The sequence below is a fragment of the Streptomyces sp. NPDC055103 genome (assembly GCF_053607625.1).
In genome coordinates, this window is sequence record NZ_JBSGTX010000019.1 from 22,846 (window position 1) to 80,516 (window position 57,671).

A 57,671-nucleotide genomic window follows, 5' to 3' on the forward strand; every position below is an offset into this window, starting at 1 on the left:
GTAGTTGGTGCTGGAGCCGGGCGACGGGGCGGTCTGAGCCGCCCCGTCTCCCGACGTGGCCCGGTCGGCGCTGCCTGCCGACCGGGCCATCCTCGCCTTCCTTCCGCCCGCTCAGGAAGGGCCTCGACCGTCCCCATCGGTGATCACGGCCGCCCCCTGGCGTCCCATCAGGTAGCCGAGCTGGAGCCGGTGCTCGGCGCCGTGCTCCTCCTTGAGCCGGGCGACATGAGCCTGCAGGGAACGCAGGCTCAGGCCGAGTCTTCGGGCGATCTCCTTGTCGGATCTGCCTTCGATCAGCAGCTTCCGGATCGATCCACGGATGGCCGGAATGACCTCGGGCGCCGCGTCAGCAGCCCGCACCGGCAGGAACGGATACGATTCCGCCCGGTCCCAGGCGCGATCGAAGATGTCGGCGAGAAACAGCACCACCGCCGGAAGGGTGATCAGAACCGCCGAGGTGCGTGCCGAATTCGCGGGAATCAACGCCGCCCGCCGATCGACGATAATCATTCTATCGAAGAACTCGGCCAGCGTGCGCACCTGTGCACCATACGAGGTGACCACCCGGACATACTCCTTCGTCGGTTCGTCGAATCGCGTGCTGTGCTGGTAGAGCGTCCGCATCGAGACGCCGGCCGCGATGCGGTCGCGCACTACCTCCAGCGCATCGTCCAGCACCACGCTCGGGCGCGGCCCGTCGGGCTGGGCGGTGAGGATCTCGGACATGACACCGTCGAGCATGTCCTGGATCACCCGGTTGATCTCGGGCAGCCCCTCGATGGTGTCGAAGCCCAAACCCCGTGCAGGGACAGCCGACTCGGCCACTCGGGCAGCCGCTACCGAAGCGTGACCGACCCTGTCGGAAATTGTCCGAGAAAGGTCCCCCAGCGCCTCTCCGACCCGGGCCAGGGCCTCCCGGCAAGCGGGGTCATCAGACGGCAGAGTGATCGCCAGGGCGCCGTCGCCGGCGTCAGCAGGAGACAGTGCTACTAAGCCCATATCGTCCGATTTGGCCCAATGTATTCTCATTTACATCCCTCGCGTCGCGGAAGTGCACGTAACCGAAGTATCGGCGATCTTGTTCGGCCAGTCGAGGGACTCGCATAGTTGCTTCCACGGAGCACCGAGGACGGTCGTCCCGCATTAATTCCCGGTTCATAATCTGCCCGCCATATCGACTACTGGAAGAGATCACCGTTGGATCACGGTGATTCGACTAGGGGGAAAAATCGATGACGCTCAGTAGAATGCAGCGCGCCGTGCGCAGCACCTCCGCGCCGACCGGACCCGAGCGCCGGGCCGGGGTCGGATTCGGTCACGGTGACGACCGCGACGACGTGGGCTGGAACGCCGTCCCCGCCCCGTTCCGGCGGATCTGACACACACCCAGGACGCTGCCTCGGCCCCGCCCTCGCCCGCTCCGCGCCGCCCGACCAAGAGGGTCGCCCTCGCACCGCGACCCTCACCACAACCTCCCGAACTGAAGGATGCGTTCGGCACCGGGATTCCCGTCGGCCGCCCGGAGCCGGACCGACCCGCCGAGGCGGCGCGAGAGCCACTCCCCGATCCCTCGGCGGACGAAGGGGCGATACCTCATGAACTCTGACCACGCCACCGGCACGACCGGCCCGTTCCCCACACAGCAGCCCGACTGGCCCGACCCGGACGCGCTGAGCCTGATCGCGGACGAACTCGCCTCCCTCCCCGCGCTGGTCGCGGCCACGGAATGCGACCGGCTGCGTGAGCGGCTGGCCGCGGTCGCCCGCGGCGAGGCCCTGTTGCTCCAGGGCGGTGACTGCGCCGAGAGCCTCGCCGAGGTCGGCCCGGAAACCACCGCGGCCAAATACCGCACCCTGACCCTGATGGCCGCCGTCATCTCCGAGGCCGCCGAGCTCCCGGTGGTCCGACTCGGCCGCATCGCGGGCCAGTTCGCCAAACCGCGGTCGAACCCGACCGAGCTGCGGGGAGGAATCGAACTCCCTTCCTACCGGGGCGACATGGTCAACGATTCGGCCTTCGCCGCCGCCGCCCGCACTCCGGATCCGGACCGGCTGCGGCGCGTCTACCACGCCTCCGCGGAGACCCTCGGCCACCTGAGCCGGCTCACCACCGCCGACGGAAGCGAGTTCTGGACCAGCCACGAGGCTCTGCTGTTGGAGTACGAGCACGCGCTGTGCCGCACCACCCCTGCGGGCCGCTACGCGCTCTCCGGCCACCTGCTCTGGATCGGCGAACGCACCCGGCAACTAGACGGCGCGCACATCGAGTTCGCCGCCCGGGTACGTAACCCGATCGCCGTCAAGCTCGGTCCGTCCAGTACCCCGGACGACGCGCTGCGTCTGATCGACCGGCTCGACCCGGATCGCGAGCCCGGCCGGCTGACCTTCATCAGCCGGATGGGCGCGGGCGCGGTGCGCGAGACGCTGCCGGACCTGGTGGCGAAGGTTGCGGCATCCGGCGCGGAAGTGGCCTGGATCTGCGATCCCGTGCACGGCAACACCGTGTCCTCACCGACCGGCCACAAGACCCGCCGTCTGGACGACGTGCTGGACGAGATCAAGGGTTTCCACGAGGTCCACCGATCACTGGGCACCCATCCCGGCGGCGTTCACCTGGAACTGACGGGTGATCACGTCACCGAGTGTGTGGGCGGCACCTACGAGATCCGCTTCGAGGATCTGCCGACCCGTTACGAGAGCGCCTGTGACCCCAGGCTGAACCTCGGTCAGTCGCTGGACGTGGCTTTCGAACTCGCGGCCGTGTATGCCGCGTCCCCGGTCCCGGACCGCGGGACCACCTGGGCGACGGTGTGACCTCGGCCGCCCCATCCCCCATCTACGACGAGGAGGAGACCGCCTGATGGTGGCCACCGATGCCGGGAAGTTCCTGGCACTTCACGACCGCACCGATCCCGGTGACCCGCTGGTCATCCCCAATGTATGGGACGCGGTCAGCGCACGGGCGTTCGCGGAGGTCGGCTTCCCCGCGCTGGCGACCTCCAGCGCGGCGATCGCCGCCGTCCTCGGCCATGAGGACGGCGAGGACACCCCGGCCGACGAGATGTTCGCCGCGATCAAGCGGATCGTCCGGTCGGTCGACGTCCCGGTCACCGCGGACATCGAGGGCGGCTACGGTCTCGCCCCGGCCGAGATCGTCGAGCGGTTGCTCGACGCGGGAGTGATCGGCTGCAACCTGGAGGACTCCACGGCCCGTCGACTCAAAGACCCTGTGGAACACGCCGACTGGCTGTCCGAGATCAGCGTGGCCGCCGGCGAACGGCTGGTGCTCAACGCGCGGATCGACACATTCCTGTACGGCGACCGCTCGGTGGAGTCGGCGGTCAAGCGCGCCTGCCTGTACGTCGACGCCGGTGCCGACGTCGTCTATCCGATCCTGGCCCCCGAGGAGTTGCTACCTGACCTGGCCAACGGCGTGAGCGCGCCGCTCAACGCCCTCCACCTCCCCGGCACCGCCTCCCCGAGCCAGCTCGGCAGCCTCGGCGCGGCCCGCGTCACCTTCGGTGGCACACTGCACCAGCAGGCCGCCGACGGCGTCACCGATCTGGCCCGGAAGATCGGACGGGCGTACGGGGCGCAGTAGCGTCCCGTACGCCCGCGACGGGCGTTGACCGACCCCCGAGAGCCCGGCAGCCGCTACTTGGTGGCCATCAGCAGGTACTCGTGCGACCGATTGGTCAGCATGGGGTCGTCACCGCCCGTCGCCCGGTCGTACAGGTGGATCCGCTCGTCTCCCAGCGTGAGGTGGCGCCCCAGCACCCGCGCCGCGTCCCAGGCCAGCGGGACGAACCGGTCGGCGATCCGCCGGTTCTGCACCGCGATCACGGCCCGGGCCCCGGGCCGCATGGTCCGAGCGATCGCGGCGAACGCCTCGTCGAGCGCGTTCAGGTAGTCCTCGTAGTCGCGGAGCGCGTAGAACTGCGCACCGTCGGAAGCCTCGGTGTCCAGATTGGTGCCGAAGTACGGCAGGTCGCACAGCACCAGGTCGACCGATCCCGCCTCCAGCGGGGGCTTGCGGGCGTCGCCGCAGACCATCTCCTGCCCCGGGTAGGCCGCCAGCCGCTTGCGGGCGTCCTCGGCGCGCTGCTCGTTCACCTCGATGCCGAATCCTCGCCGCCCCTCCACCGAGGCCGCCACCAGCGTCGTCCCCCACCCCGCGAACGGATCGAACACCAACTCGCCGGGGGCACTGAGCTCCCGGATCAACGGCCGCAACTGACTTACCAGGCCTGCCTGTCCCGCCGCCGCGGCCAGTGCGTGCTCCGGGTCCTCGCCCCCGAGCACAAGCCAACTGGCAACCCCCACCGGAATCACGCTTCCTCTCGCGTCCTCGGCCGCGGTCAAGTCACCGCGTGGCACCGGGAGCACCATGCTACTGATCAAGAACACCCCTACGGGTGATCTTTGACGTATCGCCTGACGCAATCCCGCCCGCCACTTCGCGGACCGCCATCGGTGGCCGCGTCCGGTCCGCCCCGGGTCACAGGTCTCCGGCTTGACGAAGCGGAACTCCTTGCCGTGGTTCGGAGGCGGGCCGCCCTGCGGCGGGCGGATCCACGGCCTCGGAACGGACGTGCGCGTTGCCCTGTACGGCCGCGCCGCCCCGGCACTTCAGCCGGAAGATCCCCCGCTGGCATGCCTCCACGGCAGATGCTCCCTGGTCGCTGACGGCGGTCTCCGATACACAGCCCTCGTCATCGCGGACGTTCATCTGCCGCCCTGACGCCCCCTTGCCCCTGTGGGCCCGGGGCGGCACTCCGCTCACCGATGGCCTGAGCGACGTCTTGTGGGTGTGTCAGCTGGGGATGGTGCCCCGCTCCGGCAATCACGGTCACGGTGGCGTGCGGGAGGGCGTCCAGAAAGGACTGTCCGTCCGTGGTGAGTGGATCGCGGGAGCCCGTGACGATGTGGACGCGCCCTGGGTAGCGCTGCAGCTTGGCCCGGAGGTCTGCGCGCCACTGCGAGTTCGCGGTGGCGGCCAGGAGCCGGGCGGTGGTGGCCGCGACTGCGCGGCGGCGGAGGTCGGCAACAGTCGATGGGAGCGCGGCCGCGTGCCCCGTGGCGCCGGTCAGCCGCTCGGCCAGCGCCGTGGGAGTCGTCCGGGCCAGGAGCCGTCGGGTCAGGGGCGTCCACTTGACGGTGCGAGGCGGGTGGGGCTGCAGGAAGAAGGGTGAGACGAGCGTGAGCCGATCCACCGCGGCGGGGTGGGCGGCCGCGGCCTCGACGGCGGCCGCGGCGCCGATGGAGTGGCCCACCAGGTGACGGGCACCGGTCTCGGTGACCAGCGCGGTCAGCCACGACGGCCAGTCGTGGGGGCACCCGGCGCTCATCCCCAGGCCCGGCAGGTCGACGGCGCGGGCGTGCCCGACCGCTGCGACGGCCGGCGCCCAGGTGTCGGCGTTGACCGGCAGACCGGGCAGCACCACCGTGGGCGCGGCGGCCTCACCCAGTTCGAACGTCCGTATGCCGCCTGTCGTGGTGAACCGCCTGTCACGTGCTGGGGCATCGCCGAAGCGATGGGCTGCCATGTGGTCGGCCCAGCGATGGATCGTCGTGACGGTGTCCGGCATGGTCAGCCCGTGACGGGCGGCGAAGGCATGGGCCGACGCGGTCGGGTAGCGGTCGGTCGACAGGAACGTGAGGGTTTCCGGATCGGTCTGGGTGAGCCGACGGGGAAGCCCCTTGAGCAAGGGCACCGGAATCCGTGTCCGGGGTGCCCTGACGTCGTAGTGCTCGGCCACGAGCGTGAGCAGGTCGGGCAGCGCGGGCGTGTCGTCGTCCAGCAGCCAGTACGCGGTGTGCTCGGAGTCCGCGTCCGTCGGCAGCAGGGTCATGAACCGGGCGAGGTAGTCGGCCGCGACCACGGGGACGAACGTCTTCTTGCTGCCCGGGAGTGCGGGGAGTGAGCCCTGCCAGAGGTCTTTCACGCTGGAGGCGAGCCCGAGGTACTGGTCGGATTCCCCGGTGGCGCTGTCCCCGATGACGCCGGCCGGGTTCACGATGGACCACGGAACGCCCAACTGTGACGCCAGGTCCTGGAAAACGGCGTCCGCCTCGACCCTGGACGCCTCGTAGGCGCCCAGTGCCCGGTAGGTCTCGCGTCGGTGTTCATCGCTCCAGGGGGCGGAGTCCTGACCGCCCACGCGGTACCCGGAGATCTGGACCAGGCGGCGCAGGTTCGGCAGTCGCGCCGCGAACTCGACGACCGCGCGCACGCTGTCGACGTTGGCGTGACGTGCCTCGTCCACCGACATCCCGAAGCGGAAGGCACCGGCGCAGTTGTAGATCTCGGTGATGTCACCGCACTCGCCGTCGATCAGTGATGGCGCGGTGAAGTCGACCCGCAGGTCGGCCGGGGCCTGGCCGTGCCCACGCCCGGCCAGCCACCGCGCCAGCCGCTGGTAGGACTCGTGGCTCCGAGCGGCCGCACTCACCCGCACGCCGGCCTGGCCGAGCGCGAGCACCACGTGGCGCCCGATGAATCCGCTCGCGCCCAGCACCAGTGCGTGCCGCTGCCCCGGGCTCACGCCGAGACCTCCGTACCCTCTGTCAGCAGTACGGCGATGGCCTGGGCGGCGCAGTGCAGCGGCTCGGTGGACCGCTGGGCACGCGACACGATCACCGCACCCTCCACCATGCTGACCACGGCAGTCGCCAGAGCACGGGCGACGGAACGAGGCCGGCCGTTCGCGATGAGCAGCTCGGTCACCGGCGCGATCCACGACTCGAAGGCATCGGCGCAGGCGCCGCGCAGCCGTTCGCTCTGCGCACCCATCTCCAGCGTCACCACCGAGACCGGGCACCCCAGTTGGAAGTCGCTCCCGTCGAGCATCCCGGCCAGTTCGTCGATCACACGGCCCAGTGCCTCACCCGCCGTGACGGGCCCCGTCGCCGAGTCGACCACGAGAGAGCCGAACCGCGCGGCCGCGAGCTCGACGGCCTTCTCTCCCAGCGCCTCCTTCCCCTGAGGGAAGTGGAAGTAGAGCGACCCCTTCGGGGCACCCGCATGCTCCACCACCGCGTTGAGCCCCGTACCGCTGTATCCATGCCGCTGGATCAGTTCCAGCATCGACTCCGCCAGCCGCAAGCTGGTCTCGGCTCCCTTGGTTCCAACCATGGTGGAATAATAGACCGGTCTACATATTCCGCAAGCCCATTCGACCGAGGTCGCGGCGAGGGGAGCCCGACGACGGGATGGCGGAATGCTCCACGGATGGCCCCCGACCGCGAGGCGGCCGTCGACGGGAGATCACGGGGACGAAGTTCGTCACGGCGCGGCGCATGACGCCCGTGCCCCACGGTCACAGCCCGCTGGGGAGATTCCCACCGCCGCGCGGCCGCTCCGATCCGGTCCGCCGAGGTCGGCGGCCGTGCGAGACGTGTACGAGCACTCGCGGAAGCCACTCGCCAGACAGAGACCGGGTCAGCGCACGCGTCCCCGCGCCTTCAACTGTTTCGGGGGAACCTCCGGCGCGTCGAGCCGGTCGGCGTCGTAGCCCTTGACCTCGCCGAAGCGGTCGCCCGTCATCCGCTGCTCGCGGGCCACGCGGATCTCCTCGTCCGTGCGGCCCACGAAGTGGCCTACGGCGGGGAACCCGAGCTCATCCGACACTGCGCTCGTCTGACGCTCTTTTACAGCGACGCGGTCGTGAACCAGGCCGGTCGCGAGCTTGGGCTCGCAGTCGTTCTCGTAGCTGTGTTCCCAGTGGACTGGGCAACCCTTGTAGGTACCGCCCGCGTTCGCGGTGACGGGGGTCGGAGTCGTTCGAGCAATAGGCGGTGTCACTGCCGGGGAGGCGGTCGACGTCGCCTCCGGCCTTGTACAGGTCGGCGCAGGCCTCGGCCGTCCAGGGGTGATCCTTCCCGGCCGTGCCGGGGCAGTTGAGGTACACGAATCCTGTGCTGCTGACACCGGTGGCGGCGTCGGTGCGGGAGACAGTGGACTGGATATGCGCGTCGCGGGGTCAACGGGAGGCGTAACCGGTCTGAGAGATCGTGCGCCGTACCGCCCTCCGCCCGCGCCCAGCCCTTGGCGACCGGAGGCGCTGGCGGGTTGTCCGTCCCGACAGGCATGATGGGCACATCAGTTCCACCCGTCCCGGAGTGAACGGACGCTGTACGGCGGAACGACATCGGGGCGCCCTGGAGGTCAGAACGTGTCACGCCAGCTGCTCACCGTCGCCCAGGACGGGACGGGCGACTGCCGCACCATCTCCGAGGCCCTCCGGGTGGCCCGCACCGGAGCCGTCATCAGTGTCGCCCCCGGGCGATACGAGGAGAGCCTCACCCTCGCCACCTCCCTGACGCTGACCACGACGGAGGGCCGGGGCACCGTGGAGCTGGCCCCCCGGCGCGGTTCGGCGCTGACCCTGGCCTGCGACTCCGCCATGGTGAACTCCCTGGTGCTGCGCGGCCACGACGACGAACTCCCGGTGGTGGACGTACCGCGCGGGCAGCTCCTGCTCGACCGGTGCGATGTGTACGGGGGGTCGTGGGCCGCCCTGTTCGCGCGTGGTTCCGGTTCGCTCGCGGTGCGGCAGTGCCGGGTCGAGAACCCCAAGGGCGCCGGTGTGGTGACCACTTCGGCGACGGAGAGCCTCCTGGAGGAGTGCGTCGTCGAGCACCTCGGCACCTCCGCCGTCGTCGCCGGTGAGCAGGGCCGGGTGTCGGTGCGGTCGGGCCGCCTCCGTGACGCGCGTGGCAACGGCGTCCTGGCCAACGGGCGCGCGCACGTGCGCGTGGAGGAGTGCGAGATCTCGGCCGCCGACAAGCCGGGGGTCGCCGCCGAGGAGGAGAGCAGCGTCACCGTGACGCGTTCGACGGTGGCGGACTCGGTGGTGGGCGTCTTCGTGAACACCACGGGTACGACCCTGCTGGAGGACGTGACCGTACGGAACACCACCGGGCACGGCTTCGTCGTCGGTTCCGGTTCCGCGCCCACCCTGCGCCGCTGCCGTACGGACCGGACCGCGGGGCACGGGCTCCTGGTGACGGAGCGGAGCCGCGGCCTGTTCGAGGAGTGCGTGTTCGGCTCCGCCCGGGACGCGGCGATCCGCGTGACGGACTTCTCCTCCCCGGTGCTCACCGGGACGACCGTCCGTGACCCTGAGCGGATCGGGGTGCTCCTGGAGGAGAACTCCGTCGCGGAGATCGACCGCCTGGAGGTGAGCGGCAGCGGCGGCAGCGGTGTGCTGGTGAGGGCGAGCGCGAATCCGCTGCTGCGCCGCGTGACCGTGACGCGTTCGGCGGGGCATGGCGTGGAGGTCGTCGCGGACGGTCGGGGCCGTCTTGAGGAGTGCCGGGTCGAGGAGTGCGAGGGCGCGGGCCTGCATGTGTCGGGGCACGCGAACCTGTACGTCGGCCAGGGCAGCGTGCGGGCCGCGAAGGGCTCCGGTGTCGTGGTGGGCGCGCTCGGCGCGGTGACCCTCCGCGACACCGAGGTGCGCGACTGCCCGGCGGTGGGTGTGCGGGTCGATGAGCAGGGTGATCTGACGGCGGCCCGGTCGCGGGTGTGGGATTCGGGCGAGTACGGGGTGCTGATCGCGGCGGGCGCCAGGGCCTCGCTCAACTCCTGTGAGGTGACCGGTTCGGGAGCCGACGGGGTGCGGGTGGAGGGCCCCGATCCGGTGTCGGTGATCGGCTGTGTCGTACGGGACAACAAGGGCAGCGGGCTGCGCCAGGCGGTGGCCGGGGACCGGCTCGCGGTGGAGCAGCTGACCAGTGTCGACAATGGGGCGCCGGACGCCTGGGGCAGCGTCGCCGACGCGGAGGTGGCGGGCGACGGGCGGCTTCCGGGCGGGGCGGTCGTGGCGGGCGGTGGCCAGGACGCGGAGGGTGGCGCGGTCGCCGAACTCCAGTCGCTGATCGGCCTCGACGACGTCAAGGACCAGGTCCTGACGCTGGTCAACCTGAACCGGATGGCGCAGCGCCGGGCCGGTCTGGGGATGCCGGCGCCGCCGATGAGCCGGCATCTGGTGTTCGCGGGCCCGCCTGGCACCGGAAAGACCACGGTGGCCCGGCTGTACGGGTCGATCCTCGCCTCGCTCGGGGTGCTGCGCTCGGGCCATCTGGTGGAGGTGTCGCGGGCGGATCTCGTCGCGCAGATCGTCGGTGGTACGGCGATCAAGACGACGGAGACGTTCAAGAAGGCACTGGGTGGGGTGCTGTTCGTCGACGAGGCGTACACGCTGCTGTCCGACTCCGCCGGTTCGGGCGCGGACTTCGGCCGTGAGGCCATCGACACGCTGGTGAAGCTGATGGAGGACCACCGCGAGGACGTGGTGGTGGTGGCGGCCGGATATCCGAAGGAGATGACGGACTTCCTGGCGTCCAACCCCGGCCTGGCCTCCCGTTTCACCCGCAGTGTGGAGTTCTCCGACTACACGTCGGGGGAGCTCGTCACCATCGTGGAGCGGATGTGTTCCGCCCATCGCTATGAGCTGGACGGTGAGGCGCGTTCGGCGCTGCACACCCATTTCGAGCGGATGCCGCGCGACGCCGGGTTCGGCAACGGCCGGACCGCGCGGAAGGTGTTCGAGGAGATGGTGGACCGGCAGGCGTCCCGGCTCGCCGCGCGCGGGGACGTCGACGAGCGGGATCTGACGCTGCTGGTCGCCGAGGACGTGGGTCTCGCGCCGGCCGCGGCGGCGGAAGGCGACGATCAGGACCCGCTGCTGCGGCTGGACGCGCTGACGGGTCTGACGGCGGTCAAGCGCGAGGTGAGCGACCTCGTCAATCTGTTGGCGACGGCTCGCCGACGGGCCGCGGCGGGACTTCCGGCGCCCCGCATCAGCAACCACCTGGTCTTCGCGGGGCCGCCCGGCACCGGAAAGACCACCGTGGCCCGGCTGTACGGCGAACTCCTCGCGTCCCTGGGGGTGCTCCCGCGCGGCCAGCTCGTCGAGGTGGCCAGGGCGGATCTCGTCGGGCGGTACGTGGGGCACACGGCGCAGCTGACCAAGGAGGTCTTCCAGCGGGCGCTCGGCGGGGTGCTGTTCGTCGACGAGGCGTACACGCTGACGCCGGACGGCGGCGGGGGGTCCTCCGACTTCGGCCAGGAGGCGGTGGAGACTCTGCTGAAGCTGATGGAGGACCATCGCGACGAGGTCGTGGTGATCGTCGCCGGCTATACGGAGGAGATGGACCGTTTCCTCAATTCCAATCCCGGCCTGGCCTCTCGTTTCACCCGGCACGTCGAGTTCCCGAACTACTCCTCGGACGAGCTGGTCACCATCGTGCGCCGGCACGCCGTCGACAACGGGTACGAGTGCGCTCCCGGTACGGCCTCCGAGCTGCGGGACCATTTCGAGGCGATCCCACGCGGCCGGACCTTCGGCAACGCCCGTCTGGCGCGTCAGACGCTTGAGGCGATGATGACCCGGCAGGCCCGCAGGCTCAGCTCGGTGGCGGCACCGAGCCTGGACGACCTGCGGCTGCTGCTGCCGCAGGACCTCAGGGAACCCTGACCCGGGGGAAGCGGCCCTGGGGCGCTCCGTCCCGGCAACCCTGTCAACGTAGTCCCGCCCCCCTACGGGTGGCCCGAACCGAGGACCGAGGACGTTCATGCGTCGCCGTACGAGTCTGTGCACCGGCATGCTCCTGTGCATCCCCCTCCTCACTGGTCCGCCTGCCCTCGCCACGGCGGCGGGCACGGCGGAGGTGGCGGGTGCCGCGGGAACGGCCGGGGTCGCGGACTCCGCGGGAACGGCCGGGGGCGCGGACTCCGCGGGAACGGCCGGGGGCGTGGAGTCCGGCGGTGACGGTGGTGGTGGCACCGCGCTCCCGGGCGTGCCCGAGCGGCTCTCCCCCGACCAGCCCTGTACGACGGTACGGGGCACGGTCACAGCGGCGGCCCCCTGGACGCGCGACGTCCTGGGCCTCGACCAGGTCTGGCGCCTCTCCCGGGGGCGCGGCGTGACGGTGGCGGTCGTCGGCACGGGCGTGAGCGATGACGCGGCCGTCCTGCGCGGCCGGGTGAGGGCCCTGGGCGCGGCCGGCGAGGACTGTGTGGGCCGGGGGACGTTCCAGGCCGGGCTTGTGGCCGGAGCGGCCCTTCCCGGTCAGGGTTTCTCGGGGGTGGCCCCGGAGGCCCGCGTCCTGGCCGTACGGGGTACGGGTGAGCGTGGTGAGCCCGACCTCGCCCGGCTGGCCGCCGGGGTGCGGGAGGCCGCCGCCGCCGGGGCCGACGTGATCACGGTGACCGCGCCTTTGGACGGCTCCGACCGGCGGGTACGCGAGGCGATGGCCGTGGCACGCGCGCATGACGCCCTGGTGGTCGTACCCGCGGCGGCGGACAGCGTCCCGCAGGGCTCCTCCACCCCGCCGCCCGCGCCGGTGGCCCCGGCCGATGCCCTCGCGGTGCTCGACGCCGGGCCGCAGGGCACGCGTCCGGCGACCGCGCCGCGGTTCCGGCGCGCCGACCTCTCCGCCCCCGGCGGCGCCCTGATGGGCCCTGGACCGGTGGGCGACGGCAAGTGGACCGCCTCGGGGTCGTCCCTGGCCGCCGCGGTCGCCGCGGGCGCGGCGGCACTGGTCCGTGCGTACCACCCCGAGCTGAACGCCGCCGAGGTCCGTGTACGGCTGCTCAAGGGTGCCTATCCGGGCGACCTGCCCGCGCTCGACCCATACGGGGCCGTCTCGGGGGTCTCCACCGGCGTCCGCTCGCCGGAGACGGCGGGCGCGGGCGGCGCGGCGGGGACGGCCGGACGGCCGGACCCCGTGCGGCTGCCGGAGCCGGCGGAGACGGCGGGCGCCCGCTCCACCGCCTATCTGGTGACGGGGGTGGCGGCGGGAACGATCCTGCTCGTGGCCTTCCTCGCGGTGGTCCTGCCCAAGGGCCGCAAGCGCCGCTGGCAGCCCGGGCGGCTGGACGCCGAGGGCCGTCCGACCGAGTGAGGCCGAAGGCCGTCCGACCGAGTGAGGCCGGGGAATCCTCGTACTCCCCCGGCCCCTACGCCTACGCCTGCGCCTCTTCCTCTTCCTCCTCCGGGACCGGATCCGGGAGTGCGAGGTGGACCAGGCGGGTCTTGCGGCGGACGACGCTCTGGGCGCGGCCCGGGGGCAGGATGCGGGGCTTGACGTTGTCGAGGAGATAGCCCTCCGAGGGCGGGCAGGACAGCAGCAGCGCCGAGGAGTTGACCTCACCCATCTTGCGGATGAGGGGGTCGGCCCGGCCCGCGCCCGTGGAGGCTCGGGCGACGATCATGTGCAGGCCGATCTCGTAGCCGAGCGGCAGGTGCGGCACCAGCGGTTCGAAGGGGCCGTCGAAGGGCGAGCCGACCATCTCGTAGTCGTCGACGAGGACGAAGAGCCGGGGCCCGTTCCACCAGTCGGCGCGGCGCATCCGGGCCGGGGAGATGTTCTCCCCCGGCAGCCGGGCGGCCATGGCGCGCGCGGCGCCGTCGACGTACTCGCGCAGGGGGTCGGCGGAGACGGCGTGCCCGAGCCGGTACTCCGCCGGGATGGCCTCGATCAGTTCGCGGCGGTAGTCGGCGACGAGGAAGCTGGCCTCGTCCGGGCCGTGGGTCGCCATGATCCGCTGGGCGATGAGCTTGAGCGCGCTGGTCTTGCCGCTCTCGGTGTCGCCGACGAGGTAGAGGTGTGGGCTCTGGGAGAAGTCGTGCCAGACGGGCGCGAGTTCGGCCTCGTCGAGTCCGACCGCGATCCGCAGCGGATGCTCGGACGCGGGGAGTTCGGAGGCGGACAGTTCGGTGGGCAGCATGCGTACGGCGGGCGCGGGCGGCGCGTCCCAGCTCTCGGCGACGGCTTCGACGAGGTCGGCGAGCGCCTCCGTCAGGTCCTCGGCGCGTTCCTGTCCGTCGATGCGCGGGAGGGCGGTGAGGAAGTGCATCTTGTCGGGACTCAGGCCCCGGCCGGGAGAGACGGGGACGGTGGCGGCCTTGCGGACGTCGACGGCGGAGTCCATCGGGTCGCCCATGCGGAGTTCGAGACGGGTGCCGATCTGGTCGCGGAGGGCGGCGGAGACCTCGACCCAGCGGGAGGTGGCGATGACGAGGTGGACGCCGTAGTTGAGGCCCCGGGAGGCGATCTCGGAGAAGACGCCCATGTCGTCGAAGAAGTCGCTGCGGATGGTGGACCAGCCGTCCACCACGAGGAAGACGTCCCCGAAGGGCTGGTCGGCGAAATCTCCCGCCGCCCGCCGCCTGCGGTAGGTGACCATCGAGTCGATGCCCTGTTCCTGGAAGAACAGTTCGCGGCGGTTGAGCAGCGAGGTGACTTCGGCGAAGGTCCGGGCGATCCGCTCCCGGTCGAGCCGTCCCGCGACGCCGCCGACGTGCGGCAGTCCGGCGAGTGCGCCGAGGGCGCCGCCGCCGAAGTCCAGGCAGTAGAACTGCACTTCACGGGGCGAGTGGGTGAGGGCGAGGGAGCAGATCAGGGTGCGGAGCAGGGTGCTCTTGCCGCTCTGCGGGCCGCCCGCGACGGCGACGTGACCGCCGGCGGCGGAGAGGTCGACGCTGAGCAGGTCCCGTACCTGCTCGAAGGGGCGGTCCACCAGGCCGACGGGGACGCGGAGCCGCCCGCGGTCGGCGGAGCCGGCCGTGGTGAGCCCGAGGTCGGGGTCCGGGGTCAGCGGCGGTAGCAGGGTGTCGAGGCTGGGCGCGGTGTCGAGCGGCGGGAGCCACACCTGGTGGGCGGGGGGTCCGCTGTCGCGCAGCCGGTCGAGGGCCAGGCCGAGCAGGCTCTCTTCCAACGCGGAGCCCGAGCCCGGGACGGAGCCGGGCTCGGCTTCGCCGTTGGCCTGCGCCTCCAGCTCCGGATCAGGAGCCGCCGGCAGCGTGTGGGGCACGACCCACTCGGTGCCCCAGGGGACCACCTGACGGGCGATCTGCTCCCGCCGAGCGCCGCGGCGGGGCGCCTTGTACGTCCCGGACACATAGGCGGCGCGGAACCGGGTCAGCGCCTCCACGCCGCTCTTCAGATAGCCGCTGCCGGGCTGCGAGGGCAGGTGGTAGGCGTCGGGGACACCGAGGACGCCCCGGCTCTCGATGGCCGAGAAGGTGCGCAGGCCGATGCGGTACGAGAGGTGGCCCTCCAGAGCGTTCATCCGGCCCTCCTCGAGCCGCTGGGAGGCGAGGAGGAGATGGACGCCGAGCGATCGGCCGAGCCGGCCGATCATGACGAACAGTTCCATGAAGTCGCGGTGCGCGGCAAGCAGTTCGCTGAACTCGTCGACGACGACGAACAGGCTGGGCAGCGGTGCGAGTGGCGCGCCGGCGGCGCGGGCGCGCTCGTACTCCAGGACCGAGGCGTAGTTCCCGGCCTTGCGCAGCAGTTCCTGGCGGCGGATGAGTTCGCCGTGCAGGGCGTCCTGCATGCGGCCGACGAGCGCGACCTCGTCGGCGAGGTTGGTGATGACGGCGGAGGTGTGCGGCAGCTCGTCCATGCCGAGGAAGGTCGCACCGCCCTTGAAGTCGACGAGGACGAGGTTCAGCGTCTCGGAGGAGTGGGTGAGCGCAAGGCCGAGCACGAGGGTGCGCAGGAGTTCGCTCTTGCCTGAGCCGGTGGCGCCGATGAGCATGCCGTGCGGTCCCATGCCGCCCTGTGCGGACTCCTTGATGTCGAGCTCGACGGGGGTGCCGTCCTCGCCGACGGCGATGGGCACGCGGAGTCGGCCGCGCCCCTCGACGGGGTGCTTCCAGAGACGGGCGGGTTCGTGCCGCCGCAGGTCCGGGATGCCGAGGAGGCTGGTCAGCTCGGTGTCCGTGACGAAGGGCTCGGACGCGGTCACACCGCCACCGAGCCGGTACGGGGAGAGGCGGGCGGCCAGCGCGCGGGCGGCGGCCGGTCCGAGCGTGTCCGGGCGCCCGAGGAAGGTGGCCTGTTCGCGGCGTTCGCGGTCGGTACGGACGAGGTGCAGGCCCGCCGGGTCGAGACGGAGCCGGAGGGTGCCGCGGGCGGCCTTCCAGGCGAGCGCCCCGCCGAGGTCGACGAGCACGGTGTTGCGGTAGCCGGCACCGGTGACGCGGTGGCCGGCGGGCACGGTGCCGCCGTCCACGACGACGAGGGTGAAGGGCTCGTCGCGGCCCGGCGGGGTCTCCGGGTCGAAGGGCGGCCGCTGGGTGAAGTCGACGCCGAGGAGTTCTTCGAGGGACTGGAAGTCGGCGGCGGCGAGCCGGACCTGGCCGGCGCCGTCGCGCTGGTAGCCGTGCTGGGCGTGGGGGAGCCATTTCAGCCATTCCCAGTCGGCTCGTCGTTCGTCGCTCACGCAGAGCGCGATGTTGAGTTCCTCGGGGGCGTGGAAGGTGACGAGCTGGGCGACGAGGGAGCGCAGCAGGGCGCGGGACCGCGCGCCGTCCGCGCCGTCCGGCCGCTCCGCCCCCTGGCCCCGCCCTTGCCCCTGACCCTGACCCTGTTCCGGCCCCTCCTCGCGGATCACCACGCGCGACCAGGCCCGTAGGTACAGCGCGATCGGCTGGTCGGGAACGGTGCCGTACGCGCGGATGAAGCTCCGCAGGGCGTGCGCGGCCAGTGGTTCGAGGTCCTCGACCGGATTGGTCGACAGGGGCGCGAGTCGTACGGCGAGCTTCTGGTCGCCGACGGCCACCCGTACCTCGGCGAAGTCGTCGTCGGAGGGCCGTCGTTCCCACTGGCGGCTGGTCCCGACCAGCGCCCACAGGGCGTCCGGTTCGGGGTGGCGCCAGGACAGGGCCTTCTGCTGGGCCCCGACGGTGACCCTGATCCGGCGGCGCATCTGTGTCAGGTAGCGCAGATAGTCGCGCCGCTCGCCCTTGAGCTTGCGCTTGCGTTCGCCCGCGGTGCGGATCAGCTGGGCGAGGATCATCGCCACGGACGAGAACAGCATGAGCCCGATGGCGATGTAGCTGAAGGCGGTGGCCTGGCCGGGGCGCAGGAACATCATGAGCATCGCGAGCGAGGTGAGACCCATCGGAAGATAGGTCCACATCGCAGAGGTGTTCGGTTCCGCTTCCGGCAGCGTCGGCGGTTCCTGGAGCGCGAGTTCGCCCTCGGGCATGTCGGGACCGCGCCGCCGGGCGGGCCTGCGGAAGAGGACGGTGCTCACGCTGGATGTCTCCTCGGGCTGATCGCGTCCGGGGGCTTTCGGTTCCGCTTACGGTTCCGACTCCGACTCCGGAGGTGTTCCGGTCCGTTCCCGCGTACGGTTCCGTTCCCGTAGACGTACGGTTCCGTTCCCGGTGCCCGCGCAGGGCGGGGACCGTCCGTCCGCCGGGGTCCCGGCGCAGGCGGCAACAGGCCTGGGGGGCCTGCGACCTGACGTGTTGACCAAGGTAATGTGCGCTACTCAGCTTCGGTACCCCGGCCCCTCGGAGAGGTGCGGCCACCCGTCATGACAGAAACATCCGGCATATCGAGCCCCGGTCTGTGCCGGCTCGCAGTCAGGACCCCCCGGCGTCTGCTCGACCTCGCGGTCCCAGTGGACGTACCACTGGCCGATCTCCTGCCGACCCTCCTCGACCACGCGGGCGAGGAGCTGGCCGAGCAGGGCATCGAGCACGGTGGTTGGGTCCTCCAGCGACTCGGGGAAGAGCCCCTGGACGAGGAGGGAACGCCCGATTCGCTGTCCCTCCGCGATGGAGAAACGCTTCATCTGCGGCCTCGCGTCGAGGCCTTGCCCGCTCTGCACTTCGACGACCTCGTCGACGGCGTCGCGGACAGCATGCGGGAACGCCCCGGCGGCTGGACCGCCCGCACCGGCCGCTGGACCCTGCGCGCCACGGCCGTCCTGCTGCTCGCCGCCGCCTGGGTGGTCTGCGCCCTGCCCGGCGGTGACGCCCCGGTGAGGGCCGCCGTCGCGGGCGTTGTCGGCCTGCTCGTGCTCTTCGGTGCCGCCGCCGCCTCCCGGGCGGTCGGCGACTCGGCCGCCGGCGCCGCACTCGGCGTGTTCGTGGCGCCGTTCCTGGCCCTGGCCGGAGCGCTCCTGCCTGCCGGTGAGGCCGACGGCGGCGGGCAGTTGACCGGCGCCCGCGTCCTGGCCGCATCCGCCGCCGCCGCGGGCGGCGCCGTGCTGTCGGTCGCCGCGGTCGCCGCCTTCGTCCCGCTGCTGCTCTCGGTCGCGGTGATCGCCCTGGCAGGGGCGGTCGGCGGCACCCTGATGCTGACCCTCGACCTCACCCCCGGGCCCGCGGCGGCCGTCGTCGCCGTGCTCGCGGTCGCCGTCGGGGGCCTCGTCCCCGGCATCTCCTTCCGGCTCTCCGGTCTGCGGCTGCCCGCACTGCCCTCCAACGCCGAGGAGCTGCAGGAGGGCATCGACCCGCATCCGCACGCGCACGTCGTGAGCCGTACCGCGCACGCCGAGCAGTGGATGACCGCGCTGTACGCGGCCGTCGGCGTGGTCTGCGCCGCCGTGCTCACCGCGCTGCTCCTGGACGCCCCGGGCACCCCCGCGCTGGTCACGGCGGGAACGCTCTGCCTGCTCCTGCTGCTGCACTCCCGCAACATCGGCAACGTCTGGCAGCGCCCGGCGGTCTTCCTCCCCGGCCTGTACGGGTTGCTGCTCGCGGCGCTCACCATGGGAGCCGAACTCGCTCCCGGGGACCGGCCGGTGCTGCTCGCCGTACTGCTCACGCTGGCCGGTACCACAGCCGTCGCGTCCTGGACGGTGCCGGGCCGCCGGGTCGTGCCGCACTGGGGCCGGGCCGGGGACATCCTGCACACCTGCGCGGCGGTGGCACTGATCCCGCTCGTGCTCTGGGTGCTCGGCGTCTACGGCGACCTGCGCGCCGTGTCCGGCTGACGGGAGGGGGACCACCATGCAGTCCAGGAAAGACCAGGTCCAAGCCCATATGTTCGTCATGGGGCGGCTCGTCAGCGGGATGCTGCGGCAGGATCCGGACGCGTCGGAGAGCCCCGTCGGACGCACCAACCGAGGCCTCGCCTGGGGCATCGGTCTCGGCGTGGTCCTCGTCGTGGGCTTCCTGCTGTTCGGGATGATCTCCCCGGCCGGCACGAAGTCGTGGCGGACGACGAACGCGCTGATCGTGCAGAAGGAGACGGGCACCCGCTACCTGTACCTCGACGGCCGGCTGCGTCCGGTCCTCAACTACGCCTCGGCCCGGCTGATCTCCCGCACCGCTCCGACACCCGTCATCGTGTCCACGAAGTCCCTGCGCGGCGAGCCCCATGGCACCCCCATCGGTATCCCCGGCGCCCCGGACACCCTGCCCGGCCCCGCCGACCTGGAGCAGGGGGCCTGGCAGGTGTGCGCCGACCCGCCGCTGGCCACCGGCCCGGACGGCAGCGGCCGGACGGCCCGTACCTCGCTGCGGATCGGTTTCGCAGCCGGGGGCACGTTCCCCGGGAAGGCGGAGGGCATACTCGTCACGGGCCCCGACGGCAGCACGTATCTGCTGTGGGGCGACCACCGGATGCGGATCGGCGGCCACGGTGCGCTCCAGGCCCTCGGCTGGTCGGGCACCAAGACCGTCCCCGTGACCGCCGCACTCCTGGACAGCCTGCCTGCCGGCGCCGATCTGGTGGCCCCGGAGGTCGACGGCAGGGGTACGGAGTCGGGGCGGATCGGCGGTGCGCCGGCACGGGTGGGCCAGGTCTTCGCCATGTCGTCGCCCGGCACGGACCGGCAGTACTTCCTGCTGGAGAAGGCCGGGCTGCTGCCGCTCACCCCGCTGGCGGCGGCGCTCGTCCTCGGCGACGACCGCACCGGCCGCCAGGCGTACCGGGGCGGCGCCCCGACCGCGCTCACCCTGACCGCCGACGAACTGACCCGCCGCCAGGCCCCGGCGAAGGGCTCTGCGACCGGACAGTCTCTTACGGGCAAGCCCGCTACCGGGCAGTCCTCAGCCGGACAGTCTCCGGCCGTTCCGGCGGACTGGCCGGACACGCCGCCCACCGCGCGGTCCGCCGCCGGATCGGCGCTGTGCGCCCAGATCCAGCCCGAGGGTCTCGTGCCCCTGGTCCGGCTCGCCCTGGTGGGCGAGAGCGGAACCGTCCCGGAACCGGCCACGGGTCCCGGGATCGCGTCGGCCTGCCTGCCCGTGAACGGCATCGCGGTACGCCCCGGCGGCGGCGCGCTCGTCCAGGCGCTCGGCGCCGGCGGCGGGGTACGCGGCACCACGACCTACCTGGTCACGGACGTCGGCGTGAAATACCGGCTGACGGACGCAACTTCGGTGGACCGGCTCGGTCTGAAGGGCGGCCACGCCCAGGCCGTACCGTCCCGGCTCCTGGACATGCTGCCCACCGGGCCGCGGCTGGACGTGGCGGCGGCGCTCGCGGGTGGTTCACCGGCATCTGATGCGAACTGCCAGTGAACCGTCATCGGTTGTCCTGCATCTTCCCGGGAGACAGCCCGGTCGAATCCGGTCACGAACATCAGAAGAAGCTCAGAAGACACCGGAAGTCGTTGCACACGTCACAAAACTCTCCCTAGCATCAGGGATTACCTAGACGAGTGTTCGACTCACCAGTCTCGTCAGCCGACTTAAGCCACCTCAGGTTCTTCACTGTCCGCGCCCCAGACAAGGACTCCATCATGGCGACTCCGCCGCCCCCCGGCAGTACCCAGACTTCGAGCCAGAGCGAGAACCAGCGCGGCTACAACGCCCTCTTCCAGGCCAAGGACGGCGTGCAGCGGGCCCAGGAGGACGTCAAGTCCGTCATGGGAGGCCTGATCAGGGCCTACGGCGGCAGCGACGGCACCGCCTTCCAGAGCCTGCTGAACGAGTGGAGTGGTCAGGTCGACGTCATCACCCGCAGCATGAGCGAGATGATGCAGACGCTGACCGAGACCGGTCAGGCACAGTCGCGTACGCAGGGCGAGATCAACGACTTCATCGAGGCCGCCCGGCGCTCCTCGATCTCCGTGGGCACCGAGAACAAGCTCAACCCCTGAGCCTGTCACCGCCGTCCCCTCTCCCCTCCACCCCGTCGAGGAGCCTTTGATGTCCAACTTCTACGCCGACAAGTCCGACGGTGTCATCCACGTCGAATACCAGCACGTCGACCGCGCCGCCGAGGACATGCGGATGCAGACGAAGGCGATCCAGAACACCGTCCAGGCGCTCAACGAGGAGCTCGCCGGGCTCCGCGTCGCCTGGCAGGGCTCGGACGCCGCCACGTACGGCGGGAAGCAGGACGCGTGGAACGCGGCCTCGCAGGAGCTCGGCCGCATCCTGGACCGCCACAGCGCCCTCCTGAACCAGATCAGCGAGATCTACAAGAAGCACGAGAACCGCAGCGCCGACCAGTGGGCGAACGTCCGCGTCCCCTGACCGGTCCCACCCCCAGACAGGCCTCAGCGGCGCCGCCGGCCCAGTGCCCGCGGCGCCGTGACCGTCGGCACCACCGCGGTGACCGCTTCGCACCGACCGAGGGAGAGAGAGCATGGCCGAAGGTACGGATCTGTCCCACCTCGACAAGGAGAGCCTGACCAGGTTCCTCACGGTCGAAGGGCAGGGCATCCCGATGTTCCTCAAGAAGCTGGAGGAGATCGCGAGCACCTCGCCGACCAGCCCTAATCCGACGATGCCCCTGCTCGCCCGGAAGCTCAAGAACCCCGGCGAGAACATCACCTCGCACGGGCCGAAGCTGGGCAAGCTGACCCTGGACGACACCAAGCCCGAGTCCCCGGCCATGGGAAACCTCTTCGTCACGTATATGCATGCGAACTCCGAGAAGCTCGGCGAGATCCTCACGAACCAGCTGAAGCTGTTCAAGGAGATCAAGCAGGAACTCGGCTTCACCATCGCGGACATGGCGCAGACCGAGGAGGACAACCTCGACAGCATCGAGGGGCAGAAGATCCTGGACGACTGGAGGGACATCTCGGATCTGATCGCCCCCAAGCCCCAGAAGTAGCAGGCCGGGCCGTCCCTCCGCCGTCCGTTCTCCCCGGCCCTCCGCTCTCCGCCGCCCGCCGTCCGCCACCTGGCCTCCCGAAGGAATCGACTCCCGTATGGCTCCCGCGTCCGAAGACGAGAAGAAGAAGTGGGCCGAGTACCTCGCCGCTCAGCTGACCGGATTCATCGGCCCGACGCGCGAGGAAGTGGGGAAGATCGGCGCCACGGGAGACCAGGCGGGCGAGGGCGCCGGATGGCTTCGGGCCTCCATCAAGAAGAAGGGCGGTACCGAAGCAGCGGACAACGTCACGCCGGGGCCGCTGGAGAGAATCATCCGGTTCTACGACTTCAATAAAGAAGTCACCGAGGTGACCGGATATTTCGAGATCACCCTCACCGTCCCCTGGAACGAGGGCGGGAACGACTTCAGCGACAACGGAAAGGCCGGCGCTTACGACGGCGGCTACCGTGACGCCCTCTCCGCCCTCACGACGAATCACACGACGGAGGGTTTCACCCACCAGTTCGCGACCGTGCCGCAGATCGCGTCGACGGACGTGGTCGATCTGAAGAGCCTGGTCACCACGGGGAAGGCCTTCGACGAGGTCCAGAAGTTCTTCACGGACTACGGCGCGGAACTCGAGAAGTGGGTCAAGGACCTCGGGGGCGAGGACGCCGCCTGGCAGGGCTCGGCCGCCGACGTGTTCCGCATGCTGCTCGACGGCCTGGCCTACGGGTACAAGGACCTCAAGAAGGACCTGACCCCGACCGGCACGCCCGTCTCCCTGTCCTTCGGCGAGACCTACAACCCGACGTCCTCCATCGGCCAGGAGATCGCCCGGTGCGCGAAGGCGATCCACGACGCCGCCGACGCCCTCATGAAGGCCTGGAACACCTGGCTCGAGGCCAAGGTGACCATTGACGCGGCGACGCCGGGGGAGAAGCTGACGTATAACACGTATCTCCCCACCTATCACCTCAACGCAGAGGTGAACAAGGTCGCCCTTTATCTCAACCAAAACAATCTCGACAGAGTCTTCATGATCACCGGGAGCAAGAAGCTCTACATTGGCGGGGGCTTCACGATCTATCACCCGCTGTACGGCGACCTCACCCAGAAGCCGGCCTGGGAAAAGGTCGCCCAGGAGGCGTACAAGCACTGGGTCGAGACCATCGTGGCAACGATCGACACGGCGGCCAACACCCAGACGCAGTTGCTCAACGAGGTCTTCAACAACCTGGCGAACGCGACCGGGAACCTCAGCTTCAGCACGGGCTTCACCGATCTGAAGGCCAAATTCGTCGAGGAGTCGACGAAGAAGCAGAAAGAGGACCTCGACAAGGAAAAGAAGGACCTGGAGGACGAGGCCAACAAGAAGAAGGACGAGCTGGAGAACAAGCTCGGCGGGAACGGCGACAAGCCGCCGCCGACGCTCGACCCCAACTCCGTCGGCGGCAATCTGGGCGGCGGTAACGGCGGGCTCGGCGGGAAGAAGCCGCCCGGCCTCAACACCGGCACGCCCCCGCCCCTGCTCAACCCCAACGGGACCAACGGCGGCAACGGAACCAACGGCGGCAACGTCGTCCGCACCCCGGACGGCACCACCATCGTCCGCAACCCCGACGGCTCGTACACCACGACCTACCCCGACGGGCGCAAGGAGACCACCCCGCCCGGCGTCACCCCGCCGCTGCTCGGCCTGAACCCGCCCGGCCTCGGCGGCACCCCGCACAAGCCCGTCCCGCTCAGGACCACCAAGGGCCCGGACGGCTCCACCACCTCGTACAACCAGGACGGCTCCCGCACCACCACCCACAAGGACGGGACCACCACCACCGTCGCCCGCGACGGCACGACCACCACGGTCAACCCCGACGGCTCCACCACCGTGCTGCACAAGGACGGCAGCGAGACGATCACCTATCCGGACGGTACGAGGACGACGATCCGCCCGGACGGCAGCAGCATCACGCAGTACAAGGACGGCACGGTGCAGAGCCGTGCCACCGACGGCACCCTCACCACCACCGACGCCGAGGGCAACAAGAAGGTCACCCACCCGGAGCCCGGCTCCACCGTCCACAACCCCGACCGTTCGACCACCACCTTCAACAAGGACGGCTCGACGACGACGGTCCACCCCAACGGCACCAGGACCACCGTGAGCCCCCAGGGAACGGTCACCACGATCGACCCCGACGGCACCAAGACCGTGTCCCAGCTGGGGAAGAACACCTCGACGATCGAGTACGCCGACGGGTCGGTGGCCAAGGTCGACAAGGACGGCACCGTCGTCACCACGTACAAGGACGGCTCCTCCACCCGGCTCGCCCCGGACGGCACGTACACCACCACCGAGGCCGACGGGCAGAAGAAGACCGAGCACCTCAACCCGCTCGGCGGCAACGCGGGCGCGGAGACCACGCACAACGCGGACGGCTCCACCACCACCCGCTACCCGGACGGCACCGTCGACCACAAGCTCAAGGACGGCGGCCACAAGATCACCTTCCCGGACGGGCGGACGGTCACCACGGACGCCGACGGTCGCACCCTCTCCGTGACCGGTGGCCCCTCCTCCTCCAACCGCAACAGCAACACCGGGCGTTTCGGGGACGACTACTACGACTACCCGGACGAGAAGAAGAAGACCAGCAACCTGACCAATGGCGGATACGGGGGGTACGGAGGCTCCGGCGGTTCCGGAGGCTCCCGGATCCCCCTGCTCTCCAACAACCCCCTCGGGCACGGCTTCGGGGCGCCCGGCACTCCCGGCGGCGGCACCGCGACGGCCGAACGCCTGCGGGCCACCACCACCGGCGAGACCACGGCCGGCCGCGCCCGCGCAGCCCAGCTGGCCGCCGAGGAGGCCGCCGCGATGCGCCGCCCCGCGACCTCCTCCAGCGGCATGCCGATGGTGCCGCCCATGGGCGGCGGCGGCATGGGCGGCGGCCAGGGCACGCAGAGCGACGAACGTGAGCGTTCCACCTGGATCAGCGAGGACGAGGACGTCTGGGGCACGGACGAGGGCGGCGTCGCCGGCGTGATCGGCCGGTGACCGCCGTACTCCCCCGAGAACGGCGGCGGGCGACGGGCGGACCCGGGAACGGACGCGGGAACGGACGACGAATGGGACCACGAAGAGGAAGAGGTGCCGGGCGATGAGCAATCCCCTGGAAGAACGACTCGCGGAAGCGCTGGCGGAGTTCGAGGAGACCCGGACCCGGCTCGACGAGGCCGCCGCCGAGGCCGCGCGGATCTCCGTGACGGTCACGGCCAAGGACCGCACGGTCGAGGCGACCGTGGGGGCGCAGGGTGAGCTGACCCAGCTGCGCTTCCCCACCAACCGCTACCGCACCATGGCCCCCGCCGAGCTGGCGAGCATCGTGATGGGCACGATCGCCGCCGCCCGCTCCCAGGCCGCCTCGCGGCTCCTGGACGTGTACCGGCCGTTCGGGCCGGTCCCGGGTCTCAACCCGGACGCCGAGGGCGGCTTCGCACCCGTCGAGTGGGACGAGCTGTTCGCCCCGCTGCGCCAGGACCCGGAGCTCGTGGTGCCGTCCTCCCGCTCGACCGCCGCCTCCGGCGGCGCCCTCCTCGACGAGCTGGTGGACGAGGACGAGGAGACGAACGGCAACGGTGCCGTGGACACGGACGGGGTCGCGCGATGACCGAACTCGACGTCGACAGCGAGGGCCTCGACCGCGGCGGCGAGGCCGTGAAGAACGTGGGCCACGAGCTCAAGGTCGCCCGCGACGAGTACGTGGACAAGATCACGAGCTATCGCGGCTGCTGGGGTACGGGGGAGTTCGGTGAGGCCTTCGCCAAGAAGTACTACCAGGGCCTCGGCTACGTCGTGGACGGGAGCGAGGCACTGGTCAAGGCACTCGAGGCCAGTGGACAGAGCCTCGGCGACACCTCCGGCAAGTTCAAGAAGACGCAGCAGGACATCATCGACAACGTCAACAACCAGACGAAGAAGCGCTGACCAGCCATGTCCCTGGAGTTTCCCCCCGAGTGCGCCTGGCTGTTCGCTGCCCTGACCGGCGAGATCCCGCCGGACGGCGACGAGGACAAGATGTTCGCTCTCGCCGAGGCGCACAAGGGGCTGCACGGAAAACTCAAGGGGGACATCCAGAAGCAGGTCGCGGAGGCCCTCGGCTACACGAGGAAGAACTTCGACGGAACCGCCGCCGAGATGTACCAGGAGGCGATGAAGGCCTTCCTCGGCGGGCAGGAGGGTCTCGACTACTTCAACTCGGTCACCGACCAGGCCGAGTTGATCGCGAACTTCACGCGCAAGAGCGCCACCCAGCTCCAGTACACGAAGTACATGATCATCGCGCAGCTGGTGGAGCTCCTCGTCGAGGCGGCCGTGGCGGCGGCGCTCTCCTTCTTCTTCGGCGCCTCGATCGCCGCGTACCTCCAGAAGCAGGCCATCGTCAGGCTGATCATCCGCACCCGGCTGGGCCGTCTGCTGGTCGCCCTGCTCATGCACGAGATCATCAACGTCGGCATGGGCGTCGTCATGGACAGCCTCTCCCAGTGGGTCCAGCTCAACCAGGGCACCCGCGACGAGTGGGACCACGACCTCACGAAGGCGGCGGCGCTTTCCGGAGCGATCCAGGGCCTCCTGGCCGGCCCTTTCCAGGCACTGGGCAAGGTCTTCAACAAGTTCCTCTCGAACCTGTTCGGCAAGGACGCGGGCAAGCTGCTCGGCAAGGGCCTCGACGACGCGCTGCCCCCGCCGAAGAACAAGCTGGGCGACGATGTCGTCCCCACACCACCACCCAAGAACAAGCTGGGCGATGACGTCGGCCCCACACCACCACCCAAGAACAAGCCCGGCGACGACATCGGCCCCACCCCGCCGCCCAAGAACAAGCCCGGCGACGACATCGGCCCCACCCCGCCGCCCAAGAACAAGCCCGGCGACGGTGAGACTCCGCCGTCGAAGGGCAGTGGCGGCGACGGCCCGAAGCCGAAGAACGGCGACGCCCCGCCGCCCCCGCCGAAGTCCTTCGGCCAGGACATGAGCGACATCTTCAAGAAGCACCTCCCCGGCACCGCGGGCCCCCACCCGGAGAAGGCCGCCCGCGACTTCGTCAAGGACGTCGGCGACGCCTTCGAGCGCCGGTTCGGCGGCACCGAGGCCCGCGACGCGGGCCGGGACTGGGCGTCGACCCTGCTCTCGGAGACCGGCCGCAAGGGCCTGCCCGACGCGCTCGGGGACGCCCTGAAGCCCCTCGCCGGCCAGCTCGACGACAAGGCCATGGACGTCCTGACCAAGGGCACCGCCGACGCGATGGGCTCCAGCATCCTCAAGTCGATGCGCGAGTTCGGCGTCAAAGGCCTGTTCGAGGGCGCCCACGCGGCCGTCTCGGAGGGCACGTACAACCTGATCTTCTCGGACGAGCACACCTTCAAGACCTCTGGTCTGACCTTCGGCTCCGGCATCGTCGAGGGCCGGGTCGGCCACCTCATGGAGGCAGGCGGCGAGAAGCTCGGCCTGGGCCTGCGCGGCCAGCTCGGCATGGGCACCCCCGACTTCGGCAACACCGGGGACGGCGGAAGCACCGGAGGCGGCGGGTCGACCACCGGCACGCCGGAGACCGGCAGCCTCACGGACGACATGCCCGACCTCGGCCTGGACGAACTCTTCGCCGAGAAGGACGACGAGACCACCACGACGTCGACCACGGACGGAAGCGAGGACCAGGACGCTCCGGGGACGCCGATCGCCACTACGTCCACTTCACCGTCGCCGTCGGCGTCGCCGTCGGGTACGTCGTCGAGTACCTCCTCCAGCAGTACGAACGCCCAGAACACGCCCTCCACGTCGAACCAGGGCCAGGCACAGGGGCAGGGGCAGGGGCAGGGGCAGAACCAGCGGACCGAGTCCGAGACCACGAACAAGACCGGGAACAACGCGCCCGGCCCCGTACAGCCGACGGGTTTCTCCACCGAGAGCAACACGCCCTCGGCCCTGTCGGATACGTCGGATACGTCGGATACGTCGGATACGAGCGCGGACACGTCCACGGTCACGGACGGTTCCACGGACGCCGACGACGACACGAGGACCGCCGAGAAGCCCCCCACGACATCCGTCTCGACCATGTCGACGGACACGTCCACGGACACGTCGACGGACGCCTCCACGGACGCCTCCACGGACAGGTCGACCTACGAGGAACAGCGGAACGCACCCGAGAACTCTCCGTTCACGGAGTCCTCGTCCCCCTCGGCCCCGCTCGTCACCGAGTCCGTCGTCACAGAAACCGTCGTCACAGAAACCGTCGTCAACGAGACCGTCGCCGAGACCGAGACCGAGACCGAGACCGTCACCGAAGGCGCACTCGCTCCCTCGCCCGACTCCCCCCTGTTCTCGCCGTCACAGGCCGACGCGCCCCAGACGACGGACACCACAACCACAACCACTCTCACGCAGACCCCGCCCCCGACTCCACCCCCGCCCCCGGCCCCGGCCCACCGGCACGTTCGTGACTTCGGCGGGCCGCGTCACACCGGGCTGGGCGGGGTGCAGCTGTCCCCCTTCTCCGACACCGTCGTCGCCGATCTGCACGCCCACGTCCTGGCCACCCTCGGCATCCCGGAGAGCCGTCGGGACGCCGTACGGGAGCAGTTGCGGACGAGCCTCACCCCGCAGTCGCTCGTGGACAACCGACACATGCTGATGAGCCCCGACGGCCACCGGGTGACGGTCGACGACGCCGGGACCATGCGGACGCTCCACGTACGGCTGAGTCTCTCCGACCCCCGCGCCTCGCTGATGTCCGACGTACCGGGCGGGCTGCCGCCCCGTAACAACGAGCAGCGGCAGACGGCCACGTTCTCCCAGAGCCGGCAGTCCGGCACGACCCGCTATCGCGGGGTCTCCGTGCCCGTCTCGGGTACGGTCCCGGCCAACCCCTCGGCCGTCGTCACCGGGTATCCGGTCGGCGGCACGGTGAGCCTCACCCGCCATCAGGTGACAACGAGCAGTACGCAGACGGTGAGCGTCAACAGCACGAGTCTGCACCGGAGTTCGGAGACCACACACCCGTACCGGTACCAGGATGCCTGGACCCTGCGGCAGTCGGAGACCGATGACTGGTCCGCTCCAGTGCACCTGGGCACCGTCACGGCCTGGTTCCCCCACCACCTGGTGATCGACCAGCGTGCCCCAGCGCACATCATTCCCTTCTGGAGCGACGGGAACACGCTGAACAGCCATCTCGACGTGACTCCGGTGTGGGCGCTCGACTCGCTCTCCGACCCCGGTGGTCTGCTCCGTGAGGTGAAGGACCGATTCGGGCCCCCACTCGCGCTTCTTTCCCCGGAGTCGACGACCGAGGTCGAGCGGTTCTTCGGGATCGAGCACCAGCTCGGCGCCCTGCCCCTCCACCGCGTCCGGGAGGGTGGGGGCACTGCCGCCGTCGACGCCTCCGCCACAGCGGGCACCTTCTCCCCGGTCCTCGTCGACACGGCGGGCAACCCGGTCGGCATGTTCCGGATCGTCGCGGATGTACGGCCCCCGGCCGGTGCCGGCCAGCAGGGACAGGAGGTCTGGGTCTCCGGCAGTTACAGCTTCGAGCGGTATGTGGAGCGCCAGACGAAGCAGGACACCCTGCGCAAGATCACCTCCGGTGCGGCCGTCGAGCTCTTCGGCGGCGTCGGCCTCAACGCGGACGCCACTCCGCAGAACAAGGCCCGCCGTGACCTCACCGTCGGCGGACAGATTCTGCTCAAGGGCGGTCTGGGCTGGCAGAAGGACAACTCCCTGGGTACGGGTGCGGCGCACAGCACCAACCGCAACATGCGGGCGTCCGCGGAGCACGTCCTGTTCCCGGTCCAGGTGGTCCATCGTGTGGAGTTCATCGCCGCGGACGGCACCACGAACGGACTCCGCGAGATGGCCACGGTGGACGGACGCCTGAGGGCCCTCGCCGCACCCCCGGCCCCCGCCGGTCTCGTGGACCCCGAGACCCTGCCGAACAGCCTCAAAGAGCTGCGGGGCACGGGCCTCTCCGTCACACCGCTGCGTCTGCGCGGCGCGGGCCTGACGGCGGGGCTCGCCCAGGCGCAGACCTGGCTCGGCGACAACGGCTTCCTCCCGAAGGAAGGGTTCACCACCCCGGAGAACGCCCGTGCCCGCATGGACAACCTGCGTACCCTCCGGCTGCTCACGAGCGAGCCGGCGCTGCTGTCCAGCGTCGACGAACTGACGGACGGCGGACTGCGCCTGTCCTTCAGCAGCGTCAGCGTCGACGGACGGGTCCGGCAGGTGGAACTCGTCCTGCGCCTGGAGCGCGCCGCCGACCGGGACATCACCCACCACACCACGCTTTCGGACGTGTTCGTCTCCAACGCCGGCGGCCTCTCGGACACCAGCAGCAACCAGCGGACGAGCACCCTGACCGGCAGTCTCGGGCTCAGCGGTGACCTGTCCGTGGGTATCCCCGCCTTCACGGCCGCCCTCGGCGGGAAGACGAGCCCGCAGGTCGTCTGGACCGACAGCCCGACCACGGCTCTGGGCCACTCCCAGACCATCCGGACCGGCAACCACGACACGGAGGTCTTCCGTGTCCCGGCTCGGCTGAGGATGGAGTTCCTGGAGAACGGCCGGGTCGTACCGTCATCCCAGCCCACGCCTCAGGCTCCGGCGACCTCGCCCCAGACCCCGGCGACCGTGTCGGCCCCGCCCCAGGCCCCGGCGACCGTGTCGGCGCCGCCCCAGGCCCCGGCGACCGTGTCGGCGCCGCCCCAGCAGTCCCAGAGCCAGGCGCAGCCGATCTCGCAGCCGGTGGCGCCCCCGCCACCCGACCCTCTGGTGGACCTCGACCTCGCCGTTCCGCAGAGCCGGCTCGGGCGTCCCGACACCATGCCGCCCGTCGGCGGGCCCCCTGTCGTACTCCCGGACGGCGCCCAGGTCGACGTACTCCTCGGCAGTGACGCCCTTCAGCGGTCGCTGGCCGAGTTCCTGGCCACCGACGGCCGGCCTTCCGACGATCCGAACCAGCTGTCGACGGCCCGCCCGTCGGCCCCCGCGTCCCGGCAGGGCGCGGGCCTGCCCCTGCACACGGGCGACCTCCGGCCCGCGCCGTCGTCCTCGCCGCTCGGCCGGCTCGCGTCGCTGGCGACGGCCACGCTCCAGCAGCTGGGCCTCACCCCGACCCCCGCCCGGGTCACGACCCCGGCGGCCGCCCCCGGCACCCCGCCCCCGTCCGTCTCCTCCGACCACAGCAGGACCCTGAACCACCAGATCAGCCCGTCCGCGCTGCTCGCCAGGGCGCACCAGATGAGCAAGGGCGTGTACGTCGTCGACGGACTGTTCGGCCCCGGGGCGCTCAGCGACATCGAAGCGGTCGTCGAAGTGCACATGGTGATCAGCGACCCCATCAGCCTGGGGGACGCCAGGCAGTTCGGCGAGACGGACCTCGCAGTCGGCGAGGGCGGCAGCCGGCAGAAGAGCACGGCGAAACTGCCCTGGGAGATGACCGGCGAGCTGGGCGCCAAGTTCGGCGCGAACCGGCCCCCCGAGGGCAACGCGGCTCCGCGCCCCACCCCTGTGACCGGCGGATTCTCGGCGAAGGGGGGCTACGGCAGGGCTACGGCCCGGACGACTACGGACACGTCCTCCGTGCAGATCACCCGAGTCGCGGCCGAGAACAGCACACAGCACCGGATCCGGGCCAACGTGGAGTACCACGTGACCGTCCGCCGCGGCGCGAGCGGTTTCGGCCGCTCCACCTCCATCACCACGACCACGCTCCCGCCGATCACCGTCCCCGGGGGCATGGAGTTCATCGCCACCACCGAGCAACTGCGACGCAGCAACGGGGATCTGTCGCGTCTGGCCGGCCCTCCCCCGGTCGCCGCCGCGGAGGCGACCGTGCCCCTGCCCGCCCGCTTCGTACGGTACGGAGCGCTGGGCACGGACGCCGTACTCGCGGTGGTCCCGTTCACCCCCACCGCGCCGACGCCCGCCCCGTCGGGGGCGAACACCCCCACGGCCACGGCCACCACCACCACCAGCACCAGCACCAGCACCGACCCAGCCGTCGCCCTTCCGCCCGTCCAGCCGCCGGCCACGTCACGGGACGAGTACCTCCGCCTGAACACGCGCCTGACCGAGCTGGTGAACCAGCACGCCCCCGGTGCACTCGACCCCAGCGACCACCGGCACGTTCCCGGGCTGCAGCGCAAGATCGCCGAGTACACGACGACGGCCGCCCTCGCCGAACTCGTCGGCCGTGGCAGGAATCCCGACGCGGATACGGAGTCGGACACCGGCTGGTCCTCGCTGCCGCCGCTCCGCTTCCCGTACAAGGGAGTGCTCGGGACCACCACGCTGACCCTCCTCGTCCAGGGCCGGCCGAACCTGACCGCCGCGGAGCTGGGCGCGACGCTGGGCCGTCCCGCCTCGTCGGCCACGGAGCTGGAGTTCTACTCCCAGCACCGCCCCCTGGATGCCACGGTGAGCACCGCCCGCACCACGAAGTGGTCCGCCGCTTTGGCCGGGAACGTGAGCGTCCCGACCCCGGGCGCGCCCGTGAAGGCCTCGCTCACCCCGGGACTCGCGGTCTCTCAGGCCACGACCGTGTCCTCGTCGGCGGTCGCCGAGGACCGCGCCTGGCAGCGTACGAAGGGAGGCAACGAATACGACCTGCCCTACCGCTTCACCGCCGTCCTCCAGTCCCCCGGCTTCGTGCGCGGCACGACCGTCACGCACGAGATCAGCGCGCCCGTCCACGCCACGGTCACCCTGCGGCTCGGTGGTGACCAGACGCCCGCGAACAACCAGAGGACCGACGGCCACCTCCCTGCGGAGGTCCACTCCTCCGCCCTGCCGCAGGACATCCACGACCGGCTGTTCACACGACGGCCGTCCCTGCGGTTCCAGGACACCACCGCCGTCACGGCCGTCACCAACGCCACCCAGCTGAAGCAGGCCGTCGACGAGGTCGCGCCCGGGCTGCTCGGCGGCACCCGGACGGACGGGCCGGTTCCGGAGGTCCTCGCGACCCTCCTCACAGACGCCTTCCGGAAGGGGGGCTCCCGCATCGGCGCCACCGGAGCGGCCGCCACCCTCGGCGGTACGGTCACCGGCGGCCGGCAGCAGGTCGACATCCAGCTCCGGATGAGCAATCCGCGCCCGGTCGACCGTACCCAGGGCATGACGATGGACCAGGCCCGTGTGACGGGCACGACCACCGCCACGTCCTCGGCCACCACCCGTACCCTCTCCGCCCCGCTCACCGTCTCCGGCCAGGCCAAACTGCAGAACCTCACGCCCCCGGTCGATCTCAGCCTCGGTGTGACGGTGCCGACCGTGCACTACCAGTCGATCCCCGGCGGGCAGGGGGGCGGCGTGGGCACGACGGCACGCCTCTGGACCAAGATCGGGACGATGGGGCTGCCGGAAGCGGCCGTCGGTCTGAAGACCCGCGAGGTCGAGGTCGACACGCTCGTCACGGTGACCAATCCCCGGGGCGGGACCCGCCAGGTCACCGGTACGGCGATCGTCCGCGTCCCCGAACAGGCGCTGCTCGGACTCGGCGTCCTGACCCAGGCGGACCAGGGCGAGGGCGTCTGGGACCTGTCCGCGGACACCCACGGCGTCGCCTGGGACACGCTGATCGGCAGCTCGCTCCAGGTCACGGCGGTCGACCCTCAGCTGTGGCTGCACCCGGACACGAGCCCGAACCCCGCGGAGGCCCGCGCGGCCGCGGACGCCCTCGCCCAGCAGCTCGCCGACAACCACGAGCGCACCGTGCACCTGATCATCCAGGAGGAGACGGGGCCTCGGGTGACGACGTACGGCCCGGACGGCAATCTTGTGGTCCCGCCGGTGATCGCGCCGAACGAGGCGACGAACTCGACGGTGGGCACGGACACGACGGCGAGCGCGACGGCCAACACCAACACGACCACGACCACGACCCCGCCGCCCCTGATCACCTCCGCGTCCCCGACTGCCGAGAACACCACGGCCGAGGGTACGAACCCCTCCCAGCCTCCTCTCCGCAAGAAGGGGCGGCTGGTCGCGACGCCCGTACGCCTCGACGAACTCCGCTCCTTCCGGGGTACGAAGACCGCCGCGGTGCACACCGAGCGCTTCGACCCCAAGCTGCGCCAGCTCAACCCGCAGCCCGGACGTCTCGACGGCTCCATGACCCTCATCCGCAACCACGTGCGCCGCGAGCAGCTCGCCGACGGCCGCACCGTGCGCCGCTTCTTCGTCACGCTTCCGTTCAAGCTCGCCGACGGGCTCACCGAAGCCGATCTCCGCGCCCACCGGGACCGCATGCAGAAGGTCCTCGACAGCCATGTCAACCGCGGTTACCGGCTGCCCGGTTCCGGCGACCAGCTGCACGTCACCGCCGAGTTCGTGCACTCCCCCGCGCACGGCGAGGCCGTCACCCTCTCCCGTACGCCGTCACCGGGCCGCGCCGACCAACTCCACTGGGACGTCAGCGACAACGACGCCACCGTCACCCACGAGCTCCTCCACTACCTGGGCCTGGCCGACGAGTACTCGGACGCAGACTCCCGGGACCCGCACCTCTTCCGCCGCAACGACCGGGCGAGCGGGGTACGGACCGAGGGCCTGATGGTCAGGACCCGCGAGGAGAACCTGCGGGAGCTGCCCGAGGACTACCTGACGACGATCGAGACGGTCAGCGACAACGCGGTCGTCCCCCTCCACACGACCACCACCGTCCCCACTCCCCGGGGCGAAAGCCGACTCTCTCCCGACCAGCGGGTGGACCGGACCACGAACCAGGCTCCGGAGAACGACACCGCCAGCACCGAGCACACCAAAGACAGCGAGAACAGCGAACACAGCGAGACCGCCGAAAGCACAGCCACCACCGAGACCACCAGCACCACCGAGACCACCAGCACCACCGAGACCACCCACACCACGGTGGACGAATCCAAGGTCACGTACCTCAAGCAGCCGTATTACGCCTCGGGCGACCAGTTCGGCATCGCCGCCGCCCTCATCGCCGACGAGAACCTTCACGTGGTCCTCGTCTACGGTGACGAGAACGAGGGTGTCCCGCTCACGGACGAGGAACAGAGGCAGCTCGCCAAGGACAAGGCGACCGCCGAGAAGGTCAAGGCGTTCTACGACGCCTCGGGCCTCAGGGGCCGTTCCGTCGTCGTGAGCGCCGCCGAGGCTCAGAAGATCTTCGATGACTTCGCCACGAACCAGAATCTGAGCAGCAAGGCGAAGAAGGGGCGCATTGTCGGCGTCGGCGATGCCACACAGCGCATCGGCAAGTCCTTCAGCGCCGACGTCCGCACGGACATTCTCAAGGCATGGGACCTTCCGCCGGGCAAGGTGCCGAATCCCGCGATCGAACAGTGGCTCGCCGGGCACGACATCCGCCTGGGGGACGGCGACAAGGTCGCGGTCCTGTGGTCCCGGTTCAGCGGTAAGAAGGGCGAGGTGCACATCGAGCACGACACCAGCTATTTCGGTGTCGCGCAGATCATCGCCGGTCTCGGGGGCATGAAGGCCGTCATCGTCGTGGGCGACTCCGGCTATCCGGAGCCGGTGGAACGCGACGCGTCGGGTGAGCCCGTACCGAAGCCGGTAGAACTCGACGATTCCGGAAATCCCAAGGTCACGCCGAAACCCAAACCGAAATACCAGGCGATAGCCGACTATTTCAACAAGGGTGAGCTTCCGGGGCAGGCCGCGAGCACCGATCCGGGCACCCGGCCCGAGGGGTTCACGGCCCAGGTCGCGGACCTCACGGAATTCTGGAACGACCCGAATGCGGCGGCATGGAAGGGCAACACGCGCACGGGTCAGTTCCAGCTCTTCCACTACCTCCATCACCACGCCAAGACCCGCCACCTCGGTTTCCGCAGCGGAAACCTGGAGGCGATGGCGCTCATGGGCTTCGAGGTCCGCTACCTCGAAGAGCCCAACAGCGAGATGGGCGGCGACCGGATGACCGTCTGGCACACGGACCCGGGGAAGAGCGAGCCGCAATCGCTCGGCGGTGGCCTGCCGCCGGGTTACGAACGCCTCATCGTGACCCATTCCCCGACCCGCTCGGGCCAGTACCAGAAGGACCTGCCGCTGGATGTCCGCAAGGACGCGCAGAAGCACGCCGCATGGCACCAGGTTCCGGACCACGAGGACCTGAAGAAAATCACGTGGGAGGACGGCCGGGAGAACACGTCACGGCCCAAGGGCTTCGCCGATGAAGACCTGGCCAATATCGACGCGTATCTCCGGCACGGCGATCCCGGCCACGGCCTCAGCACCGCGCTGACGGACAGCGTCATCGACATCGCCGGCCGGGCGAAGCAGGCCCAGGACGACATCACCAGGACGACGAAGGAACTCGCGTCCATCAACCGGAGCATCGCGAAGAACGGCGAACTGAAGCAGCTCGTCACGAAAAGGACCGCCTTGGAGGAGACGCTGACGAGGTCGAATGCGGCATTCGACACCGCTCAGCAGGACTTCGCCCGGCTCTTCGCCCAGGACTCCCCTCACGAGCCCCTCGCCGTCCTACGGGCCCGGAACATCCACGCCCAATACGTGGCCCATCTGCTCACGCCCCCCACGGAACAGACGGAATCCACGGAACAGGCGAGCACGGAACAGACCGAGGCCACGGATCAGGCGGAAACCACGCAACAGCTGAACGACGCCGACTACGCGAGCACCCGCCTCAGCCCGGACGAGCGGTTCGAAGGCGAGAGCAGCAAGGCCCCGCGCACCCCGCCCGCTCCACTCGCCCCGCCCGCTCCCTCCGATGCCCCCGCCCCGACCGCTCCTCCCGCCACCACCGTCTATCGCAACGACCGCTTCACGGCTCTCACGACGGGCGTCAACGCCGACCAGGCTCTGACGCCCGACGCGTACCGCACCCGCGTGAGCGAGAGCGTCGGGCGAGGGGACAAGATCTCCTATGTCGTGAACGCGATCGTCGACTTCGCAACGATCAGCAGCGCCACTCATCTTCAGGATTTCGTCGACGGGGTGGTCGAGAACCTCCCCCCGGACATGCGGGACCGGGTCGCGATCGTCGTCGGAGTGAACGACCGCAGGCTCGACGGCGACGACGCCGCCCTGATCGAGGACATCCGAAACACGATCGCCACCCGCGCCGCGGCCATCAACTCCCCCGTCGCGCTCGCCGTGGTCGCCACGCCCCTTCTGCGGGCGGAGAACGCCCCCTTCCCCCACGGGCAGGCCCGTAACGCCACACTGACGAGCGAGGCCAACCAACGGGTGATCGGCGGCCTTCTCCGAGCCTCCACCCACCCGTACGTGTCCTTCATGGATTTCGACAGCTATCCGCACCGGACTCCCAGCGGCCGGCACGTCTTCGACTACTTCGACAGGCGACTCGCGTTCGGGCAGCAGAACGGCCTCGAACAGCAGGAGGCCACCACGCCGCTGCGCCCCCTGCTCATCGCCGGCGGATACCGGATTCCCGCCGAGGGAGACCCCCGCCGCACGGTTCTCGCCACCGAGACGACGGCCAGGTGGGAACAACACAACAAGATCGCCGCCGAACAGCGGCCAGGCCAGCCCCGCCCACTTCGCCCGCTCGGCGATGTTCCGTCCGATGTCGTCGGCTCGGTGCCCGCGTTCGACGCGGAGATCCAGCACGATATGCGAGTACGGGAAAGAATGGGCGACATAGCCATGTTCATCCCCTATTCGCCCGAGCCGAATCTCTTCGTCGACGCACTGGCGACATTGCTGGTCCCGGAAGGTGGCCCCACCCCGATTCGGTTCAGCGAGACCGGCCCGGAGTTCAACGGTCTCGCCGACAGTCTGATGAGCCTCGCGTCCTGGGAGATCACACGGGACGAAGCCGAAACGGCCAGGGAATCCGGGGACACCGGAGCTGCCGCCGGGGAACGCCTCTCCCTCGCCGCGGAGACCCTGCGTCCCTCCGTACGCGGAACGGCCTTCTTCAGGGATTTCCAGCGGGCCGCCACACAGACCGACCTGTCCCGTCTCTACTTCGGCATGCTCTCGTCCCGGCAGACCGTCGCAACCAAGAGCAAAATCGACGTCACACAGGTTCCCCGGCACGAACTCCGCATACCCCAGAGCCACATCAACCCCACCCCGTACGGAAAGCTCTTCGACGAGACGGAGGGCAACACCAAGAGCGCGAAGTACGGTCTCCTCCGCACGCTGCAGAACGACGGCAGGCTCCTCCACGCCGACTTCCTCGCCAAGGATCCGTGGAAGACGGTTCCCCAGGGCAGTCCCGTCCACGAGGCGAAGCCTCTCCTGGAGACCTTCACGTCGATGTCCCCCCTGAACAGGGTGTCGCACACGCCCGTCCCCGGCGGACCGGTCTTCGGTCTCCGGACGGACGACAGCATGATGTCCCTGCACGCCATGAACCTCCTGTATGTCACGGATCACGGCGTCATCCAGCGCACCTTCCACGAGATCGCGGAGACCTACCTCTCCTCGAGCGTCCAGCCGACCACCTCCCAGACCCTGACTTCCCGCCCGGGTTCCTTCTTCGCGGCACTCACCGAGGCGTTCACCGGGCACTCATCGCCCCACGAGCCGACGAAACCGCAGAACCGCGTACCGACCGCCCCCCAAGTAGGGCAGATGCTCACCGTCCTCCACCGCAACCACCTCACCACCGACGACGCCCGGAAGCTCGCCGCAAACGCGGCGACGAACGGGCTCACCGTGGCGGACCTCTCGACCCGCCTCTTCACCGGGCGCATCCACCCGATGTCCCACACCCTCGACGACTACCGGGGCACGTCCACCACGGCCACGACCACCCAGCCGGAGCCCTTCCCCATCGACCCCTCCGCACGGTTCCTGCTGGAGCTCTACGCGGCCGGCTTCGGACTCACCCTGGAGGTCACGGCCCCCGACGGAACGCAGCAGCGGTACGGCCCGGACAACACCTCCGCGCAACCCATCCAGGTGCGCTGGGAGAACGGCGTGGGCTGGCGCGGCACCCCGTTGCCGCAGGGCACGATCACCCGCCGGCCTCCCGCGCATGCTCCGCACGCCCCCGTCAGCTCCGCGTCCCGACCCCCCGCCCCGTCGACCGGCAACCAGGGTTCGGGCAACCGGCCCCCCAGGGAGCAGAACCAGAGCGCGAGCACCCCCAGGAACAACCCGCCCCGTGCCACACCCCCCAACACGGGTGGCGGCAGCAGCCGCGGTGGTGGCAACGGCCGCGGTAGTGGTGGCAGTAACAGTTCCAGCCTCGCCGACTCCGCCTTCAACCGGCTCTCCGGCAACAGCAACAGCAACAGCAACAGCAACAGCAACAGCAACAGCAACAGCAACAGGCCAAACAACCCCACCAGGCGGCCCAACAACGCCAGTAACCCGAACCTCAACCCGAACCCCAACGCCCGCAACAGGCCTGACAACTCCAACAACGCCAACAACCGCGGCAACTCCAACAAACAGAACCCCCCTGGCCAGTCCGGTGGAGGTCGTGCCCACCCGAAGGACCGCTCATGATCGAATCGGAGCGACCGAACAGGGAAGGGCACATGCGACAGAACGACGACGACCGGGCGGAGAGAGCCTCGGACGGGGGCAGGTCCAGGCGGCTGCTACGGCGGTTCACCCGCCACCGCGGTACCCCCGCAGCAGCCGGTACGGCTCCGGCGGCCACCACCACACCGGCACCGGCGTCCCCGGCACCGCACACGGTTCGGGACGACTTCCCCCACCGCTACCTCCTGCGTTCCTCGGCGGCCCCCGACACGCCCGTCCGCGCACTCGTGCAGGCGCTGCCCGCCGATCCCCGGCGCCCGGTCGTCGTGGTCGACGTACCGCAGCCCGCCGCCGGCAACCTCGGCGAGGAACTCGGGGCCCTGCTGGCCCGGTTGCGTGACGACCAGCCGCTCTCCCTGCGTCTCGTGCTCTCCGGCGCGGCAGCCCCGGCCGGAGAGGACGGCCCGCTGGCCCAGCGCCTCGCCGACGCCTGGGACGTGACCCTGGAGGCCCCGGACGCCCCCGCCGTCCTTGCTCCCGGCGGCCTGCTCCACGTCACGGAACCCGCCACGCCCGGCGGTGGCTGGTGGCGCTTCACACCAGGGGAAGCCCCCGAGCCCCTCGGCACCCGGCTGCCCGCACCCCGCTGGCAGCGCGCGCTGACCCGGGTTCCGCTGGGTCCGGTCGGGAAGAGTGTCGTACGGGCCGTCCCGGCCGGGCTTGCGCTCGGCCCGGCGGACGCACCCCCGCCACGCCCCGACGGACCGGCGTACGCCGTCGCCGTCGACCCCGAACGGCCGGCGGTTGTGCTCGGTGCTCCGCGCGCGGAGCCGGTCGCGGCCGAGGACCTGGCGACGCTGCTCGCTTCGCTGCCCTCCGAGATCCGCCGCTCCCTGCGCCTCGTCCCGGCGGACGGACGGGACGCGACCGCCCTGGCCGAGGAAGTGTGCGACCTCCTCGGCATGGAATTGGAAGTGACCCTCGGCCTCCCGCTGACCACCGAGACAGAGCAAGCGGAAGGGCAAACGGGCGCGGAAGCGGAAGAGGGAGGGCCAGGGCGGCCGGCGCCCGAAACCGTACGGCTGATCTCCGCCGAAGGGGAGTTCACCTGGCCGGCACCGCTCGCCGCCCTCCTCTGCTCCCCGACCGGCGACGACGGTGCACGCCCGACCCCCCGCCCGGCCTCCTGGAGCCTCCCGGCTTCGGCGGGAACACCGGGTCCTGTACCCGCGACACTTCAACTGCCTTCCGGCGCGTGGACAGTGGCCGTACGTGCGGGACTGTGGATCGGTGCCACGCACGTTCCACCGCCCCCCGTACGGGACCGAGTCGGCGACCCTCGCGCCCTGAGGGTGGAGGTCTCGGCGGAGTGCCTGGCCGAGGAATCGGTCCGCGAGGGGACCCTGCGGGATCTGTCGGCACTCCTCGCCACCCTCGAACCGGCAGCCCGCGCACACGCCGAACTCGCCGTCTCCGACGAGGCGGCACCGGATGAGGCCGCCGCCCTTCGCCGGTTCGCGGTCCGCACGGGCCTGCCGTTGGCGGCCGCATCCACGACCGCCGTCACCCCGGAAGCAGAACCGGAACCAGAACCGGCTCCCGAACACGAACCGGACGAGGAACCGGAACGGAAACCGGAACCCATGGCCCCGGCCCCGGCGGAGCCCGTGGAACCCGAACCGGCTCTGACGACACCACCGCCCGCGCTCCCCACACCCCGCGCATCCCCCGCACCACCCGCCGCACCGGCACCCCGGGCTCCGGCGCAGCTCGGCGCCCGTGGCCGTGTTCCCCAGGGATTCAGCGGGGAGACGGACCGCCGGGCGTTCCGGGAACTGGCGGCCGCCGTATGGGAGGAGCACAGCGGCCCCGTCGGGCAGGCGCTGGTCAGGATGCCGGCGCTGCGCGGATCGGGCGAGGACGCGGTACGGGCCGACCTGATCGCAGTGAGGCTGTTTCTCTCCTCCGCGCCCGAGGAGCCGTTCGGCGCCCGCGCCCTCGCCGAAGGGGCCGAGGAGCTGCGCCCCTACGCGGCCTGCCTGGCCTCCGGGCTGCGGCGCCTGCCCGCACTGCGGGGCACGCTGGTCCGCGCCGTGGCGCAGCCGTCCGTACCGGACGAGGTGGTGCCGGGCGCGGTGCTCGTGTGCGACGCACCGCTGGACGTGGTCCATCTGGAGGCGCCGGACGCACCCGTACCGCCCATTTCCCATGTCCGCTATGCCGTACGGCCCATGACCGCCCGTCGTACGTCGGTGCTGTCGCGTGACGGCAACGGCCCGCAGGCGCTTTTCGCAGCCGGGACGGGGTTCGCCGTCGTCGCCCGCCACGAGGCGGACGGCGAGCTGCCCGCACGTGTGCTGCTCGCCGAACTCCCGGCGGACGCGGACAGGTTCCGCGCACCGTCCCCCGAAGTCCTGGAACGGCTGGACACGGCGGCCCGCAGCTCCGGTACGAGCGGCACGACGCCCTGGCCGGGCCGGTGCACCGGCCCGTTCCTCCACCTCCCGCAGGCGCTCTGAATGGGTGCCCCACAAGGCTCTTCCCCCGTCGAGAAAGGCAGACCAGCCATGGCAAGCAGAGAGTCCACCCCGGCAGTGGAGAGCGCCGGCGACTCTTCGGTGCGACGTGCGGCGGCCCTCGCCACCCTGAGCGAGGAACCGTCGGCGGGCCTGTTCCCCGCCACGGCCACGGCGGTGTCCACCACGGCCACGGCCACGGCCACGGCGACAGCGCAATCCGCGCCGGCAGCAGCCGAACCGCCGACGGCCGCCGCAGCCCCGACGCCCACGGCGAGCGAGCCGGAAGCAGAAACGGGAGCGGCGACGGAAGCAGAAGCGGAACCGGAACCGGAAGCGGAACCGGATTCCACCCCCGCGGCCACCACGACCACCGCCGCTACCGCGACCACGACGGCAACCACCGCCGCAACCGCAACCGCAACCGCAACCCGAACAACGGCCGCCACCGCGACCACGAGCTCCAGTTCCGGAACGGGCACGGGCACGGGCACCGGCTCCGGCTCCGGCACCGACTCCCCTCCCCTCGGCCGCCCCAACAAGCCGATGATCGCGGCGGCGGTCCTCGGCGGCCTGGTCCTGATCGGTGTGCCCTTTCTCGTCTCGGGCTCCGATGACAATCCCCGTACCTCGGCCGCCGGGGCCCCTCCGGGCAGCTCGATGCACCCCGGGGGCCCTGGCCCCGGAATCGTCCCCAGCGAGCAGCAGCTCGCCGCTCCGGGAGCGAACAAGGGCAAGGGCAAGAGCGAGGCGCCGGTGAAGGCGCCGGGGCCCGACGGCGGCAGGGGCAAGGGCCTCGGCCCGATCGGCGGGATCCACGAGTCCGCCACGGACGTCACGCACGGGAACGACGGCACCGCGCCGGGCCCGCGGTCCACCAGCACCGGCACCGGCACCGGCAGGCAGACCGCCCCTCCCGTCCCGGGCGGCGGTACCGGGGGGACCGCGCCCGCCCAGGGCCGCGGGACGCAGGCGACGACGCCGCCTGCGACCAAGGCGCCCGTCCAGAACCCCGCCCCCACGACGCAGCCGCCGGCGACGACCGCGCCGCAGTCGGCCACGTACACGCATCTCATCGGCCTCGGCTGCGAGACACCGGGCTTCGCGGTCGGGGACATGTACACCGACGGGAACGCGGGCTGGCTGAAGAGCTGGGGAAGCACGAAGTCCTACGGCTGCAACGGTCTCTTCTACAGCATGCCGATGTCGGGCAGCTCCCGCTCGGACGGCATCTGGGCGCAGTGGAAGTTCACGACGGGCTCGGTGACGAAGGGCACGTGCGCTGTGCAGGTGTTCATACCGAACGTGCGCGACCTGTCGTACGTGGGCGGCAGCCCGGCGCACTACACGGTCTACCGGGCCTTCACCCAGAGCTCGACCAACAGCGTCGGGAGCTTCGAGATCAACCAGGCCTCGCACCTGGGTCAGTGGGTGTCGGCAGGCCGGTTCCCCGTCTCGGACAACAAGATCTCCGTCGTCCTCGACAACCGTGGCAGCGGCGCGGACAACCGCCACGCGGCCGCGGCCCCGGTCCGCGTCGACTGCACGGCGTCCTGACCGACGGGGCCCGCCGCTCCTCCAGCACGAAGGAGCGGCGGGCCCTTGCAGACTGAGGCGTCCGTCGTCGTCCCATCACGTGCCGAGGGGGAACCGCGCACGTCACGCTTCCACGAACACTGGAACGGGAGATGCCCGGTCGACCGGGGTGGGGACCTCCGGCACGGGGGAGCCGGAGGTCGCGGACGGTGCTGCCGCACTCGCCGATCGACGTGCCATCCGTCCACATCCCCTCGACCACTGCCAAGAACGTCATGGTCAGGATTTGCCAGACGCCCAATACACGGCGCTGACCAGCGGCTTCCCGAAGGTGGAATGGGCTCGGTGACGTGCTGTCGGTGGCTGCTTCTACTGTTGCCTCATGGGGAACTACTTTCAGACCGTCGTCGACCTCGACGCCACGCATGCGGACGCCCACACCCTGGCAGACAGCGGACTCGACTGGCTGGTCAGGGAGGGGATAGTTCGGGCCGAGCTCACCGACTGTGTGCTCGGGGCGCCGTCGGGGTATCCGCCCGGTCCCTCCTGGGCCAAGGCGGTCGGTCGGGAGGACTGGGAGCCCAGCGACGGACTCAGGATCGAGACCAGCCGCACCGTATTCAACTGCGGTCAGGGTGAACCCAGGTTCGCGGTGTGCCCCCGTTGCGCCGGCCGGGCGGACTTCTACACCGACCGGCTGGAGGAGATCGAGGGTGCGTGGGAACCCTTCGGTGAGGCCATCGGCGCCTGGAGCGACACAGGCAGCGCGGCAGTCGCCTGCCCGCATTGTCGGTGCCCTGGTGACCTGGCTGCGTGGACCTGGTCGGATGGCTACTTCGCCTTCGGGTATCTCGGTTTCGAGTTCTGGGACTGGCCCGACTTCAGCCCCGGGTTCCTCGAAGGTCTCTCCCGCGCGCTCGGGGGGCATCGCACGGTTCTCATGGAAGGCAAACTCTGAGGGAACCGGGGTTCGTACGCCCTCCCCCGCTCAATCCGGGGACGTTGGGCACTTTCTTATCGAACAATGAGCCGTTTTCATCCTGTCTCTGAGGGGTTATAAGGCCTGGTCAGCTGGGGTGGTGACGTGGCAGAGCCCCCGGTCGTTGGCGGTGTTGATTCCACTCGACACTGCCGACAGCCCGGGGGCTCTGTTGGTTCCGTATCCTTCCATGCTCGACGTCCCGTATGAGCTGGTCGAGCATGTCTCCTGGCTGATCTACGCCCGAAGGCGTGAACTGAACTCGCCGTGGAGACGCCTCGGTTGCTTCAAGCAGGCCCTCGGCCCACCGCTCGAAGACCGTCCAGACCTGGCTCGCCGACCACGAGGATCAGATCGAGCTGCACTTCCTGCCCTCGTACTCACCCGAGCTGAACCCGGACGAGCTGGTCAACGCCGACCTCAAACGCAGCCTGCCCCACACCCACCGGGCCAAGAACCAGGCCGAACTCGCCACCGAAACCCGCAGGTTCTTCCATCGCCGACAACGCCAGCCCCACATCGTGCGCGGATACTTCGGCGCTCGGCACGTCCGCTACGTCATCGACGAGTGAACCCCATGAGTTTCTGATCAATAAGGCCTCGCGCCCCACCCTCTCGATCCGAGCCACACCCTCGGATGATAATTCCGCCATCAACTCATCAAAGAGGCCACAAAGGTTCTCCGAAGCCCCCTCCGATACTTCTGTAGCTAAAAAAGCGCGACGCAGATATTGCAGGCCTTGCAAGAACTATGCCCTCACTCGTGAGCACTCTCACCGGACGGGGCAACGGTCTCGAATGGACACCAGCGGTCAGCAGCGATGGTTGCGGAGCAGTAGCGCGGTGAGGTGGAAGCCGGTTCCCACAGCCGCAACGACGAGGTAGGGCGCGAATACTGCCTTGAAATGATGGGCGAGGTTCACTGGGTAGGTCGCGTTCGTGAGATTTCCGAATTTCTCGAGAGTTTCCAGGTACTGTGAGGGCTGGATGCTCTGGCGCCAGTGATCGAGCAGTTCACGTGATCCCTGATGGGTGATGAGCGCGATGTCCTCTCCTCGGATGCCATGTCGGCCTATCAGTTGCGAGACCAGGCGGGGAAGGCCGTCGCGCATCAGTGTCTGATAGACCTCGACACCCATGTCGGGATCGAGCGAGTAGGTGGGCACTGGGACGCCTTGGGGGCTCATCGGGATTCCCGCCCATTCGTCGGCCTGCCGGATTCTTACGCCCATCGTCATGGATTCGTAGTAGGCGCCGGCCGTATGGGTGACGTGGTCGATGACCGAGAAGTCCCCTCCGGGGCCTACCACTGCCGCTCCGGCGCCGTCCGACGCCGCCTGTGCATGGCCTCGTCTGAAGTCGAGGTGTCTGGTCCAGTTCGAACCGGATACGACGAGAGCGTGACGACAGGACCCTGCGGTGATCGCTTCGTGAGCCTGGAGCAGGCCGAGCAGGAAGTTGCTGAATTCGCTGTTGATGGGGACCACAAGTGCGTCGGGGCGAAGCCCGAGCCGGTGATGGAGCAGGTACAGCGAATTGGGGGTCGAGTAGGTGGGAACCGAGGCGTAGCCATAGAGTCGGTCCACGTCGTGTGGAGTCAGTCCGGCGTTGGAGAGTGCTTGGCGGCAGGCTGCGCGCATGAGTGTCTCGATGTCCTCCCCCTCGCCCAGGAATCGACGTTCCCCAGCGCCAGTGAACAACTCGCTCTCCCGTTGTCCCGACCGGTTCGGTGTGGCGTCCACGTGCGCGTAGAGCGGGTCGTCCGTTCGGCGGCGCTTCTCGGGCAGACAGGCGGCACATGCCAGCACACCGGCCGGGGCGTTCACTGTGTGCCGCCGAGAGTCGCGGCACGACGGCTGAGGGACCACGGGATCTCGTGGGCGTCGACCGTGATGTCGATGAGCCAGGGGCCGGCCTCGGTGAAGGCCACCGACAGCGCCTCGTCAAGTTCCGGCAGCGTCGCGGCGGAGCGCGATTGCGCTCCGAGGCCGCGGGCGACCATGGCCGCGTCCAGTGGCCGCGCGTACATGGACCCGGTCACCGACCCGAAGATCAGCTCCTGGATGTTGGCGACCATGGCGTTGCCCCTGTTGTTGAGGACGAGCCAGACGATCGAGAGGCCGAGCTCCACGGCCGTGTGTATCTCCATACCCCCCATCGCGAAGGCGGCATCTCCCACGACGGCGACCACGGGCCGGGCGGGGAGCGCGAGTTTGGCGCCGATGGACGCGGGGATTGCGTACCCCATACACCCCATGTTGAGGGAGCAGAACAGGTCAGTGCCATGGGGTGTCTTGTAGTGCTCTCCGATCCAGCACAGCGTGTTGCCGTTGTCCAGGAAGAGCAGCACGTCTGACGGAAGGCGATGGGACAGCAGCTCCGCGACAGCCGAAGCTCGGAGGGGGCGCTGCTGCGGGACCGCGATCGGGCCCCTCGCTGCTGTGGTCGGCGTTCGCTGATGAGCGGTTTCCCGGGGGGGCAGGAGCTCCAGCAGGCCGGCCAGGGCGGGCCGGACATCGGCGACGATCGCGTGATCGACGCGGTAGTTCTTGCCGATCTGGAGTCTGTCGGCGTCGATCTGGCACACGGTGCGCCCCTGCGCCAGCGCTGGATCCCACCCGAAGGTGGAGACTTCTCCGAGGCTGCTGCCCACGACCAGAAGCAGGTCCACTCCGGCGGAGAGCACGGACTGGTGGGTGGCAGGGCTCCCTCCGTAGTTGCCGAACACCCCCAGGGAGAGAGGATGGTCTTCCGGGAAGACGCTCTTGCCCTTCATCGTGGTCGCCACAGGCGCGGCCAGCCGCTCGGCCAGTTTCACCAGCAGGGGACCGGATCCGGAGACCTTCGCGCCCTGTCCCGCGAGGATCACGGGAGCGCGGGCTGCCAGAAGGGCGCGGGCGGCGTCTGTCAGTGCTCGCGCGGACGGGTCCCCCCGGTGGTCCACCAGGAGATCGTGTCCGGGAAGAAGGGAGGGAGCGGGCGCCGCAGGGGTGTTCAGGACGTTGCCCGGGAGAACGAGCAGGACGGCGCCCGGCAGTGGGCTCATCGCGGTGCGGATGGCCCGTTCGAAGAGGACGGGTACTTGTGCGGGGTCGCTGACCTGGGCCGCGAGTTTCACGGCGGAGCGGAAGACGTCGACGGTGTCGATACTCCAGTTGCCGCCGCTGGAGTCCTGCAGTCCGCCGCGGCCGTACACTTCGGTCGACACCTGTCCGGCGAGGACGAGCACCGGCGCCCAGTCGGCCGTCGCGCTGGCGGCGGCGGTGAGCGCGTGGGTGGTGCCGGGCCCGGACGTCACGCAGGCCACACCCAGCCGGCCGGTCGCCTGCGCGTGTCCCTCGGCCATGAAGACGGCCCCCTCCTCGTGTTTCGCCAGCACGAAGGTGAGCTCGGGCCGCTCGTCGAGCGCCGCTAGGAGGGAGAGCAGGGGGCCGCCGGGGACTCCGAAGATCCGGTCCACGCCGGCGGCAGCTAGGAGGTCCAGGATGAGGTGCGCGGATGTTCGCTCGGGCATGAGTCCCCGCTCTCGGCACGGTTCGCCTTTCTTTGCGGGATTCCCTTTGCACAGGTCGCGGAATCATTGGATCGGCCCCTTGGTTTTCCGGCCCCGCGTCCTGCGGTACGCGCCGTCGGCCGACGTCCGTCCGAGGAAGGTCTCCAGACGAAGGTGACGGGCGGCCGCCGCGCTCTCCTTCGACCGGATCGGCCGACGGGCGTCGATCGGTGCCAGCGTGTGTGGCATGCGCATAAACCGCGAAGGAGTGGGAATCACCGAGGACGTGGCGAGGCCGGCGTTCGACGCGTACCAGATCCGCTGGTGATGATGGACGTGGCCCTGCGTCAGGCGACCAACACGCCTGTCGCCGGCGCAGAGAGGGAACTGAGGGCGCCTATGCGAATAGATGCAGCGTCCTTGCACTCCTAGACGCTCGGTGTGAGCCTTCTCTGTCGAGCCACGTGGTGTCAGGATGCTGAAGCATCCCGCTTCATGAGGTAAGGACTCGAATGCTCCGCCGCTCGTCAATGGTTGCCCTGTGATGTTCTTGCGGAGCCCACAAGATTCTTGCGGCCCACGCGGCGCCCGAACAGGCCTCCTCCGATATTCACTAGCCTCGGCGTTTCAGTTGGGGCTGGTGGGCGGCTGAGCGAGGTTGTTTGGGGCCGTGTCGGCTGGTGGGCAGGGTCAGGGCCCGACGCGGGGTCGGGTTCTCCGAGGTCCTTGAGTCGAGGGTGGCGGGGGCGGCGAGTCAGCTGGCGGGGCGGGGCAGTGAGGCCAGGCGGTGGAATGCTGTCGGCGTACACGTGAACGTCCCCACCCGCGTACGGATGAAAAGGGACAGTTGTTGATGCGTTGAGACCTGCTGCCCGGCACTCTGCTGCTTGGTCGGTGAGAGGCGGCGGAAGGCGGTCGACGATGGTCCTGGATCCGCATCGATGGTTGGAACTGCGGCGCTTCCGGAGTCTGTTGGAGTCCGGGGCGATCAGCCTGTCGGAGGTGGCCCGGGAGACCGGGCTGGACCGGAAGACGGTCCGCAAGTATCTGTCGGCACCAGGTCCGGCAACCCCGCCACGACGGTCGCCGAAGGGGCGGTCGAAGGCGAGGGTGATCGACGAGTTCGCGCCGCTGGTCGACTCGATGCTCCGGGCGGAGATCCTGATGAAGGCCGCGGTGATCCACGAGCGGCTGGCCGCGGAGTACGGGTTCACCGGCAATGACCAGCGCGTCAAGCTCTATGTGCAGGAAGCCCGGCCTCGGATCGCCGAGGAACTCGGCATCACGCCGAAGGAACTCGCCGGCATGCACCGCCGGTTCGAGGTGATCCCTGGCGCCCAGGCCCAGGTGGACTGGGGCGACGAGGGCAAGATCCTCGCCCACATGGGAATCCCGAAGGTCTATTCGTTCCACATGACGCTGTCGTACTCACGCGACCCGTTCTGCTGCTTCACCACCAGCCAGGACCTCCAGACGTTCTTCGACTGCCACCGCCGGGCCTTCGCCCACTTCGGAGGGGTGCCGATGACGATCGTCTACGACCGCACGAAGACCGTGGTCCGCCGCCATGTCGCTCCGGGCGAGGCGGTCCCGCTGCACCCGGAAGCGGTCGGGTTCGCCGGCCACTACGACTTCGACATCGACGTCCTGGCCGCCTACCGGCCCACCGGCAAGGGCCGCGTCGAGCGCCAGGTCCTCATCGTCCGTGACCACGTCCTGTCCGGCCGGTCCTTCTCCTCCGTCGAGGAGATGGACGCCGCCTTCCCTACCTGGGTGCCGCAGCGGCGAGCTCAGGCCCACAGGACTCACCAGCAGATCATCGGCGAGCGGGCGGCCCGCGACCACATGGCCCTCAAGCCGCTGCCGGAGACTCCCTATCTGGTGGCCGAGCGGCATCTGCGGCCAGTCGGCAAGGACTGCCTGGTCGCCTTCGGCGGCAACCTCTACTCGGTGCCCGCCCGCAGGATCCGACCGCGTCAGCTGGTGGAGATCCGGGCCACGAAATCACAGGTCATGCTGCATTCCACCGTCGCGAACTCCGCCGACGAGACGCTGCTGGCCACCCATCTGCGGGCGATCGGCCGCGGGGTCCGCGTCGTCGAAGAGACCCACTGGGACGGTCTGCCCACCGGCAAGGGACGCCGCACCACCACCGGTGATGTCCTGCCCCGGCCTCGCCATGAACGTCCTCGGGGCGAGGAGGCAGGGCCTTTGCAGGCCCTGCTGAACCGTGCTGCGGCCACCCATATTGGTCCAGACCGGAACCGTCACCAGTGGTGTAGGCGCCGGTTCTACCGCCACCGAAACCATCACCCTGGCAAGTCTGGCCCTCACCGCATGCTCCACACCCCAGGGCCTGACCTCGGCAAGCGGACCGATCGTGCTCGCTTTCGCCTGAGGGCTCGCAGAGAATCAAGGTGCTGCCTCCCTCGATTCGGATTGAACCGTTCCGGGTTCGGCAGAGATCTCAGATGTTGGTTGTGACCTGGGGTTTCGCGGGTGCTCGGTAGTGGTTGTTCTCGTATTCGACGGGGGGGGACGTGGCCTATCTCACCGTGAAGTCGTCGGTGGTTGTACCAGTCGACGTACTCGGCGGTGGCGAGCTCGACGTCGGACAGTGTCTTCCATGGCCGTCGGGGCTTGATCAGCTCGGTCTTGAACAGCCCGATCGTGCTCTCCATCAGGGCGTTGTCGTAGGCGTCGCCGACCGAGCCGATCGAGGCGGCGATGCCGGCCGCGTCCAGGTGCTCGGCGAGCCGGAAACTCGTGTAATGCGACCCGGCGTCCGAGTGATGGATCAACTCGCCTGGCTGTATGGGGTGTTGGTCGCGGTCGCGTTGCCGGATCGCTATCTCGGGGGCGTCCAGCACGAAGACTGTCTCCTTCACGGTGGCGGCGGACCAGCCGACGATCCGGCGGGAGAAGGTGTCCACGACGAAGGCGACGTAGACGACGCCCAGGTCTTGACGTGGGTGAAGTCGGCGACCCAGCAGCGGTTCGGGGCACCGGCGACGAAGTCACGGTCCACCAGGTCGGGTGCCCGCTCGGCCTGGCCGCCGGGCAGCGTGGTGATCACCCGTCTGCCTCGGACCGCTCCGGCGATGCCGAGTTCTCGCATCAGGCGTTCGACGGTGCAGCGGGCCACCGTGACGCCCTGGCGGTTCAGCTCCCGCCAGATCTTCCTCGCGCCGTAGACACGGTAGTTGGTGTCGTAGACGTGCCGGATCAGCTCCTTCAGCTCACCGTCCCGCACGGTCCTGGCGGACGGCGCGGCCTGGCGTTTGCGGTGGGCGTAATAGGTGGAGGGGGCGATCTTGCAGGCGTGCATCGTCAGCACACGGCAGATCGGCTCGACACCGCCGAAGCGGCCCTTGTGCTCGTCGATGAACGCTACGAGCGTGTGTGTGGCCGGTCGAGCTCGGCCGCGAAGAAGGACGCCGCGGCTTTGAGAATCTCGTTCGCCCGCTTGAGCTCGGCGTTCTCCTTCTTCAGCCGCTTCAGCTCGGCGGACTCCTCCGTCGTGATGCCCGGCCGGGTCCCGGCGTCGATCTGGTCCTGCCTCACCCACTTGCGCAGGGTCTCGGTGGTGCCGATGCCCAGTTTCTGGGCGACCGCTTTCATCGCGGCCCACTCGGTGTCGTAGTCGGGCTGCACCTCGGCGACCATCCGCACCGCACGACGGCGCAGCTGAAGCGGGTACTGGGAAGGACGTGCCATGACTCGATCCTCTCAAATGATCGAGTCCCTACCGAACCCGGAACGGTTCACACGGCGGTCCGATGATCGGCACTGCCTCGGGGTGCAGGCTGGGCATGCCAGATCGCTGCACGACCACCAGGCGAGGAAGCCACTGCCCCCGGCAACACACCTGATGACCCGTCAGTAAAGTCAGCAAAAGGTCAGCCTTCAGCTGACCAAACCTGCTTCCACACGAGCACACCATAGAAGCGCGCCGCGCTGGCTGCGCCACCGAGAGAAGGTGCGAAACCATCCCTCCCGGTGGCACGCCGAAAGTCGGAGGCACGGCCGAGCGGGCCTGCTGCGGACATCAACCGCGAGGAGAAAACCCCAGGTCAGCGCACCCTACCCCGGGCCTTGAGCGGGGTAGGCGGGACCTCCGGGGCATCGAGCCGGCCCCCGTCGTACCCCTTCACCTCGCCGAAGCGGTCGCTCGTCATCCACTCCTCGCGGGCCTTGCGGATCTCCTCGTCCGTGCGGCCCACGAAGTTCCACCACATGACGATCTCCTCCTCGAACGGCTCGCCGCCGAGGAGCATGAGACCCGCGTCCGACAGGGCGCGCAGGGGGAGCTCGGTGCGGCCACAGCCGAGGTACAGCATGGAGCCGGGCAGGACCGGGACGCCGTCGACGTGGGCCTCGCCGGACATGGACAGGACGGCGTACTCGAAGTCGGGGTCCAGGGGGAGCTTCGCCTCGGTGCCCGCCGCCAGCGTCAGATCGGCGCCGACGAGCGGCGAGTACGTGGCGCCGGGCGAGACGGCGCCGTCGAGGGCGCCGAGGATCACCGTGGCCGCGAGACCGGGGGCCGTGACCTGCGGCAGGTCGGCGTGGTGCTGGAAGTGGGGTTCCACATGACGGTGGGCGTCGGGGAGCGCGACCCAGAGCTGGGCGCCGTGGAGGAACCGGGCGTGCGGGCGGGGGCTCTCCTCGGAGTGGGAGATCGCCCGGCCCGAGGTCATCAGGCCGAGCTCGCGCGGGCGGATCGTCTGGAGGCTGCCGGTGGAGTCGCGGTGCAGGACCTCGCCCTCGTGGAGCCAGCTCACGGTCTGGAGACCCATGTGCGGGTGCGGCGGGACCTGCATGCCGGGCTCGTCGGCGATGTCGTCGGGGCCGTAGTGGTCGACGAACGCCCAGGCGCCGACCATCCTCCGGCCGAGGTTCGGGAGCAGTCGGCGGACCTCGGTCGACTCCCCGAGCTGGACGCGGCGCGGGCTGAGGAGTTCCCGTACGGGCTCGGCGACGACGAAGCCGCGGCCGCCGCACACCGTCAACGCGGCCTGACGATCAAGATTGCTCATGTCGCTCAACCTATCGTAGTGGAATGTTCAACCATCCAGGCTTGTTGACCTGGTCGACCGTCACACAGAGTGGCAGATTCGGGAAGCCGGAGAGGGAGAGCAAGTGAGCGACACGTACTACGAGTTCGGAACGGCCGGGGAACGCTGGGATCGCGCGCAGCTGTTCTTCGACGCGAAGGAGTACGGGACCGCCATCCGCATCCTGCGCGGCCTCGTCGCCGAGCACCCGGACCAGACGGCCCAGCGACTGCTCCTCGCCCGCGCCTACTACCACTCCGCGCAGCTCTCCCGGGCCGAGACCGAGCTGCGCGCCATCCTGGAGCGCGACCCCGTCGAGCACTACGCCCGGCTGATGCTCGGGCGTGCGCTGGAGCGCCAGGGGCGCGCGGACGAGGCTGCTCCGCATCTGCGGATGGCCGCCGCGATGACGGGCGAGACGCCTTCGTGACGACGTCCCCGACGACGTCCTTGGCGTCGTCCGTGGCGTCGTCCGTGGCGTCGTCCGTGGCGTCACCGTTGACGCCGTCCCCGACACCGCCCTTCACGCCGTCCTGATACCCCCGCACGGTATGGTCGGGCCAGGAGGTCCTGGTCTTGCGTGCACGTCGGGCGGAACGCGGAACTCGCGGTAGACGCCGTATGCGAGCAGGAGGTGCCCTGGCGCACCTTCTGCTCGTCGTCGTGCTCGCGCTCGGAGTGTTCCTCATGCACGCCGTCGGGCATCCCGAGGGCTCCGGTGGTACGACGGAATCGACCGCCGCCGCCCCTCACACGGCCGCGCTGACCGCCGGCGCGCACAGCGCCGACAGTGGCGGTTCCGACGCGCGTCACGACCCCGGCGCGGGGATGGACATGACCACGCTGTGCGTGGCGGTCCTCGGCGGCTGGCTCCTCGCCGGGCTCGTCCGGGCCGCCCTGGCCCGACACCCCGCCTGGCTCGCCGTCGTCCTCGCGCGGCTCGTCCCCGCTCTCGGGGCCCACGCGCCGCCGCGCCGGCCTCCCGACCTCGCCCAGCTGTCGATCCTGCGGATCTAGGCCGATACGCCATCGCGGGCGCCTCGCGCTGCCCGTGAACGCCTTCGACCTGCCCTTTCGACAGCACACGAGGTATCACTCCATGCGCGCCTTCACGCGTCACACCACCAAGAAGTTCGCCCTCGCCGGCGCCGTCACCGCCACCGGGCTCCTGCTCGCCGCGTGCGGGACGGACGACGGGATGAGCGGAATGGGCCACGGCGGAACGTCCCCCATCGCCTCCGCCCCCGCTTCCTCCTCGGCTTCCGTCCCCGATTCCGGGTCCGCCGAGGCCGCCGCCCCCGGCGCCTTCAACGACGCCGACGTCATGTTCGCCCAGATGATGATCCCCCACCACGAGCAGGCCCTGGAGATGGCGAAGCTCGCCGACGGCCGCGCCGAGGACGCCGGGGTCAGGAAGCTCGTCGCCGCGATCGAGCAGGCGCAGGACCCGGAGATCCAGAAGATGAAGACCTGGCTCAAGGGCTGGGGCAAGCCCGAGTCGGCAGGAGCCGGGCACGGTTCCGGGGGCCACGGCATGGCCGGGATGATGTCCGAGCAGGACATGAAGGACCTGGCGGCCGCCAAGGGCAAGGCCTTCGACCGGAAGTTCGCCGAGCTGATGATCGCCCACCACGACGGCGCCGTCGCCATGGCGAAGGACGAGCAGAAGAACGGCCGGAACGCCTCGGCCAAGAAGCTCGCCGACGACGTCGTCCGGACGCAGTCCACCGAGATCGCCGAACTGCGGAAGATCCTCGACCGGCTCTGACCCGGCCCGTACCCGCACCCTGCCGACACCAGCGGCCGGCCCCCTCACCGGGGCCGGCCGCGGCGTCCCCGTACCTTCCTCCCCTCCGGCGAAAGAACGATGACGAAGTACTTCCCCGGGCCCGCGGCGGCCGCCGCCGTCACCGCCCTCACGCTCGCCCTCACCCTGACCGCCTGCTCGCAGGAGCCTCCCGCGGACGGCTCGCCCGACGGCTCCCACGGCGCCACGCTCCGTCACATCCACGGCCTCGGCATGCGCGGCGACACGCTGTACGTCGCCACCCATGACGGCGTCCACACAGCCGACGCCACCGGCCGCCCGAGCCCGGTCGGCGACCGCCGGGACGACTTCATGGGCTTCACGGTCACCGCCGCCGGGACGTTCCTGGCGAGCGGGCACCCCGCCCCCGGCGCGGGCGGACCCGCCGACCTCGGTCTCGTCGAGTCGACGGACGCCGGACGCACGTGGCACGAGAAGTCCCTCGGCGGCGAGGTGGACTTCCACTCCCTCGACACCGCGCCCGACGCGACGGTCTACGGGTACGACAGCGCGAACGGCCGCCTGCGGGTCAGTCCCGACGGCGTCACCTGGGAGGACCGCGCCGCGCTGCGCGCCCTCGACATCGCCGTCTCCCCCGCGGTCCCGGACACCGTCCTCGCCACCACGGAGACCGGGGTGGCCCGCAGCGCGGACGGCGGCAGGACCTTCGCCCCCGGCAGGGGCCAGGTCCTGTCGTACGTCTCCTGGGGCGCTCCCGACGCCCTCTTCGGCGTCGATCCGAGCGGGGTGCTCTTCCGCGGTACGGAGACGGTGACGGCCGCGGGAGCAGGCCCCGCCCTCCGGTGGACCCGTGTCTCCGCCGTGCCGGGCGGGGCCCCGCAGGCGCTCACCGTCGTGGACGCCCGCCGGCTGCTCGTCGCCACCCAGGACGGGGTGTACGAGTCGCGGGACGGCGGACGGACCTTCGAGCGACGGGTCGCGGTGGCCTCGGGGAAGGAGGGTCACTGACCCGCGCGGGGGCTCACGCCGCGCGTCGCTCCACGACGACCTCGCCGCCCACCACCACCGTCTCCGCCACCGTGCCCGGGATCTCGTCGGGCGCGACGCGGAGGATGTCACGGGAGAGGACGACGAAGTCGGCGAGCTTGCCCACCGTCAGCGAACCCCGGTCGTTCTCCAGGAAGTTGGCGTAGGCGGAGCCCATCGTGTACCCCTCGACGGCGGCGGCGACGTCGATCGTCTCACCCGCCGTCCAGCTCTCCCCGCCGCCGAGCGGGCGGCGGGTGACGGCGGCGTGGATGCCCACCATGGGGTCCATCTCCGCGACGTTCCAGTCGCTGGAGAGCGCGAGGACCGCCCCGGCGGCCCGCAGGCTGCGCAGCGGCCAGGCCTTGTGCCAGCGGTCGGGGCCGATGTTCTCGGCCCAGTCCTGGCCGGGCCCCGCGATGTCGGGGGCGGCGTGCCGGGGCTGCATGCAGGCGACGACGCCGAGGGCGGCGAAGCGGGGGGTGTCGGCCGGGTCGAGGCACTCGACGTGGACGATCTGGTGGCGGGCGTCGCGCGGCCCGTTGACGGTGTGGGCGCGGGCGACGGCGTCGAGGACGGTGCGGATGCCCCGGTCGCCGGTGGCGTGGACGAAGCACTGGAAGCCGCGCGCGTCGAGGCGGGTGAGCAGCTCGGCGAACTCCTCGGGCGGGTAGAAGGTGTCGCCGCGGTGGTGGGCGCAGCCCGCGTACGGCTCCAGGAGGGCGGCCGTGCGGGGTTCGACGACGTCGTCGATGTACAGCTTGAGCGGGCCGACCCGGAGGCGGTCGTCCGCGAACTCCCTTGCCGCGTCCTCGAACGCGTCGAGGTCGGCTTCGGTCGTACCGCGGGGGTGGAAGAGCGCGGCGACGATCCGTGAGCGCAGCCGACCGTCCGCGCGGGCGCGCTGGAAGAGGGCGAGGTCGTCGAGGGAGTTCTGCGGCTCGACGACGGTGGTGATGCCGTAACCGATCGCGTCGTCCAGGCTCTTGGCGAGGCGGCCGTACTGCCGGTCGGGCGAGGCCCAGGGCACGCCGAGTTCGCGCAGGGCGCGGTGGCCGTCGCGCGAGAGGCCCTTGATCGCGAAGTCCTTGACGAAACCGGTGGGTTCGCCGGTGGAGGGGTCGGTGACGGCCCGGCCGAAGGGCAGGTCGGTGTGGTCGCGGTCGACGCCGAGCCGGCGGAGGGCGGCGGTGTTGAGCCAGGCGGTGTGCACGTCGTAGCTGAGGACGACGGCGGGGGTGTCGCCGGTGGCCGGGTCGAGGTCGGCGGCGGTGGGCATGCGTCCGCCGGGGACGGCGGAGTAGTCGAAGGCCTCGGCCTCGATCCACTCGGCGTCGGGGTGTGCCTCGTGCCAGGCGCGGACGCGCTCGTGGATGGCATCGAGGGTACGGGCGCCCGCGAGCTGGACGCAGGCGTCGTCCGAGCCGAGGCGGACGTGGTTGTGGGCGTCGACGAAGCCGGGCAGGACGAGCCTCCCTCCGGCGTCGAGGACCCGGGTGCCGGGCCCCGTCCAGGCGCCGGCGTCGCGGTCGGAGCCGATCCGGACGATGCGGCCGGCGCGGACGGCGAGGGCCTGCGCCTCGGGGAGCGCGGGGTCGACGGTGTGGATGCGGGCCCCGAGGAGGACGAGGTCGGCGTGGACGGGGGGTTCGGCGGTGGTGCTGTGCATGCGGGGTGGCTCCGTGACGTACGTACGGGTGTGGTGCGGGGCGGGACGACGGGGAGTCGCTGGTCAGGGCTGGGCGGGGGCGATCGTGCGGCGCGCGAGGAGCACGTACACGAGGGCGGAGACGACCGCGCCGAGGAGGGTGAGGTCCGCGCCGCCGAGCGGGGCCACCAGGGGGCCGGTCCACAGCGCGGAGTCGCAGGTGAGCGCGGAGAAGAGGAGGCCCGAGAGGAGTGCGGTCAGGCCTGCGGGGTGCCAACCCGCGCGGTACCAGTAGGCGCCGCCCTGGCGGGCGTGCAGCGCGGCGGAGTCGTAGGCGCAGCACCGGAGCAC

Annotated in this window: 34 protein-coding genes and 4 pseudogenes (1 of these 38 running past the window's edge); 24 read left to right on the forward strand and 14 right to left on the reverse strand. The window is 70.4% G+C overall.

Annotation, left to right across the window (positions count from 1 at the left end):
• Window positions 1-111 precede the first annotated feature (111 nt).
• Complete coding sequence (locus tag ACWFR1_RS14715; protein ID WP_453550676.1) at window positions 112-795, reverse strand: helix-turn-helix transcriptional regulator; 684 nt, start codon at window positions 793-795, stop codon at window positions 112-114.
• A 437-nt stretch (window positions 796-1,232) separates the two neighbouring features.
• On the opposite strand from ACWFR1_RS14715, the gene ACWFR1_RS14720 reads away from it, so the two are divergent.
• The 3 genes from ACWFR1_RS14720 (at window position 1,233) to ACWFR1_RS14730 (ending at window position 3,600) form a co-directional block, all read left to right on the forward strand.
• On the forward strand, window positions 1,233-1,379 hold the full coding sequence (locus ACWFR1_RS14720) for a hypothetical protein (protein ID WP_453550679.1): 147 nt from the start codon (window positions 1,233-1,235) through the stop codon (window positions 1,377-1,379).
• A gap of 216 nt (window positions 1,380-1,595) precedes the next feature.
• Window positions 1,596-2,813 (forward strand): 3-deoxy-7-phosphoheptulonate synthase class II, encoded by a 1,218-nt coding sequence (locus tag ACWFR1_RS14725; protein WP_453550681.1) that lies wholly within the window; start codon window positions 1,596-1,598, stop codon window positions 2,811-2,813.
• Window positions 2,814-2,859: 46 nt separating this feature from the next.
• Window positions 2,860-3,600 (forward strand): isocitrate lyase/PEP mutase family protein, encoded by a 741-nt coding sequence (locus ACWFR1_RS14730; RefSeq protein WP_453550684.1) that lies wholly within the window; start codon window positions 2,860-2,862, stop codon window positions 3,598-3,600.
• Between the two features lie 53 nt (window positions 3,601-3,653).
• On the opposite strand, the gene ACWFR1_RS14735 is transcribed toward ACWFR1_RS14730, so the two are convergent.
• The 6 genes and pseudogenes from ACWFR1_RS14735 to ACWFR1_RS14760 form a co-directional block, all read right to left on the reverse strand.
• Complete coding sequence (locus ACWFR1_RS14735) at window positions 3,654-4,112, reverse strand: hypothetical protein (protein ID WP_453550827.1); 459 nt, start codon at window positions 4,110-4,112, stop codon at window positions 3,654-3,656.
• Window positions 4,113-4,142: 30 nt separating this feature from the next.
• Window positions 4,143-4,388, reverse strand: a pseudogene (locus ACWFR1_RS14740) (DNA methyltransferase); the annotation flags it as partial.
• Window positions 4,389-4,711: 323 nt separating this feature from the next.
• Window positions 4,712-6,544 carry an alpha/beta fold hydrolase gene (locus ACWFR1_RS14745; RefSeq protein WP_453550686.1) on the reverse strand — a complete coding sequence of 611 codons (1,833 nt, stop codon included), beginning with the start codon at window positions 6,542-6,544 and terminating at the stop codon, window positions 4,712-4,714.
• Window positions 6,541-7,134 (reverse strand): TetR/AcrR family transcriptional regulator, encoded by a 594-nt coding sequence (locus ACWFR1_RS14750; protein ID WP_453550689.1) that lies wholly within the window; start codon window positions 7,132-7,134, stop codon window positions 6,541-6,543. The genes ACWFR1_RS14745 and ACWFR1_RS14750 overlap by 4 nt, the downstream gene beginning before the upstream one ends.
• Before the next feature lie 306 nt (window positions 7,135-7,440).
• Window positions 7,441-7,629 carry a pirin gene (locus ACWFR1_RS14755; RefSeq protein WP_453550692.1) on the reverse strand — a complete coding sequence of 63 codons (189 nt, stop codon included), beginning with the start codon at window positions 7,627-7,629 and terminating at the stop codon, window positions 7,441-7,443.
• Complete coding sequence (locus ACWFR1_RS14760; RefSeq protein ID WP_453550830.1) at window positions 7,619-7,966, reverse strand: SSI family serine proteinase inhibitor; 348 nt, start codon at window positions 7,964-7,966, stop codon at window positions 7,619-7,621. Before ACWFR1_RS14760 ends, ACWFR1_RS14755 begins: the two co-directional genes overlap by 11 nt.
• Before the next feature lie 207 nt (window positions 7,967-8,173).
• Here ACWFR1_RS14760 and ACWFR1_RS14765 point away from each other — a divergent pair, with 207 nt between their 5' ends.
• Window positions 8,174-11,482, forward strand: coding sequence for a right-handed parallel beta-helix repeat-containing protein (locus ACWFR1_RS14765; protein WP_453550695.1), 3,309 nt, complete (start codon window positions 8,174-8,176; stop codon window positions 11,480-11,482).
• Between the two features lie 97 nt (window positions 11,483-11,579).
• A complete protein-coding gene (locus ACWFR1_RS14770; protein ID WP_453550697.1) occupies window positions 11,580-12,911 on the forward strand; it encodes a S8 family serine peptidase in 1,332 nt (443 codons plus the stop codon).
• A 61-nt stretch (window positions 12,912-12,972) separates the two neighbouring features.
• Here the strand turns inward: ACWFR1_RS14770 and eccCa are convergent, their stop codons facing one another.
• Window positions 12,973-17,058 (reverse strand): type VII secretion protein EccCa, encoded by a 4,086-nt coding sequence (eccCa, locus tag ACWFR1_RS14775; protein WP_453550700.1) that lies wholly within the window; start codon window positions 17,056-17,058, stop codon window positions 12,973-12,975.
• Between the two features lie 285 nt (window positions 17,059-17,343).
• Here eccCa and eccD point away from each other — a divergent pair, with 285 nt between their 5' ends.
• From eccD to ACWFR1_RS14845, 14 genes and pseudogenes are all read left to right on the forward strand, one after another.
• A complete protein-coding gene (gene eccD, locus ACWFR1_RS14780; protein ID WP_453550701.1) occupies window positions 17,344-18,750 on the forward strand; it encodes a type VII secretion integral membrane protein EccD in 1,407 nt (468 codons plus the stop codon).
• 16 nt (window positions 18,751-18,766) lie between these two features.
• Window positions 18,767-20,284: a type VII secretion protein EccB gene (gene eccB, locus ACWFR1_RS14785; protein ID WP_453550703.1), complete on the forward strand. Its 1,518-nt coding sequence runs from the start codon at window positions 18,767-18,769 to the stop codon at window positions 20,282-20,284.
• Window positions 20,285-20,505: 221 nt separating this feature from the next.
• Window positions 20,506-20,865: a WXG100 family type VII secretion target gene (locus ACWFR1_RS14790; protein WP_453550706.1), complete on the forward strand. Its 360-nt coding sequence runs from the start codon at window positions 20,506-20,508 to the stop codon at window positions 20,863-20,865.
• Window positions 20,866-20,914: 49 nt separating this feature from the next.
• Entirely contained in the window at window positions 20,915-21,244 is a 330-nt protein-coding gene (locus ACWFR1_RS14795) for a WXG100 family type VII secretion target (protein ID WP_056565278.1), read from the forward strand.
• A gap of 112 nt (window positions 21,245-21,356) precedes the next feature.
• Window positions 21,357-21,830, forward strand: coding sequence for a type VII secretion system-associated protein (locus ACWFR1_RS14800; RefSeq protein WP_453550709.1), 474 nt, complete (start codon window positions 21,357-21,359; stop codon window positions 21,828-21,830).
• A gap of 97 nt (window positions 21,831-21,927) precedes the next feature.
• A complete protein-coding gene (locus ACWFR1_RS14805; protein ID WP_453550712.1) occupies window positions 21,928-24,870 on the forward strand; it encodes an AAWKG family protein in 2,943 nt (980 codons plus the stop codon).
• A 103-nt stretch (window positions 24,871-24,973) separates the two neighbouring features.
• Entirely contained in the window at window positions 24,974-25,483 is a 510-nt protein-coding gene (locus ACWFR1_RS14810) for a YbaB/EbfC family nucleoid-associated protein (RefSeq protein WP_453550714.1), read from the forward strand.
• Window positions 25,480-25,800, forward strand: coding sequence for a hypothetical protein (locus tag ACWFR1_RS14815; RefSeq protein WP_453550716.1), 321 nt, complete (start codon window positions 25,480-25,482; stop codon window positions 25,798-25,800). The genes ACWFR1_RS14810 and ACWFR1_RS14815 overlap by 4 nt, the downstream gene beginning before the upstream one ends.
• A 6-nt stretch (window positions 25,801-25,806) precedes the next feature.
• Complete coding sequence (locus ACWFR1_RS14820) at window positions 25,807-39,318, forward strand: WXG100-like domain-containing protein (protein WP_453550719.1); 13,512 nt, start codon at window positions 25,807-25,809, stop codon at window positions 39,316-39,318.
• A 32-nt stretch (window positions 39,319-39,350) separates the two neighbouring features.
• A complete protein-coding gene (locus tag ACWFR1_RS14825; protein WP_453550721.1) occupies window positions 39,351-41,816 on the forward strand; it encodes a hypothetical protein in 2,466 nt (821 codons plus the stop codon).
• A gap of 48 nt (window positions 41,817-41,864) precedes the next feature.
• Window positions 41,865-43,370 (forward strand): hypothetical protein, encoded by a 1,506-nt coding sequence (locus ACWFR1_RS14830; protein ID WP_453550724.1) that lies wholly within the window; start codon window positions 41,865-41,867, stop codon window positions 43,368-43,370.
• Window positions 43,371-43,731: 361 nt separating this feature from the next.
• Complete coding sequence (locus ACWFR1_RS14835) at window positions 43,732-44,307, forward strand: hypothetical protein (protein ID WP_453550727.1); 576 nt, start codon at window positions 43,732-43,734, stop codon at window positions 44,305-44,307.
• 151 nt (window positions 44,308-44,458) lie between these two features.
• A pseudogene (locus ACWFR1_RS14840) lies at window positions 44,459-44,629 on the forward strand (IS5/IS1182 family transposase); the annotation flags it as partial.
• Window positions 44,630-44,633: 4 nt separating this feature from the next.
• A pseudogene (locus ACWFR1_RS14845) lies at window positions 44,634-44,900 on the forward strand (transposase); the annotation flags it as partial.
• Window positions 44,901-45,140: 240 nt separating this feature from the next.
• Here the strand turns inward: ACWFR1_RS14845 and ACWFR1_RS14850 are convergent.
• The gene (locus ACWFR1_RS14850) at window positions 45,141-46,154 is read right to left on the reverse strand and encodes a 3-oxoacyl-ACP synthase III family protein (protein WP_453550730.1); all 1,014 of its coding nucleotides are present in this window, start codon (window positions 46,152-46,154) and stop codon (window positions 45,141-45,143) included.
• Window positions 46,151-47,842, reverse strand: a complete 1,692-nt coding sequence (locus tag ACWFR1_RS14855; protein ID WP_453550732.1) for a thiamine pyrophosphate-binding protein — start codon at window positions 47,840-47,842, stop codon at window positions 46,151-46,153. Before ACWFR1_RS14855 ends, ACWFR1_RS14850 begins: the two co-directional genes overlap by 4 nt.
• 900 nt (window positions 47,843-48,742) lie before the next feature.
• On the opposite strand from ACWFR1_RS14855, the gene istA reads away from it, so the two are divergent.
• Window positions 48,743-50,305: an IS21 family transposase gene (gene istA / locus ACWFR1_RS14860; protein WP_453550734.1), complete on the forward strand. Its 1,563-nt coding sequence runs from the start codon at window positions 48,743-48,745 to the stop codon at window positions 50,303-50,305.
• A gap of 47 nt (window positions 50,306-50,352) precedes the next feature.
• On the opposite strand, the pseudogene ACWFR1_RS14865 reads toward istA, so the two are convergent.
• Window positions 50,353-51,538: pseudogene (locus ACWFR1_RS14865) on the reverse strand (IS3 family transposase); the annotation flags it as partial.
• A 356-nt stretch (window positions 51,539-51,894) separates the two neighbouring features.
• Window positions 51,895-52,860 (reverse strand): pirin family protein, encoded by a 966-nt coding sequence (locus ACWFR1_RS14870; RefSeq protein ID WP_453550736.1) that lies wholly within the window; start codon window positions 52,858-52,860, stop codon window positions 51,895-51,897.
• Window positions 52,861-52,963: 103 nt separating this feature from the next.
• On the opposite strand from ACWFR1_RS14870, the gene ACWFR1_RS14875 reads away from it, so the two are divergent.
• The 4 genes from ACWFR1_RS14875 to ACWFR1_RS14890 all read left to right on the forward strand — a co-directional run bounded on the left by ACWFR1_RS14875 (window position 52,964) and on the right by ACWFR1_RS14890 (window position 55,654).
• Entirely contained in the window at window positions 52,964-53,308 is a 345-nt protein-coding gene (locus ACWFR1_RS14875; RefSeq protein WP_453550738.1) for a tetratricopeptide repeat protein, read from the forward strand.
• Between the two features lie 191 nt (window positions 53,309-53,499).
• Window positions 53,500-53,895: a DUF6153 family protein gene (locus ACWFR1_RS14880; protein ID WP_453550741.1), complete on the forward strand. Its 396-nt coding sequence runs from the start codon at window positions 53,500-53,502 to the stop codon at window positions 53,893-53,895.
• Between the two features lie 82 nt (window positions 53,896-53,977).
• Window positions 53,978-54,646 (forward strand): DUF305 domain-containing protein, encoded by a 669-nt coding sequence (locus tag ACWFR1_RS14885; protein WP_453550743.1) that lies wholly within the window; start codon window positions 53,978-53,980, stop codon window positions 54,644-54,646.
• A gap of 99 nt (window positions 54,647-54,745) precedes the next feature.
• Window positions 54,746-55,654: a F510_1955 family glycosylhydrolase gene (locus tag ACWFR1_RS14890; RefSeq protein WP_453550745.1), complete on the forward strand. Its 909-nt coding sequence runs from the start codon at window positions 54,746-54,748 to the stop codon at window positions 55,652-55,654.
• Between the two features lie 13 nt (window positions 55,655-55,667).
• On the opposite strand, the gene ACWFR1_RS14895 is transcribed toward ACWFR1_RS14890, so the two are convergent.
• Together ACWFR1_RS14895 and ACWFR1_RS14900 are read right to left on the reverse strand one after the other, a co-directional pair.
• Window positions 55,668-57,341 carry an amidohydrolase gene (locus tag ACWFR1_RS14895; RefSeq protein WP_453550748.1) on the reverse strand — a complete coding sequence of 558 codons (1,674 nt, stop codon included), beginning with the start codon at window positions 57,339-57,341 and terminating at the stop codon, window positions 55,668-55,670.
• 63 nt (window positions 57,342-57,404) lie between these two features.
• Window positions 57,405-57,671, reverse strand: the 3' portion of a protein-coding gene (locus tag ACWFR1_RS14900; RefSeq protein ID WP_453550750.1) for a purine-cytosine permease family protein. Its footprint extends 1,131 nt past the window's final position; 267 of the gene's 1,398 nt are visible here — the last part of the coding sequence; its start codon lies beyond the right edge, outside the window — the gene reads right to left on this strand; it ends in the stop codon at window positions 57,405-57,407.

Coding starts and splice junctions, on each gene's coding strand:
- ACWFR1_RS14720 (WP_453550679.1), top strand. CDS start 1,233: ATGACGCTCAGTAGAATGCAGCGCGCCGTGCGCAGCACCTCCGCGCCG.
- ACWFR1_RS14725 (WP_453550681.1), top strand. CDS start 1,596: ATGAACTCTGACCACGCCACCGGCACGACCGGCCCGTTCCCCACACAG.
- ACWFR1_RS14730 (WP_453550684.1), top strand. CDS start 2,860: ATGGTGGCCACCGATGCCGGGAAGTTCCTGGCACTTCACGACCGCACC.
- ACWFR1_RS14750 (WP_453550689.1), bottom strand. CDS start 7,134: ATGGTTGGAACCAAGGGAGCCGAGACCAGCTTGCGGCTGGCGGAGTCG.
- ACWFR1_RS14770 (WP_453550697.1), top strand. CDS start 11,580: ATGCGTCGCCGTACGAGTCTGTGCACCGGCATGCTCCTGTGCATCCCC.
- eccD (WP_453550701.1), top strand. CDS start 17,344: ATGACAGAAACATCCGGCATATCGAGCCCCGGTCTGTGCCGGCTCGCA.
- eccB (WP_453550703.1), top strand. CDS start 18,767: ATGCAGTCCAGGAAAGACCAGGTCCAAGCCCATATGTTCGTCATGGGG.
- ACWFR1_RS14790 (WP_453550706.1), top strand. CDS start 20,506: ATGGCGACTCCGCCGCCCCCCGGCAGTACCCAGACTTCGAGCCAGAGC.
- ACWFR1_RS14795 (WP_056565278.1), top strand. CDS start 20,915: ATGTCCAACTTCTACGCCGACAAGTCCGACGGTGTCATCCACGTCGAA.
- ACWFR1_RS14800 (WP_453550709.1), top strand. CDS start 21,357: ATGGCCGAAGGTACGGATCTGTCCCACCTCGACAAGGAGAGCCTGACC.
- ACWFR1_RS14805 (WP_453550712.1), top strand. CDS start 21,928: ATGGCTCCCGCGTCCGAAGACGAGAAGAAGAAGTGGGCCGAGTACCTC.
- ACWFR1_RS14810 (WP_453550714.1), top strand. CDS start 24,974: ATGAGCAATCCCCTGGAAGAACGACTCGCGGAAGCGCTGGCGGAGTTC.
- ACWFR1_RS14815 (WP_453550716.1), top strand. CDS start 25,480: ATGACCGAACTCGACGTCGACAGCGAGGGCCTCGACCGCGGCGGCGAG.
- ACWFR1_RS14820 (WP_453550719.1), top strand. CDS start 25,807: ATGTCCCTGGAGTTTCCCCCCGAGTGCGCCTGGCTGTTCGCTGCCCTG.
- ACWFR1_RS14825 (WP_453550721.1), top strand. CDS start 39,351: ATGCGACAGAACGACGACGACCGGGCGGAGAGAGCCTCGGACGGGGGC.
- ACWFR1_RS14830 (WP_453550724.1), top strand. CDS start 41,865: ATGGCAAGCAGAGAGTCCACCCCGGCAGTGGAGAGCGCCGGCGACTCT.
- ACWFR1_RS14835 (WP_453550727.1), top strand. CDS start 43,732: ATGGGGAACTACTTTCAGACCGTCGTCGACCTCGACGCCACGCATGCG.
- ACWFR1_RS14855 (WP_453550732.1), bottom strand. CDS start 47,842: ATGCCCGAGCGAACATCCGCGCACCTCATCCTGGACCTCCTAGCTGCC.
- istA (WP_453550734.1), top strand. CDS start 48,743: ATGGTCCTGGATCCGCATCGATGGTTGGAACTGCGGCGCTTCCGGAGT.
- ACWFR1_RS14870 (WP_453550736.1), bottom strand. CDS start 52,860: ATGAGCAATCTTGATCGTCAGGCCGCGTTGACGGTGTGCGGCGGCCGC.
- ACWFR1_RS14880 (WP_453550741.1), top strand. CDS start 53,500: ATGCGAGCAGGAGGTGCCCTGGCGCACCTTCTGCTCGTCGTCGTGCTC.
- ACWFR1_RS14885 (WP_453550743.1), top strand. CDS start 53,978: ATGCGCGCCTTCACGCGTCACACCACCAAGAAGTTCGCCCTCGCCGGC.
- ACWFR1_RS14890 (WP_453550745.1), top strand. CDS start 54,746: ATGACGAAGTACTTCCCCGGGCCCGCGGCGGCCGCCGCCGTCACCGCC.
- ACWFR1_RS14895 (WP_453550748.1), bottom strand. CDS start 57,341: ATGCACAGCACCACCGCCGAACCCCCCGTCCACGCCGACCTCGTCCTC.